A 57,671-nucleotide genomic window follows, 5' to 3' on the forward strand; every position below is an offset into this window, starting at 1 on the left:
CCTTCCGTGCGTGTGGCAACCTGGCCGGCTGCCGGTTTTATACGACACGACCATTGTCGGCCCCGATCCGCGGAAAATCAAAGACGGCACGAGCAAGGGGCTCCCAATGCTCTACTCATATCGTCTTCCTCAACCCCATGCAAAACCCCTAATACGTCGGCATAACGCCGAAGGCGGCCAGGTACGCCAAACCCAGAACGGCGATGTGCAGCGGATAGTAGGCGTAGAAGAACCACTTCATGGGCAATCCTCGCCGCCCTCGATAGAAGTAGAGCAGAGGAATGGTGAGCGTGCATCCCACGATCGGGTAGAGCGCGAAGGGGAGCAGCGACCAGTCTCCCGCCGCCGAAACGCCGTTCGCAAGGGATGAGAGCAGGGGAAGCCCGTCGGCCACCGCGACCAGCAGCACGGGGGTCGCCACCGAACCGAGCGGCGTCCTCAGCCAGGCCGGCGCGAAATCGCTCCGGACACGCTCGTCAACGCGCGCTGCCGGGCCTTGCTGGGTTCCCGCGCCCAGCACCTTGAACAGGAATATCATCACCACGCCGACGAACCCCCAATTGCATACAAGGCTCGCGCACAGGGCCCCTGCGAAAAGAACCCAGAACAGGGCACGGTTCGTCACGTGGTCGTAGGCGTACAGCACGCCCAACCCTATGAGCAGCGTGAACAGCACGTTGGCGTCGCTCGCCAAAAACAACGCGTAGGGAACTTGGGACACCAGGGCGAACACGCCCAGCCGTAAGGCGTATTTCCTCACGTTCGACGTGTGGCGGTACCCTTCCACCAGCAGGAAAGCCATGACGGGGAAGGTGAGCCCGCCCGCCGCGTACAGCAGGCAGCGCGCCTCGAAGGGCAGCTGGGCGTCAAAGAGGTAGGCGGCGTGGTTCGCCGTCATGCCGACGATGGCCACCACCTTGAGCGCGAACGACGACAAGCCGCCCGCTCGGCCGCGCGTCTGTCCGACTGCCTTGTCCTGCCCGCTGTCCGCCATCGACTTTTCGCTTTCTCGTCCGGTCTGCGCACGTTCCGCTGTCTGAGCAAGCCGGCGCGCGTCGTGGGATCGCGCACGCTGGCGAGGCATCGATTATACTGCATGCATGAGACTGCGAAACATCCGGAACAGCCATCCTCTCGCCTACGCCGCCGCAGCTTGCGCGTTGGCGGTGATTTGCTTCAATGTGGTGCCGGTGGACGCGCTCGATCCGTTGACGGCCTCGCTTTCCCAAACGGTCCTCGCCGCGCTCTGCATGTTCGGCGTCTTGGCGGCGTTCGATCCCTCTTCGTTGAAGGGCCGCCGACAGGGAAGCGCGAGCATTTCGCCTTTTCCGCTCGCGTGCGGAGCATTGCTGTTCATGGCCTTGGCGGCCGGCATCGTCTCGGCACTGCTTTTGCCGCCAGGCGGCCTAGGGGAAGGTCCTCGACACTCGCTCGATCCGGCGGCTTCGCCGGAGGAGGTCGCCTTGTTCCTCCTGCTCTGCCTCGCCACCGGCGCGTTCGAAGAGGCGCTGTTTCGCGGCATCGTGTTCAAAGGGTTCGCCGCCGCGCTGGCGAAAGAGGGCCGCAACCGTCCGGTTCTGGTCGCCGCCTTGGTGCAGGCCCTTGTGTTCGGCCTGCTGCACGTGACGGCCTCGACCTCTCTCGCGCCTGCGGCCTCGGGCGCCGTCGCCGCCGCCCAAACGGCGGCCAAGCCCCTGCAAGCCGCGCTGTTCGGTTTCGTCATGGCCGGCGTGTTCGCGCGCACGGGCAGCCTCTGGCTGCTCGTCGGCGTGCACGCGGCGTTCAACGCGCTGTCCGAGGCGCCGCTGTTCGTGTTGACGGGCTCCCTTCCCTCGACCTATATCACAGGCCAGCCTGCCGACCTGGCCGTTCTCCTTGCAACCACCGTGCTGCTCGTTCCCTTGGCCGTCAGCGCCGCGCGTTTTCTCAAGCGAACCGACCATCAAGGCTGAACGCCGCTCGTCTCGCGCCGCATGATCGCGCACCGGGCGCTCGGCCGTGCAAGCGCGTGCATTCTGTGACGCGCCTTCCCGCTGTGCGGCTTTCCACGGCGACGTGGTACCATATCCTCTCGGCAAACGAACGCGCGAACGCGCCATGATTGCGAACGCGCCACGACAACGATCCTGCGGGGAGCTATGAACCGGACGGAAGCACTGCGCATCTTGGGACTCGACGAGGATGCCACCCTCGACGACATCAAGGCGGCTTACAAGGAGACTGCGCAGATACTGCATCCCGACCGCTTCGCCACCAACAAGAAGCTTCAGGACCGCGCCACCGAGCAGTTCAAGAACCTGCAGGAAGCCTACGAGTACCTGACGAGCGGCAAGGGATCGCGCACGAAGGCGGCCCGCGCCGCGTCCGCCAGCCGCGCCTACGCGCCCACCAGCGAGCTGGAGGCGCGCCTTGCCGGCATCGCCGCCGCGCGCACGCAGTTGGTGCGCCAGCGCGACGTGGTGTACGACGAGCGCCGCAACGGGCTGGCCATGGCCGGCATCGGCGCGGTGGTGGCCATCCTGTTCCGCAAGCCGGGCCCCCTGCTCATCCTGGCCACGGCCGGCATCACGGCTGTGGTGTGGGGCGTCATCCAAGCGGTGGGGGCGCAGCGCACCCTCTCCACGTTGAGCGAGCACATCGACGAGCTCAACGCCGAGCGCCGGCGGTTGGAAAGCGAGTTGGAAGACCTCGAGTAACGGCCGCGCGCCCTGATCGAGCGCCAAGGAGACTACGCGGCCGCGCGCCGCGCAACCTATACGAGAAAAGAAGGAACAGCGTGAAACAAGAGAACCTCCGCAACATCGCCATCATCGCCCACGTCGACCACGGCAAGACCACGCTCGTGGACCGACTGCTGTACACGAGCGGCGTGTTCCGCGAGAACCAGCAGGTGGACGAGCGCGTGCTCGACAGCAACGACCAGGAGCGCGAGCGCGGCATCACCATTTTGTCGAAGAACATCTCCGTCACGTACAACGACGTGAAGATCAACGTCATCGACACGCCCGGCCACGCCGACTTCGGCGGCGAGGTGGAGCGCGTGCTGAACATGGCCGACGGCGCCCTGCTCATCGTGGACGCGTTCGAGGGACCCATGCCCCAGACGCGCTTCGTGCTGAAGCACGCGCTGGCATTGGGTCTGCGCATCATGCTGGTGGTCAACAAGATCGACCGCCCGGGAGCGCGTCCGGAGGAAGTGGTGGACGAGGTGTTCGACCTCATGGTGGAGCTGGAGGCGTCCGACGAGCAGCTCGACTTCCCCATCATCTACGCCAGCGCCGTGAACGGCTACGCGCGCTACGCCCCCGACGACGACAACATGGACATGCTGCCGCTGCTGGACACCATCCTCAAAGAGGTGCCGGCACCCGACTGCGAGCCGAACGGCCCGGTGGCCCTGCAGATCTGCACGGTCGACCACTCCAGCTTCGTGGGCCGCATCGGCGTGGGCCGTCTGTTCTCCGGGACCATCCACAAAAACGAGCAGGCCCTGGTCATCAAGAACGACAACACGCGCTACAACACCGTCATCAAAGACGTGTTCACGTTCGAGGAGCTGGGCAAGAAGAAGCAGCTGGAAGTGCACGCGGGCGACATCGTGGCCGTGGTGGGCGTGGAGGACGCGGACATCGGCGACATGGTCACGAGCCGCGAGAACCCGGTGCGGCTCGACCCCATCGAGGTGGAGGAACCCACGATGGCCGTGGTGTTCGAGGCGTCCACCAGCCCGCTCGTCGGCCGCGAGGGCGACATCGTGGGCGCGCGCCAGCTGAAGGAGCGCCTCATGCGCGAGGCGGAGAGCAACATCTCCATGCGCATCGAAGAGCTGGAAGACAAGAGCGGCGTGGAAGTGGCCGGACGCGGCGTGCTGCACCTGTCCGTGCTCATGGAGACCATGCGCCGCGAGGGCTTCGAATTCCAGGTGGGCCGCCCGCGCGTGCTCATCAAGAAGGACGAGGGCGGGCGCAAGCTCGAGCCCATCGAGGAGGCCACGGTCGACGTGCCCAGCGAGTACGCGGGCAAGGCCATCGAGGTGTTCGGCAGCGCCGGAGGCGAGATGTCCGACATGTTCCAGCGCGGCGAGCAGACGCACCTCGTGTTCAAGATCCCCACGCGCGGCACCATGGGCCTGCGCACGCGCCTGCTGAACGCCACGCGCGGCGAGGCCACCATGTTCCACCACTTCTCCGAGTACGGCCCGTTCCGCGGCGACTTCAACGGCCGCAAGAACGGCTCCATGATCTCCATGTCCACCGAGAAGAGCGTGGCCTACGCGCTCGACGCCCTGCAGGAGCGCGGCAAGCTGTTCGTGGGCCCCGGCGAGGAATGCTACGAGGGCATGATCGTGGGCGAGTCGGCGAAGGAAGGCGACATGGTCGTCAACATCGCGAAGACCAAGCAGCTGGGCAACCAGCGCTCGTCCGGTGCCGACAAGGCCATCCAGCTCACCCCGCCGCGAACGTTCACGCTGGAAGAGGCGCTCGAGTACATCGAGGACGACGAGCTCGTGGAGGTCACGCCGAAGAGCATCCGCCTGCGCAAGCGCATCCTGAGCTCCGTCGAGCGCAAAAAAGCGAACAAAAACTAGGCGGGTTTTGCATAACGCCTGCGCAGTTGATTGTCGAACGCCCTCCCGCTCGCGGGAGGGCGTTTTCACGTTCGGCCCTATCGTCCGTGCTTCGTGAAGCGAAAGTGGGCATATTGTGCATCGCCGAGGGCGCAATTGCCGTGTGTGCGAAAATACCGCTCAGTAACTTACATCATGCTTCGGCTGCCTTGGCGGCCTGCATGTTCGAGGGAAGGGTCCTATGAAAACAGCGAACATCATGAAGGCCGTGTGCGTCGCCGGATTGGCGGCCACGTGCGTCTGGGGTTTGGCGGCGTGCTCTTCGGCCAACGCGAACGGTCTGACCGGAGGCGTGGCGGCCACGGTCAACGGATCGGAAATCGCCGAGGACGACGTCACCAACATGATTCAGGGCATCCGCTCGCAGATGGGCATGGAGGGCGAAGACGAATGGGGCCAGTGGCTTGCCGACAACGCCATGACTCCCGAGTCGGTCCGCGAGCAGATGATCGACTCGTTCGTGCAGCAAGAGCTCATCAAGCAGGGCGCGAAGGAGAAGAACATCAGCGTTGACAGCTCCGAGATCGACGAAATCGTGAACACGATGAAGGCCAACTACGAAAACGACGAGAAATGGTCCGCGGCGTTGGAGCAGGCGAACTTCACCGAGGACTCCTACCGCGAGAACATCGAGAACCAACTGCTTCAGAAGAAACTGACCGAGTCGTTCGCCAGCGACGAGGAGCCCAGCCAGGAAGACCTGCTGCAGTACGCGCAGATGTACGCCTCCGCCTACGACGGCGCGAAGCGCTCGTCCCATATCCTGTTCGACAGCGGCGACGAGGCCACGGCCCAGAGCGTGCTCGACCAGATCAACAGCGGCGAGCTCGACTTCGCCGAGGCGGCCAAGCAGTACTCCAAGGACAACGACAACGGCAACGGCGGCAGCGCCGCGAAGGGCGGCGACGTGGGTTGGGACAAGCTGAACAGCTTCGTCACTGAATACACCGATGCCCTCAGCGGCCTTGAGAAGGACCAAGTCAGCGGTTTGGTGACGAGCGATTACGGCATCCACATCATCAAGTGCACCGACGTGTTCAACGCGCCGAAGGCCGCCGGCGAGGACGGCACCGAAACGGTGACCATCACCAGCACCGACCAGATACCCTCCGAGTTCTTGGACAGCATCAAGGCGTCCCTCAAGCAGCAGAAGCAGAACGAGGCGGCGCAGACGTGGTTCTCCGAGTACAAGGAAGCGGCCGACATCGTCATCAACCCGATGCCGCAGGGTCTGCCCTACGCGGTCGACATGTCGAAGTACACGCCGGCCGAAGGCTCCACGGGCGCAACCCAGAACGCCACCGACGGTACCGACAGCGGCAACGGCACCGACAACTCCGACGACGCCGGTAACGCCGGTGACTCCGGCGACAACGCCGAAGGGTCGACCGACGGCACTGGCGACAACGCGTCCGGCGACAACGCCAATTCGAGCGACCAGCCCGCCGAGGGCGGCGACGCTGCGAACCAGCAGCCCGCCGAGGCTGCGTAAACCGGCGCGGGTGGCGTTCGGAACGGCAACGAGCGAAACGAAAGCGGCTGCGGGTTCCCTGCAGCCGCTTTCTTCTGCGCCCTTTCTCCAGCTGCGCAACGCGGTGGTCAGACGCGCCGGTCGCGCGATCCTGTCGGTCGATGCGTTCGACCTCGCCCAGGGCGAGAACATCGCCCTGCTCGGTCCGAACGGGTCGGGCAAGTCCACGTTCGTGAAACTCATCACGCGCGAGATGCTGCCGTTGCATCGGGACGAACCTCCCGTGCTGTTCAAAGGGCGCGATCGGGCGACCCTTGCCGAGGTCAAGCGGTGCCTCGGCGTGGTGTCGTCCACCATGCAAGATCAAATGACGGTGCACTTGCCGGCGGTGGACGTGGTGGCCGGCGGCTTGTTCGGCTCTCTCGGCGTCCTGCCGAGCGTCGATGCCGTCGAAGCCGATGCCGCCCGCGCCCGCGCGCGCGACACCATGGACCTGCTCGGCATCGCAGACTTGTCCGACCGCGACGTCATGACGCTGTCGACCGGTCAAGCGCGTCGAGCGCTCATCGCTCGGGCGCTCGTACACGACCCCGAGACGCTTGTGTTCGACGAGCCGTGCACGGGGCTCGACCCCGAGGGCATGTACTACGTGCGCCGGAGCATGCGCACGTTGGCCCAGGCGGGGAAGTCCATCGTGCTGGTGACGCATTACCCCGAGGACGTCATCCCCGAGATCGGCCGTCTCGTGCTCATCAAGAACGGCACCGTGTTCGCCGACGGCCCGAAGGAGTGCTTGCTCGCTGACGATTCCATGAGCGAGCTGTTCGACGTCCCCTTGAAAATTAATCGATCCGGCCCCTATTATTCGCTTGTGAGCGCCTATTAGCTGTTGTATACTACGTAGCTGCTGCACGTTCGCGCACAGCGCGAGCATGCGCGTTTCAACGATGCGGAGAGATGACCGAGAGGCCGAAGGTGCACGATTGGAAATCGTGTGTGCGCCAAAAGCGTACCTAGGGTTCGAATCCCTATCTCTCCGCCATTTGAATTCCAACGACCGGTTTGTCCGGTCGAGAGCGCACCGCCGGAGTTCGGCGCGTGCCGGTCGGCGAGAACCAAGCCGGCCGCATCCCATGCGGAGGGGTGGCAGAGTGGTTGAATGCGGCGGTCTCGAAAACCGTTTTACCCGTAACCCGGGTAACGAGGGTTCGAATCCCTCCTCCTCCGCCAGCAAAAAATCCCCTCCCGGTAACGACCGGGAGGGGTGTTTCAGAGCTAAAAAGCCATGTAGAAGCCGTAATAACGAAAACGGATGATGGATATCTCCTGATCTAATCGAACATGGTGATGACCCAACGCCCCTTTTTAGAACTCCTTGGTACTCGACGACTCCGTGCTCCTTCAGCTCGTCGATCCCCTTCGAACCGTCGAAAAGTAATATCCAAACCTCAGTTGTCGGTTTGGAAGCTCCTTAGAGCCACCGAATCGCCCACGTTGCTAGAACCAGTAATGTCAAAAGTAGTACAAATACGCTATACTTTTGGCATGACAAAGATCGACGACATATACGATGCAGTGGACGATTTCGGGCTCATCACCTCCGCAGAGGCCAAAGGGCTCGGCGATGCGCCTAGGGTATATAACGCGGAGCGAGCAGCAAGAAATCATGAAGGAGCTCGAGGCATGAAGAAAAGGCCGAGCAGTATGCGCCAATTTGCTTCCAGTCCTTTTTTATTCCGAGGACATATGCCAAGGTTCTTCGTCGGTTCTAATCGCAACCGATAGCGCTTCTCGATCTGCGAGGTATCGCTCCGAGCCCGTGCCGGCTTTCAGCGCGTTTTCGAGGGCTTTGCGAATCATGGTTTTCGCTTCTTTCAATTCCTCGTTCGTGCGGATGACAACTTGGGGGATCTGCGCCTTTCGGAGGATGCCGCTTTTGGTTTTGTCTCGGCGAATCTGCTCTTTCCTGTCGTGGTGAGAGCCGTTGATTTCGAACTCCAGGACGAAGCTTTTGTCGATCGTGCGGTAGAAGATGAAATCGGCGTGGGCGGTGGTGTTGATGAACCGAAGCTCCTCGGTATCGAAGAGCTCAAGGTGCGTGAATATCTGCTTGAGGGGATAGTTGCGGATGTAACCGATCTGCGACGTTGCGTCCATGCTTTCGAGCGCTTCGTCGACGAGTTCGCAGGTGCGCGCTTCGGAATACTCATCGTGTTCGTCGAACCCGTGATCAACAAGGTAAGCTTTGCGCTCCTCCTTCATGCACGGGTACACCAAATCGAACGCAGAGCATACGTCGGATTGGCGCGTTTCTCCTCCATGGTATTCGATGTAGCGTTTAAGATCGGTAATGTTGCCGACCGCTTCGACTACTTTCGGCGCGGCTATCAGGCAGAAGAAATCTTTAGCGCGCGACACGGCAACATTGACCAAGTTCGGGTTGTCGATGAAGGGGTTTGGCGCATTGGATCGCGTGACGAATACGATGGCGGATTTTTCGCGTCCTTGGAACTTATGGGCGGTGGCAACCGTGACTCCGTCAGGACGTTCTTCTTGCCCGTGCTTCATCCCGTCGACTTGGTTGCAGTAAGGGCTGACGACGCCGATTTGCTCCGTCTTGAAGCGCTTCTTCAAACCGGGAAGCACTTCTTGTTCGAACGCCCCTGCTTGCACGCGGTTGAAGTCTGCCCTACGATCGTAATTCAAATCCTTGCTGATATTGCACGAAAGCACTTCCGAAGCCTCACGCCCCTTGCTGTCGGACATGATGATCAGCTCGCCATCGTAGAACTGCTGGTTGCAGAAGCCGATTATGTCCGGATGGCAGCGATAGTGCTCTCTGAGAAGCGTCCCGGGGGCTTGGAGCCCTGCCTGGTCTTTGCATGCGTTGAGGCAGTCGAGAAGGCTGTTGTCGACGAAGCTGTATCGCCGGGGCAAGCCGGATGGGCGGAAGAGAGGCCTCGCCCTGCGCGCCTCTTCTTTATCAATCACGCAAGGCAGCTGCTTCGAGTCTCCCACGACGACGGCATTTTTCGCTGCGGCGAGCGCTAAGAAACCGGTGACGAGGTCCGCCTGGGAGCTTTCGTCGATGATGACGTAGTCGAACAGGTCTCCCTGCCTTCCTATTTGGTTCCTTGCCGCGTTCGTGGTGCTGGTGATGATCGGGTACTCCGCGCGAAACGCAAAAGGCTCGTCCCAGGGATTGTCGAAATGCGGCCTGCCGCTTCGCAGTCTTTTGGCATACCGCTCGTACAGCTTGGCTTCGAAAAGCCGCTTTGATTTGGAAGTGATGTCTTCGAGGCGCCCCTCGCCCCGGTGCATTTTGATATAGGTCTTGTGGCCTTTGATGACAGCCTTGCACTCTTCGATTTGAGCTTCGAACAGTATGCGATTGAGATTGATTTCCGTATCGACCGTGACATGGTCGAAGTCATGCCAAGTCCCGATTCCCCAGGCCCAGACAATTCTCGCCCTTTCAGCGAATGCCAGTTCCCCTTCGTTTGCAGAGAGGGTGCCGACGAGGTCGCGCGCGGTTCGTATGCGCTTGGAAGTTGATCGCCGCCTTCGCCTCAACGATTGCGTGACGTTGCTTTCCATGAAGCGCGTATACTCCAGTTCAAGGTCTTGGAGCCGTGCTTCTTGTTTCGCCAGGTCTTGTTTGCGCGTGTATAAGTCTCGTGCGACGATGGTGTTCTTGCGAATCGATTCGCCGAGTGCCGCCTGCTTCTTTTTCGAGAGCGACCATTCTGCTAGAACCGGCGGGTACGCTCGCTCCTGGTTTTTGACGAACGCCGTGACGTTGTCGCGACGGCCGAGAAGGGCGACGATGAATCCGAAGCCTTCCTTGCTCAGCTTGTCGAAAACGTTTTTCGTCGCTTCGTTGTTCGGTGAAGTGACAAGGACCGTTTTGTCCTGCATGATCAAATTGGCGATGATATTGAGGATGGTTTGGGTTTTTCCAGTTCCGGGAGGGCCTTCGATGAGGCTTAGTTGGCTGGACAGGGCTTTGTCGATTGCCTCCATCTGGCTGAGATTAGAGCCAAAGGGGTAGATGATCGTTTCGGGTGCCATGCGAAGGGGTGCGGCTTTCTCGGGGTGCGCCATGCGATCGGCCGGCGTTCCTTCGAGGAACCTGAGTCGCCCGAATTGCCGGGGGAGGTATTCGCGTATGTCTTCGTTCGGTGTGTCGGGTTTGGTGGCTTCTGCCACTGATGCGAGGTAGCGTACCAAGCTGCTGCTCAACGCGCTCTCTTTCTTCTCGATATCTGAAGGGAGGTACACCTTGGCGTATGTCTTTCCGCTGCTTGCCGTCGAGATGACTTCGTAGCGTGTTCCGAACGCGCAATTTTGAGAGCTCAATCGATGCAGCTCGACCGCGTAATCAAGTGGTTTTCCTTCGGCGAGCAAGAAGATCCCCTCGAGGGAAAGGCTCTCGCTCTTCACGAAGGCGACGTTTTCCGAACGGTAGCGGAACAGTTCCTTTCGTGGATCAAATGAAACCAGGAACTTGCCTTGTTGATCGCGTCCGCAGATACGGGCGTCGTTCGTCCGGTCTCTGAAGTCTTCGCCCTTGTTGCGAAGAAACAATCGGTCGGCCATACCGGGCCCTTTCGGACGACTCCTCATATTTAATGACGATAGTAATTATATACTACAGTCGAGATCGTTATTTCGCTGCGGAAGGACTGCCGGGATGGATGGTTATTTGTTCTTGGATGTTGAATGGGCCGACGCGAAACGGCACATATGCTCGATTGCCTACCAGAGGACGAATTACGACGGAGACCTTCTCGACAGCTGCTATCAGCTGGTGAACCCCTTGTGCGACTTCGATCCCATGACGCAGCGGGTTCACGGGATAACCGAGGAAATGGTGGCGCACGAGCCGACGTTCGACGTCGTGTGGAACGAGGCGCTCGGGGGGCTGGTCGAGTCGAATGTGGTGGTCGCGCATTGCGCCAAGACGGCGGACTGCCCCGCCATCTATCGGAGTCTGGAATACGTTGAGATAGAAATGCCCGAGCTCCTCTACATCGACACGGGCGAGATGGCCAAGCGTGTGCTTGGTGGTCGGAAGTTCGGGTTGTCGATCTGTTGCGACCGCTACGGCATCTCTCTCGACCGGCATCACGATGCGCTGTGCGACACGAATGCCTGCCGAGAGTTGTTCTGGCGGCTTGCAGAAGAGACCGAAGTGCCCGCACCGAGACCGTACGTGTTCGGAGGCGGCTCGGGTAGGAGCAGGGGGCGATGGTAAAAGGTCGCAACGGCAAAAGATGAGACGGCCTCCTCTCATCTTTATGCCTTCTTAACCCGTCATCCCTCACCTTAACGGTGCGTTAATCCGCGCTTCTTTATCGTCTACCTAGCTTGCAAAAGGCGCCGCCGCGGCGGCTAGGAAACGAGGAAGGAAGACGATGGACATCGTAACCGGCGTCGTCGGAGGGTTGAGCGCTGTAGTCGTGCTCTACCTTTTCGTGGTGTTGCTGAAGGGGGGCGATGGGCGGTGACGGACGAACTGCTCGAGTACGGGGTCTACCTCGCATTGCTCGTGGCCCTCGCCATACCCCTGTCGGCCTATATCAACAAGGTCATGGCCGGCGAGAAAACCGTTTTCACGCGCGTTCTCGTTCCTGTCGAGAACGTCGTTTACCGGTGCATACGCGTCGATAAGAACGAGGACATGGGCTGGAAGAGGTACTTGGTCAGCGCCCTCGCCTTCTCGGCGGTGTCGCTGGCGGGGCTGTTCGCCATACTCATGTTGCAGGGGCTTTTGCCGCTCAACCCGGAAGGTCTGCCCGGTCTTTCGTGGGATCTGGCGTTCAACACCGCCGTCAGCTTCGTGACGAACACGAACTGGCAGGCGTACAGCGGCGAATCGGCGTTGAGCTACTTCTCGCAGGCGCTCGGTTTGACCGTGCAGAACTTCGTGACGCCGGCGGTGGGCATCGCCGTGCTGTTCGCGCTGTTCCGCGGCATGGTGAGCGAAGGGCATCCGGGTCTGGGCAACTTCTTCGTCGACGTGACGCGGGCGACGCTGTTCGTGCTCATCCCCCTCGCCCTCGTGGTGACGGTGGTGAACGTGTGGCAAGGGTCCCCGCAGAACATCAACGACTACGAGACGGTGCAGCTGTTGGAGCCGGTTGGCGTGGACGAGGCGGGCAACATCGTCGACGCGGACGACCCCGCCGCCGTCGAGACGATCGACCAGGCCACGGTTCCCATGGGCCCGCAGGCCAGCCAGGTTGCCATCAAGCAGCTCGGCACGAACGGCGGCGGCTACAACGGCGTGAACTCGGCAAGCGCGCTGGAGAACCCCACGCCTCTGTCCAACCTCATCCAGTGCTTGTCGCTGCTGCTCATACCCGTGGCCTGCGTGTTCAGCTTCGGGCGCTTCGTCGCCGACCGGCGCCAGGGGCGCGCGGTGTTCGCGGCCATGTTCATCTTGCTGCTGGCGGCCTTGGTGACGATAGCCGTGTTCGAGCAGATGGGCACGCCCCAGCTCGCGGCCGACGGCCAAGTGTACATGGGGCTCGACGGCCAGTCCGGCGGCAACATGGAAGGCAAGGAAACGCGCTTCGGCGTGACCGACTCGTCGCTGTGGGCCGCGTTCACCACGGCGGCTTCGAACGGCTCGGTCAACGCGATGCACGATAGCTTCACGCCCATCGGCGGCATGGTGCCCATCATCTTGATGGCGCTGGGCGAAGTGGTGTTCGGCGGCGTGGGCTGCGGTTTGTACGGCATGCTGGGCTTCGTCATCCTCACGGTGTTCATCGCCGGGCTCATGGTGGGCCGCACGCCCGAGTACCTGGGCAAGAAGATCTCCCCGAAGGAAATGCGCATGGCCGTTATCCTGTGCATCACCACGCCGCTGCTCATCTTGGCGGGCGCGGGCGTCATGAGCTTCGATCCGGCCACCGTGGACAGCCTGAACAACCCCGGTATGCACGGATTCTCGGAAGTGCTGTACGCGGCGACGTCCGCCGGCGGCAACAACGGTTCGGCCTTCGCCGGTTTCAACGCCAACACGCCCCTGATCAACATGGTGCTGGGATTGGAGATGCTGGCGAACCGCTTCGTTCCCATCGTGGCCGTGTGCGTGCTGGCCGGCAGCCTGTGCACGCGTCCCAAGGTGGCCACGAGCGCCGGAACGCTTTCCACCAGCAACGCGATGTTCGTGTTCCTGCTCGTTCTCATGGTGCTGCTGGTCGGCGCGCTGACCATGTTCCCGGCGCTCGCGCTGGGTCCGGTCGCCGAGCAACTGACGATGGTTCTGTAGAGGGGCGGGCGAGAGAAAGATGACGACAACTGCAATGAAAAACACTGCCATGAGCTCGCTCGCGAAGCGCGCGGTGCTCGACGCGTTCACGAAGCTCGCCCCGCGCGAGCAAGCCAAGAACCCCGTCATGCTGATGGTCTACCTATCGGCCATCCTGACGCTTGCCCTGTTCGTCCTGTCGCTGTTCGGCATCGCCGACGCGGCGCCCGGCTTCATTCTGGCCATCTCGGCGGTGCTGTGGCTCACCGTGCTGTTCGCGAACTTCGCGGAAGCGCTCGCCGAGGGCCGCGGCAAGGCCCAGGCCGATTCGCTGCGCGCCGCCAAGCGCGACGTGCCCGCGCACAAGCTCAACGAGGGGCTGGTGGCGAAAGGGCACCATGCCGACGATCCGGCGGAGTTCTTCCGCCTGCAGGCCGAAGAGGTGAACTCGGCCATTTTGAAGAAGAAGGACCTGTTCTTCGTGGCGGCGGGCGAGCAGATTCCCGCCGACGGCGAGATAGAGCTCGGTGCCGCGTCGGTGGACGAGAGCGCCATCACCGGCGAGTCGGCCCCGGTCATCCGGGAATCCGGCGGAGACCGCTCAGCCGTCACGGGCGGCACCACGGTGCTGTCCGACTGGCTGGTCGTGCGCGTGACCGCCGACGCAGGGCACAGCTTCCTCGACCAGATGATCGCCATGGTGGAGTCGGCCGCGCGCAAGAAGACGCCCAACGAGATCGCGCTCGAGATACTGCTCGTGGCGCTCACCATCGTGTTCCTCGTCGTGTCCGTTTCTCTGTTCGCGTTCAGCGGTTTCGGGGCGAACCAAGAGGGCATCGCGAACCCCACCACCATCACCTCGCTCGTGGCGCTGTTCGTGTGCTTGGCGCCCACCACCATCGGCGCGCTGCTCTCCGCCATCGGCATCGCCGGCATGAGCCGCCTCAACCAGGCGAACGTGCTGGCGATGAGCGGCCGCGCCGTGGAGGCCGCCGGCGACGTCGACGTGCTGCTGCTGGACAAGACGGGCACCATCACGTTGGGCAACCGCCAAGCCGCCGAGTTCATCCCGGTGGACGGCGCCTCCGAGGAGGAGCTCGCCGACGCCGCGCAGCTCGCCAGCCTGACCGACGAGACGCCCGAGGGGCGCAGTATCGTGGTGCTGGCGAAGGAGCGCTTCGACATACGCGCCCGCGAGCTTGAAGATTCCGGCATGGAGAGCATCCCATTCACGGCCCAGACGCGCATGAGCGGCGTGGACTTCGAGGGCCACGAGATTCGGAAGGGGGCGGCCGATGCCGTCAAGGATTATGTGGAGTCGCACGGCGGCGCGTACAGCGCTCAGTGCGCCGGAGTCGTTGAGGATGTCGCGCGCGCAGGCGGCACTCCGCTGCTCGTTGCTCGCGATCATCGTATTCTGGGCGTCGTTCATCTGAAGGACATCGTGAAGCAGGGGATCAAGGAGAACTTCGCCGACCTGCGCACCATGGGCATAAAAACCGTCATGATAACGGGCGACAACCCCCTGACCGCGGCGGCCATCGCGGCCGAGGCCGGCGTGGACGACTTCATCGCCGAGGCCACGCCCGAGACGAAGCTCGAAGCCATCCGCCAGTACCAGGCCGAGGGGCACATGGTGGCCATGACGGGCGACGGCACGAACGACGCGCCCGCGCTCGCCCAGGCCGACGTGGCCGTGGCCATGAACAGCGGCACGCAGGCGGCGAAGGAAGCCGGCAACATGGTGGACCTGGACTCGTCGCCCACGAAGCTCATCGACATCGTGCGCATCGGCAAGCAGCTCCTCATGACGCGCGGCAGTCTGACCACGTTTTCCATCGCCAACGATCTGGCGAAGTACTTCGCCATCGTCCCGGCGCTGTTCGTGCCGCTGTATCCCCAGCTCGAGGCGCTCAACGTCATGCACCTCACGAGTCCGCTCACGGCCATCTTGTCGGCGATCATCTACAACGCCCTCATCATCGTGGCGCTCATCCCGTTGGCGCTGAAGGGCGTGAAGTACCGCGAAGCGACTTCCCAGAGCCTGCTCGGCCGCAACCTGCTGGTGTACGGGTTGGGCGGCATCGTCCTGCCGTTCGCAGCTATCAAACTGCTCGACATGGCGTTGACGGCGATGGGCGTTGCGTAGCTATCAGGGTTGGCCGCAGGCGGTCAGGGCGATTATGCGGGAGGACGTCGCGCGCGGCGCTCTCCCGACCTGGCGCGAGGTAAGCGCCACGGGAACCAACGAAAGGACGAATGATATGAAACAGGCGAGAACATGGGGGAGCGCGGCGCTGTTATTCCTGGTGACGACGGTGCTGTGCGGCGTGCTGTACACCGCCGCGTGCACGGGTATCGCCCAGCTGGCCTTCCCTTACCAGGCCAACGGCTCCATCATCGAAGTCGACGGCACGAAGTACGGAAGCGAGCTGGTGGGCCAGCAATTCTCCGACGACGACCATATGTGGGGCCGCGTGATGAGCCCCAGCACCGGCACGTTCACCGACGCCGAGGGCAACGACATTCTGTGGTACGGCGCTTCGAACCTGAGTCCGGCCGGCGACGACTTCGCGAACGCGGTGCAGGATCGCATCGACCAGATCCACGCGGCGCATCCCGAAAAGGGCGACGAGCCCATCCCCAGCGACCTGGTGACGAATTCCGGTAGCGGCTTCGACCCCCACATATCCCCGGCTGCCGCCGAGTACCAGGTGGAGCGCTTGGCGAAGAACACCGGCAAAAGCGTGTCGGAGATCCGCGACATCGTCGAGCGCTGCACCGAGCAGCCACAGCTCGGCATTCTCGGCGAGGCCCGCGTGAACGTGCTCAAAGTGAACCTCATGCTCGACGGCATCTTGCAGTAGCGGGCTGTCGGCGCGTCGATATCTGAAGATACGCCGAATAACCCCGCTGCGGCGAGGGATGGCGGGCTCGAAAGCCCTACACTGATCGGCAACGGAAAAAAGAGGGCTGGCAGAACGTTCGCGCACGGACGCGCGAAAACCGTCTGCCGGCCGGTTGAAAGGACATGGCCATGGCCGATCGTGTGGTGGAGAGCTCGGACGTCGAAGTCCCCGAGATCCCCGAGATTTTGGAAAAGGTGCTGCTCTTCACGCTTGAAGAGGCGAAAGAGAAGATGACGCAGGGTGCCGACGTGGTGCCCTTCACCGCGCTCGTGGTGAAGGAGAACTTGTTCCTGGAGAACCATCCGGGAGAATCGGCCGAGGAGTGCTTCGGCTTCGCTCGCCACACGGTGGAAAACGCGCGCGGCGCCGAGGCGTACGCGTTGTGCTACGACGGCTACGTCGAGGTCGACGACGAGACGAAGGACGCCATCATCGCCGAGGGCGGCATCCCCGGCGAGGACGAGGGCGTGGCCGTGGGCTACCTCTACACCATGAACGACGAGGGCGCGCCCACGTTCGAGCCCGAGCCGGCCTATATCGGCGAGGCTCCGAACTTCATGAGCGGCCTCAAGGAAGCCGACCAGTACGACGAGGAAGAGATCGACGAGAAGTACCTCGACGACGAAGACGTCGAGGACGAAGCCGCCGAATAGCCCTGCGTTTCGGGCGTTCGAGCTTTGGCACGTCGTGCGCCTGGTGGCGCACGTTCTGCGAGCGCACTCAAATGGATCAACGAACCGGCCGCCTTTAGCGCCGGTTCGTTCTTTCTAAGGCTGCTCGTCGCGGCGGAGTTGGATTTCCGCACGGTTTCCGTCGGTTTCGCGTTGGACGCGTGTTGGAACGGGACGGTCGTTTTGCAAGAACCGTGCAAGGTCGAGCAGGTTTTTATACGGTTGGATTACGGTCGCCCGGCAAGGTCGCGTTGCTATACTTCGAGGCGGAAAGAGTTCGGCGGACGAACGGGATGCAGGAAGCGAAGGGAGCTAGAAAGCTCGAAACGATCCGGCCGCGAAAGCCGGAAACCCTCAGGACGCAAGAGCCGTCTGGCGCGCGCAAACATGGTGAAAGCATGTGCGCACAGGTGACAAATCAAGTTTTCCTTGTGGCCGACGAGGGCCTTTGTTAGAATAGGCAAGCTAATCCTGCTCCGGGTTAACTGCCTTCACCAGCCCCGGAGCCGCTAAAGACCAAAGGAGGTGAGCTGATGAAGGCTTATGAATTGCTGTTTTTTGTTGCGCCGTCTATCGACGAAGAATCCCGCGCCGCTGTTATGAAGCGTATTGAGACCACGATCGCCGAGGGCGAGGGTGTTGTCGACAACGTCGACAACTGGGGCAAGCGCAAACTCGCTTATGAGATCAACGGTCTGACCGACGGTGACTACACTCTCATCGATTTCCATGCTGATCCCGCTAACGTTGCTGAACTCGACCGCGTTCTTCGCATCAATGACGCCGTTGTGCGCCATATGATCGTCAAGCGTACGGATCGCGACTAAGAGCACGTGGCATCGGGCGCGCGAGCGCCCCAGCATGAGAAGAGGTAGGAAACATGAGCATTAACCGAGTTATCATCAGCGGAAACCTGACACGAGATCCCGAACTGCGCTCCACGGCAAGCGGATTGCCGGTGCTCGGCTTCGGCGTGGCCGTGAACGACCGTCGCAAGAACCAGCAGACCGGCGAGTGGGAGGACTATCCCAACTTCATCGACTGCACGATGTTCGGCGCTCGCGCCGAAAGCCTTTCCCGCTACCTCAACAAGGGCACGAAGGTGTCCATCGAGGGCAAGCTCCGCTGGAGCCAGTGGGAGCGCGAGGGCCAGAAGCGCAGCAAGATCGAGGTGATCGTCGACGAGCTCGAGTTCATGTCGAGCCGCAACAGCGATTCGTCGTCGTCCTACGGCGGCAACGCGGGCGGCTACGCCCCGGCTCCGGCACCTGTGGTGGCCGCGCCGGTGGTCGATGCCTCTTCTTCGGTCTACGATGAAGACATCCCGTTCTAAGCGAAACGAAAGAGGTTTGTGAAATGTCCGATTACGCGAAGCAGCCGCGTCGCAAGTACTGCCAGTTCTGCAAGGACGAGGCGCAGTACGTCGACTACAAAGACACGCAAATGCTGCGCAAGTACGTTACCGATCGCGGAAAGATCAAGCCGCGCCGTGTGACGGGTGCTTGCACCCAGCATCAGCGCGACGTCGCGAATGCCGTCAAGCGCGCCCGCGAGATGGCCTTGATGCCGTACGCGGTGCCCGCCGTCAGCGGCCGCGGCGATCGTCGCAGCCGTTAAGGCGAAGGAGGAACCATGAAAGTCATTCTGCTTCAGGAGTTGAAAGGCAAGGGCGGTGAAGGCGACGTCGTGGACGTGGCCCCCGGCTTTGCCAACAACTACCTGCTCCCCCAGAAGCTCGCCATCCTGGCGACCAAGGGAAATCTCAAGCAGCTCGAGCAGCGCAAGCACAACATCGCCAAGCGCGAAGAGAACCGCGTTTCCGACGCCGAGAAGCTGAAGGCCGCCCTCGAGGGCACGGTCGTCAAGGTCGAGGCGAAGGTCGGCGAGGAGGGCCAGCTGTTCGGCTCCGTCACCGCCACGATGATCGCCGACGCCATCAAGGCCGCGACCGATCTCGATGTGGACAAGCGCCGCCTCGAGCTCGGCCATGCCATCAAGACGGCCGGCGAGCACGAGGTCGTGTACGCCATCTACCGCGACATCAAGACGTCCGTCAAGCTGTTCGTGGGCGATCCCAACGCCGAGGCTCCGGTCGAGGAAGAGGTTGTCGAGGAGATCGTCGAGGTCGTCGAAGAGGCCGAGGCTCCCGCCGAGGCTGCCGAAACGGCTGTCGAGGAATAAAAACTTTTCCACAGGCGCATTTTGTGGAAACTGGGGAAAACCCCCTTTGCCCCGATGGTGGGCGAAGGGGGTTTTCCATTGCCTGTGGATAACGTTTTCACCGCCTTTCGCTGGTAAAATTAAGCGTGACCTGCGGTAACACATGAGGTACTATGACGAGGGCGAGCGCTCGCGCGCGCGGAAACGCGCATGCGTCGCGCAGCCGCCGTATTTCCCCAGAAACACGAAGGAGCGCGAAGAACCATTATGCCGGCAGCGAACCAAGCCCCCGCGGGGAACACCGACTTCAACGACGGATCGGCGCCTCGGAACAAGCCGATGCCGCAGAACATCGAAGCCGAGAAATCCGTGCTGGCGGCCTGCATGCTCAACGCCGAGGCCGTGGAGGAGCTCATCTTGAAGCTCAAGCCGGAGTCGTTCTACCGTCCGGCTCACCGCATCATCTTCGAAGCCATCTGCGAGCTCAACACGCGCCGCATACCCATCGACCAGATATCGCTGGCAGACAACCTGAACGCCACCGGCCAGCTGGAGGCCGTGGGCGGCAAGCCGTATTTGGTGGATCTGGCCGACAACACGTTCGCGCTCACGAACTGGCAGAACCACGCCGAGATCGTGAAGCGCACCGCCATCCTGCGCGAGCTCATCTACGCCGCCGCGTCCATCAACGCGCTGGCCTACGATGCGCCCGACAACCTGGACGAAGTGGTGGAGGACGCCGAGAAAACGCTGTTCAACGTCACCGAGAAGCGCGTCTCGTCCACGTTCGCGAAGATGGACACCCTGCTCACCGAGGCGTTCGAGGAGATAACGAAGCTCGCCGAGCAGCAGAACCACATGGCCGGTGTGCCCACGGGCTTCAAAGACGCCGACGACCTGTTCCACGGCTTTCGCGGCGGCGACCTGGTCATCCTGGCCGCCCGTCCCGGCGTGGGCAAAACGTCGTTCGCGTTGAACCTGGCCGTGAACGCCGCGAAGTCGGGCGCGGCCGTCGCCTTCTTCTCCTTGGAAATGAGCGCGGGCCAGCTGGTTCAGCGTATCTTGTGCGCCGAGGCGCGCGTGAGCCTGTCGAAGATCCGCGCCGGCTTCATCTCCGAGGGCGACTGGGGGGCCATCGCCGACGCGTCGAACACGCTGTCGAAGCTGGACCTGTACATCGACGACTCGCCGGGCCTGTCCATCCTCGAGGCCCGCGCCAAGGCACGCCGCGAACTGCGCCGCGCCGAGGGCAAGGGCCTCATCATCGTGGACTACCTGCAGCTCATGCAGCCGCCGTCCACGCGCCGCGACGGCAACCGCGCCGTGGAGGTCGGTGAGATATCCCGAGGCCTCAAGGTTCTCGCGAAGGAAATGGACATGCCCGTCATCGCGCTGTCGCAGCTCTCGCGCGCCGTGGAGATGCGCGGCAAGAAGCGTCCGATGCTCTCCGACCTTCGCGAGTCCGGCTCCATCGAGCAGGACGCCGACATCGTCATGTTCATCGACCGAAGCATGGACGAGACCGAGGCCGAGAGCGAGGACCGCCCGGATCTCGGACAGGCCGAGCTCATCGTGGCCAAGCACCGCAACGGTCCCACCCGCGACATTCCCCTGGCATTCAACCCGGAGTACACGCGCTTCATGGATTTCATCGACGATTCGCGCGCGGGCGGCTTCTAGTCGCCCTTCGCGGGGCTCCCACGCGCTACACTGGTACGCATGCGCAAGCGAATCACATTCATCCATGCGGCCGACCTCCATCTCGGCGCGCCGTTTCGCGGCCTGCGCGCCTTGTCGGACGCTTGGGCGAACCGGTTGCTCACCGCCATCCCCGAGGCGTACGACCGCGTGATCGACGCCGCCGTCAACCGTGCCGTCGACTTCGTGGTCATAGCGGGCGACATCTTCGACGACGCCCGCGCGTCCTACGGCGACTACCTGCACTTCTTCGAGGGTTTGCGACGCCTGGACAAAGCGGGCATCCCCGCGTACCTGTGCACGGGCAACCACGACCCCTTCACGTCGTGGCAGCACGATTTCTTCGCGTTCCCTCAGAACACCGTCATGCTCCCCGCCGACAAGCCGGGTTTCGCGGCCTACCGCAAAGACGGCGAGACGCTGGCCCTCATCGGCGGGCGCGGCTACTACAACCAAACGTGGCCGGCCGACGAGGACATAGCGGAGGGCGTGACCCGCGCGGCCGCCGAGCAGGCGCTCGCGGATGCCGTGCCCGACGCCGCCCAAGCACCCTTCGCCGTGGGCCTTCTGCACACGGGGCTCGACTTGGACCCGGTCAAAGCGCCCACGAACCCTGCCGCGCTCATGCGCTCGGGCATGGACTACTGGGCGCTCGGCCACATACATATGAAGTACGCCCATCCCTCCTTCGACGACCCGCGCCTGGTGTTCTCGGGCTGTATCCAGGGTCGCGACATCAAGGAAACGGGAGCGCGCGGATGCTTCGCCGTCACGCTGGAGGAAGGCAAGCGGAACGAGGTCGAGTTCGTTCCCACGGCCAGCGTGGTGTGGCAGCGCATGGACGTCGACGTGGCCGACTGCGCGAACGTGGCCGACGTCACCGACAAGATCATGCGCGAGCTGTTCCGCGTGAACGGCAAGGCCCACTGCGAGGAGATGTGCGTGCGCGTCACGCTCACGGGTGCCACGCCGCTGCATGCGGTGTTCGCACGCCCCGGCGTGCTCGAAGACCTGCGCAAGCACATCAACGACGGCTACCCGTCGTTTTTCTGCGACGCGCTCGTCGACGCCACGCTGCGCCCGCGCGACGTGGAGGCCCTGCGTCGCGAAGGCCTGTTCCCCGCCGTGTTCCTGCAGGTGGCCGACGCCATGCGCGGCGACCGCGACGACGAGGTCGCCTTCCTCCAAGAGGAGTTCCTGCGCCGGAACATCCAGCTTCCCAGCGCCTACACGCGGCGCATCGACGAGCTGGCGGAAGACGCCGAGAACCTGGTGCTCGACCTGTTGAACAGGGGGGAGGAATGACGGCCGAGCGCGGCGGCGCGCCGTTCCTCAAGCGCATCAAGATAACGAGCTTCGGGGCGTTCACCGACAAGGTGGTGGGCCCCTTCACGCCGAACCTCAACGTGGTGTTCGGAGAGAACGAGGCCGGCAAGTCCACGCTCGCCTCCTTCGCGGGCGGCGTGCTGTTCGGTTGGGAAGAGGCGCGCGGCGTGCGCAACACCTACAAACCGAGGAACGCCGAGCGGGCGGGTTCCCTGTTCTTCGCGCCCCGCCCGGCGGACGCCGACGGATCCTTCGATCCCGACGACGAGCTCGTGCTCTCGCGCGTGAAGAACGTCGACGGCCTGCAGGGACCCGTCGAGCTGGTGGACGACATCGATCGGGAAACGTTCCAGACCATGTTCTCGCTCACGAGCGACGAGCTGCGGTCCCTGCGCAACACCACCGACGTCACCGCGAAGCTGCTCACGGCCGGCTCGGGCACGGGGGCGAGCCCCGCGCATGCGCTGGCCGAGGTGCAGGCGCGCTTGAACGAGTACACGTCGAAGGCCGCCGGCATCGAGCACTCCATCGTGCGACTGGCCGCCGAGCAGGACGAGCTGCGCGCCCAGATGACCGCGGCGGCGGAAGAGGCGGAACGCTACAAAGCGCAAGACAAGGAGTTCCACGAGCTCGCTCCGCAGCGCGCGCAGCTGCTGGCCCGGTTGGACGCGCTCAACACGTCCATCGAGCAGCTGACGGCGCAGCGCGCGACCCTTGAGAAGCTGGACGCCCAGCGCGACGAGCTGCGTCGCCAGCGCGACGAGTTGCGCGAGGACGAAGCGGCCCTCGCGGCCGAGCATCGCGTGCGCGAGCAGATATCCGACCCCGCGCTCGTGTCGCTCGGCGCGGCCGACGAACGCGCGCTGCGCGACCGTATCGACGCCTTGGCCGAAGAGCAGGCGAAATGCGCGCACAGCGTGGATCTGGCCAAGGAGAACTGCGCCACGTCCACCGCCGCCTACGAGGCGCTGCTCGAAACCGACGACGTGCAGGCGAACGAGAAGCGGCGCAGCCAGCGCAGCGTGCAGGTGGGGCTGTCCATCGCGCTGCCGTTCGTGTTCGTGGCGGCGGGCATTCCGCTGTTCATCCACGGCCGCGAGATAACCAGCCTTTCGTTCACGGCGCTCGGCATAGGCTTGGTGGTGTTCGCCCTCATGCTGGCCGCCGCGGCGCTGGTCATGCTGTTCCGCCCCGACAAGGCCGCCGAGGCCCTGGAGGCCCGCAAGCAGGACGCGCAGTGGGTCATGCTGCAGGACAAGAAGAAGCTCGAAACGTGCCTCGCCGCACAAGCGCAGCTCTCCGCGCGCATCCGCGCGCAGCTGGACGCCGCCGGGCTGGTTGCCGCGCAAGGATCCCTCCGCAGCGCCCGGTCGCTCCTGTCCGAGGCCAAGGACGCCCGGGCCGAGGCGGGCCTGTTCCAACAGCGCCAGCAGGCCCTGATCTCGCGCTTGTCGGCCGTTGAGGAGAACCTGGCCGACGTCGACCGCCAGCGCGCACGCATCATCGAGCGCGCCGGGCTTCACGACGATGCCACGGCGGCCGCCATCGAAGCCTCCATCGACCAGAAAACCAGGCAGCGCGCGGGCCTTCTGGAAACGAGCGAGAACCTGAACCGCCGCTACGGCGAGCTGAAGCAGGAGCTTTCCCAAGCCAAACGGGCGCACAGCTTCGACGAGATCAAGCTGCGCTACCAGCAGGTGCGCACGCGCCAAGACGAGAGCGCGCAAGACTACGCCCGCCTGCTGCTGGCCCGGCGCATGCTGGAGGCCGCCATCGGCGCGTGGGAGAGCAAAAGCCAACCCGAGGTGTACCGCCAGGCCAGCCGCCTGCTCTCCCTTATGACCGACGGCCGTTGGGTCAAGGTGGCCATGACGCCGGAAGGCCGGTTGCAAGTGACCGACTCCGTGAAAACGGAACGCGAGCCGGTGCACCTGTCGCTGGGCACGTGCCAGCAGCTCTACCTGGCGCTGCGCATCGCGCTGCTCATGACGGCCGAGAACGTGGGCCGCTCCGTTCCCATCCTGGCCGACGACATCTTGGTGAACTTCGACGCCCGCCGCCGTTTGGGAGCCGCCCGCGCGTTGGCCGAGCTGGCCGTCACACGCCAGGTGATCTTGTTCACCTGCCATGAAGAAATAGTAGAGTCCATGCACTCGGTCGATCCAACGCTGAACGTGGTGGAACTGTAATATAATCATGAACTTGCGGATAGGTTACGACAGCGTCCGCGACGCGACGGCAAGCGTCGCTGGGGCGCGCAGGCGGAAAGCGACCCGCAAAAGCTTCCGCGCAAGGCCCGACGCAACAGGCGCGGGCATGAAAGGATGCGAGCCATATGCCCAGCACGGTACTCGTCGGCGCCCAATGGGGAGACGAAGGCAAGGGTAAGATCACCGACCTGATAGCACGCGAGTACGATTACGTCGCGCGCCACCAAGGCGGCAACAACGCCGGCCACACGGTCATCCACGGCGACAAGAAGCTGGCCCTGCACCTTATGCCCTCCGGCGTCATGTACGAGAACGCGGTGCCCGTCATCGGCAACGGCGTGGTCATCGACCCCGGCGTGCTGGTGAAGGAGATGGCCCTGCTCGAGGCGGAGGGCGTTTCGTGCAAGCGCCTGAAGATCTCGTGCAACGCGCACATCATCATGCCGTACCATAAAGATTTCGACGGCGCCGACGAAAAGCGCCTGGGCGAGAACAAGATAGGCACCACGAAGCGCGGCATCGGCCCGTGCTATCAGGACAAGGCCGCCCGCAAGGGCATTCGCGTGCAGGATCTTCTGGACGAGAAGATCTTCCGCCTGAAGGTGGAGACGGCGCTGGCGCAGAAGAACCCCATCCTCGAGAAGATCTACGGCCTGCACACCTACACGGTCGAGGAGATCTGCGAGGAGTACCTGCCCTACGCGCGCATCCTCAAGCCCTACATGGACGACACCACGCGCCTTCTGAACGAGGCGCTGCGCAACGGCAAGAGCATCCTGTTCGAAGGCGCCCAGGCCACGATGCTCGACATCGACCACGGCACGTACCCCTACGTCACGTCGTCCTCGTGCAGCGCGGGCGGCGCGGCCATCGGCACCGGCGTGGGGCCCAAAGCGTTCGACCGCGTGCTGGGCATCCAAAAAGCCTACATCACGCGCGTGGGCGAGGGCCCGTTCCCCACGGAGCAGCGCTATTCCGAAGACGGCGGCACCGGCGAGGAAGCCGAGGTCGGCGAGCTTCTGTGCCAGGTGGGCCACGAGTACGGCGTGACCACGGGGCGCAAGCGTCGCTGCGGCTGGTTCGACGCGGTCATCGCGCGCTACGCGGCCGAGGTCAACGGCCTCACCGACGTGGCGCTCACGAAGCTCGACGTGCTCTCGGCGTTCGACACCATCAAAGTGTGCACGGCCTACGAGTACGAGGGCACGGTGTACGACTACTTCCCCATGCAGCAGAGCGTGCTGTTCCACGCGAAGCCCGTGTACGAGGAGCTGCCCGGCTGGAAGGACGTCGACATCTCGGAGTGCCGCACGTTCGAGGACCTGCCCGAGAACGCGCAGCGCTACGTGGAGTACCTGGAGAAGATCACCGGCGTGCCCGTGAGCATCATCGCCGTGGGCCCCGACCGCGACCAAACCATCATGCGCGGCTGGGACAGATAGAAAGGAACGATTGTGAACATCTTGGTCTTGGGCGGCGGCGGCCGCGAACATGCCATCGCATGGGCGCTTGCGAAATCCCCGCGCACGGACAAGCTCTACGTGGCGCCGGGCAACGGCGGCACGGCCGACGTCGCCCGCAACGTGCCCGATCTGGCGGCGGAGGACGGCCGCGAGGTGCTCGCGTTCGCCGAGGAGCACGACATCGACCTCGTGGTGATAGGCCCCGAGGCTCCGCTCGTCGCCGGCGTGGCCGACGACCTGCGCGAGGCGGGCATCGCCGTGTTCGGCCCCGACGCGCAGGGAGCGCAGCTCGAGGGCAGCAAGACGTTCAGCAAGCGCTTCATGGACGCCAACGGCATTCCCACCGCCCGCTACGGCAGCTTCGACGACCTCGAGGAGGCGCTGGGCTACCTGTCGGCGATGGACGTCCCCGTCGTGGTGAAGGCCGACGGCCTGGCGGCGGGCAAGGGCGTCATCGTGGCCGAGGATAGGGAGACGGCGGAAGAGGCCGTGCGCTCCTGCTTCGACGGCGCGTTCGGCGAGGCCGGTTCCACCGTGGTCATCGAGGAGTGCCTCACCGGCCCCGAGTGCTCCATGCTGGCGTTCGTGAGCAACGGCAAGGCCCACTGCATGGCTACGTCGCAGGACCACAAGCGCGCCTTCGACGGCGACCGCGGTCCGAACACGGGCGGCATGGGCGTGTACTCGCCGGTGCCCATCGTCACGGCCGACGAGCTGGCGGCCATGCACGACATCATGGAGCGCTCCGCAGCCGCCACGGCCCGCGAGTTCGATCACGACTACCGCGGCGTGCTGTACGGCGGGTTCATGCTCACGCCCGAGGGCCCGAAGGTGCTGGAGTTCAACGCGCGCTTCGGCGACCCCGAGACGCAGGTGGTGCTGCCGCGCCTCGAGGCCGACCTGGTGGATATCGTGCTGGCCGTGGCCGAAGGCCGCCCCGACGACATCGACCTGCGCTGGAGCGAGCAGTGGGCCGTGTGCGTGGTGCTGGCCAGCGAGGGCTACCCCGGCGCCTACGAGAAGGGCAAAGTCATCCTGGGCATCGAAGAGGCCGAGGAGCTGGACGGCGTGACGGTGTTCCATGCCGGCACGGCCCGCAACGCCGACGGCGAGCTGGTCACGGCCGGCGGCCGCGTGCTCAACGTGGTGGCCTTGGGCGACTCGTTCGACGACGCGCGCGAGAAGGCCTACGAGGCGTGCAACCTCATCAACTTCGAGGGCAAGCAGTACCGCACCGACATCGGCAAGAAAGCCGCCGCCGGTCGCGAGGCCTGGAACTAGATTTACTCGCCGGTTGCCCCCGTAGGGACGATCTCCTGATCGCCCGTTCCGGCGCAGCCGGAAAAGCAACCGCGGGCCGCGTTTTCGCGCTGCGCGCGAACGGGCGATCAGGAGATCGCCCCTACGGGTCGACTTAGGCGAGGAGTGGAAATGCGGCCCGCCACGGGTTCTGAACAGGAAAGAGGCACATCCATCGTGTTATCCGAACGCATGCTCACCGCCGTGGTACGGCAGTGCACGAAGAACTACCTGAAGCTTCAGCCCACCGACGACGTGCGGGTTCCCGCGCCGAAGCCGGGGCAGAAGTACATGCTGTACATGCACGTGCCGTTCTGCGAGCGCTTGTGCCCGTACTGCTCGTTCAACCGCTTTCCATTCGCGGAAGAGCGCGCCGTGCCGTACTTCGCCAGCATGCGCAAAGAGATGATGATGCTGAAGGATCTGGGCTACGACTTCGAGAGCCTGTACGTGGGCGGCGGCACGCCCACCATCATGATCGACGAGCTGTGCGACACCATCGACTTGGCCAAGGAGACGTTCTCCATCAAGGAAGTGTCGAGCGAAACGAACCCGAACCACCTCATTCCCAGCTATCTGGACAAGCTGCAGGGCCGCGTGCAGCGCCTGAGCGTGGGCGTGCAGAGCTTCGACGACGGCCTGCTCAAGCAGATGGACCGTTACGACAAGTACGGCAGCGGCGCGGAGATCCTCGAGCGCATCGGCGAGGCCAGCCCCTACTTCACGTCGCTCAACGTAGACATGATATTCAACTTCCCCGCGCAGACCGAGGACATCCTCATCAACGACATCGAGCGCGTGGTGGAAAGCGGCACGAGCCAGACCACGTTCTACCCGCTCATGGCCAGTCCGAGCGTCGCGCGCCAGCTCGCCCGCACGGTGGGCCGGGTCGACTACACCCGCGAGCGGACGTACTACCGGATAATTGACGAGCTGCTGGCCGGCGGTGCCGACCCGCTGTTCGACCACGGCAGCGCCTGGACGTTCAACAAGCGCGGCACCGACGCATCCCCCACCTGTCATCCTGAGCGGAGCGCGCAGCGCGGAGTCGAAGGATCCCCTGCGGCGTCAGCCGACGAACCTGCAGCCCCTCGCGCCATGATCGACGAGTACGTGGTGGACTACGAGGAGTACCCCGCCATCGGATCCGGCGGCATCACGTATCTGGGCGAGAACCTGTACGTGAACACGTTCTCCGTCAACGATTACAACGCCGCCATCGCGCAGGGCCGCATGTCGCTCATGGGCAAGACCACGTTCAGCAAGCACGACCGCATGCGCTACCGCTTCATGATGCAGCTGTTCGGCCTGCGCCTGGACAAGCGCCAGTTCGAGCAGGACTTCGGCTGCACGGTGGAGGCCGGCCTGCCCGTGGAGATGGCCTTCATGAAGGCGTCCGGCGCCTTCGAGCGCGACACGCGCGACGAGCTCACGCTCACGCCGAAGGGCCGCTACCTCATGGTGGTGATGATGCGCCAGTTCTTCATCGGCGTGAACAACCTGCGCGATCAAGCTCGCGCCGCCCTGGTTGGCGAGGAACGCGAGCTGATCTTCGGGTAGCGCTAAATTCGAGGTGTCCTGAAAGTGTAGAATGGAGGCAAGTAGCTAGGTTGCAAGCGTTGTATCAACGCGCAGCCTATTAGGCAATTCTAGAAAATTCACCTAACCCGTTTAGGAAAATGCACCCATTTAGGTATACAAAATGCAAATCGTTCGGTATGCAAGATGCAAGGAACACACTATGCAAGTTGCAAAAGCCACCACACTTGCCCTGCTACCTCATGGTGGTGATGATGCGCCAGTTCTTCATCGGCGTGAACAACCTGCGCGACCAAGCCCGCGCCGCCCTGGTGGGCGAGGAACGCGAGCTGATCTTCGGGTAGATCCTCGCGACCGCCTGCTTTCATCGACTGTCGTCAAGCGCCTACATGCCAAGCGCTAGCATGCTGCTCCGACGTCTTTGTAAACGCGTTGCCATCCGTAAAAGAGAATCGAAAAGATCACCCCGCTACCTGGGAATAAAAGGACAGAGGGGTGGTTTTTTGTTATAAGATATGGTCAAATACCTTTTGAGGGTGGCTTGGTCTCAATCGCTGCGAGATACTGGAATGTACGACTCGGGGCAACGTAACGAGAAGGGGTCGATATTTCACGCATGGCAGCCCGCACAAAGCATAACGCCGGTTTCACGCTCGCCGAGCTTTTGATTGTAATTGCCATCATCCTCGTGCTTGCCGCCTTGGCAATCCCCTCGATCATCACCGCGCAGAACAACATGCGCATGATGGAACTCAACAACGCCGCCGAATCGATAGCCAACGCCGCTCAAACGCAAATGACCGCGAAAAAGGTGGCGGGCACGTGGCTATCGACCATCGAGAAGGGCGGCACGGGTACCGATGCCAAAAACGTGAAGTACCCGCGTGCCAAGAACTTGCCCGCAGACATGCCGTCGGATACCTACTACATGATCGCTGCCGAAGCGCGGAATAGCGGCATCGTTCCGAGCTTGTCCATTGACGACTCGGTGCGCAATGCCGATTACATCATCGAATTCACTGCATCGACCGCCAACGTGGTGAGCGTGTTCTACACCGACGGCAAGTCGGGCTTCTTTGGCAGTGCTCCATCAAACACGGACGCGGCGCAGCAGTACTACACAGGCGAAAACTTACGCGACCAAGCTGCCCGTATGGCGAACAACCCTATGATCGGCTATTACCAAGGGACACCCTCGGGAGCCACGAACGCGGTCGCCCTCGAGAATCCGGTAATCTGGGTTGGCGACAAGGGCAAAGGCCAGGGACTTCTTTTCGTGCTCGATCAGAACCTCGATGACCATGTGGCGTGGAGCACGAAGACTGAACTGACGCTCACGAAGACAGAAAAGAACGGAAGCGAGGTGTCGTTCACCGTCACCGGTCTGAGCGATGCTGCGACTTCGGGTTCGATGATCATGGTGTCGGCAACGATTGACGGCGCTACGGTCTCACGTCCCTACACCGGTGGAGCTGCCAGCAGTTCCATCCTTCAGCGTCTGGATCGGAGTGGCGCTGCTTCTGGGAAAGCGTACGCGTTCGATTTGAATGCGCTCGTCCGCGCGGTGCGTGCTGACGGCTCGGACGACGGCAAGAAGCTGATGGGCGTTTTGGACAAATTCGCCGTTAAAGACAGCGTTCGCGTGGATGCGAGGGTGGAGTCAACCAATCACCCAAGCATCGCCGCCACGGCAACTGCCAACATCGAATGGCCCGCTTCGGTAGCAAAGCTGGCTTTGTACGTGACCAACCCTTCGTCCAAACAGGTGGGGGGTCAGGCAGAACACGTTACGGGATTCTATACCGACCCAGTGGTCCACGCGGTCGATCAGGAAGGCAAGGACGCAGTGACGCCCGCTGCAGTTGAAGAGCTCGCAAACAACGAAATCAAAGAATCTACGATAAACGATGCGCTCATTAAAGAGAATCCACAGGCGGGAACCCAATTCTACACCGGTGGATGGGTTGGCATGGGCGAGGCAGCCTCCTCTCTTGCATCGTTGAAGGCGACTGCTGGCTCATACGAAATCAACGGTACTGCGCATCAGTACCAAGTATGGGAGCTTTGGGTTAAGCAGAAGAAAGGCGACTATACGCGCGTGGGGTATATGCGCAACAACGAGTGGGAATGGTATTCGAATTATTCCGAGCTCGAGGACTGCCTGACATGGCATAAGGCGGACGGCACTGTGATTGCGGGTGATATTGCCGGCCAAAACGCCGAAAACATAGTTGCGATAACGGTCAACGCGGCGCAACTCCAAGACCTTGTCGCAAAAAACACCGTCGACCTTGCCGACGACACGGGAAGCGTGGAGATGTATGTGCGAACTGCGCCTAAATCGACCGAGGTGCAGGATTATTTCAACATGATGGCGAAAGGCAAGACTCTCGATGACAACTTCCTTAGCGGCGCGAGCGAAAGTGCCTCGCGTCGTGTGGAAGAACCGGCTTCCGAAACCGCTCGGAAAGCTTTTGAAAAAGAATTCGGCGCATCGTCTTCCGACGTCTCGTGGACGGTGAGTAGCGCAAAGACTGACGACGGTTATAAACAAGCGAACGTGTATCTCTCGGAAGGTGCAAACGTTCGCGTCTATTACTCTGTTTCTCCCGGTATCGGTTTTGACAATATAAAGAATTACAGCAGCGATATGGCTACCGTGCTGAAGGGAGTGCGCAGCACCCAGATGACCAACGTGGCGTTATGGTTGTATCGGGGGAATTCCATGGATGATCTTGAGCCGATGCCGGCCGCACGGTCGATAGGCACCCAAGACGATCCTTTTACGTGTAGGTACAGTACTTCGGCGGGCAATAAATACGATTTCAAAATCACCAATCAAGAAGATCGTCGCTTTTATCGCGTTTTGACATACGAAACTAAAAGCGGCAAAGTGGCTTCTCAATATGTGCCTCATATCGAGGCCTCGAACGAAAACGTGGCGACTATTGCGGCTGCGAACAACTATGCTGATGATGATTATGCGTATATGTTCTCTCATTGGACGACATCCGATACAACGAATGGTGCACCACTCGAAGTTCCTGCAGCAGGCAAGGTGGGCGACTACCCCACTCTGGCCATGCAGGGCACCACGCTTTCCGCTGTGTATCAACGGCAAAAAAAGAGCGTAGGACTTATGTATTTAGAGTTCGATAGCGCAGACGGACTTACGGGTTGGTTCGGATATCTTGGCGATGAGGCGGACGATGATGTGGTGCCTCATTTGCCCAATGGAAACGAAATAGCCAGCTGGGGCTACTATGTAGTAGTGCCGTCAGGTGCGGCGGCTCCTACGGCCGTTGCGGGGTCGCCTAAGGTTTCTTCCCCGGGCATTTCAATTGATTTGAATGGTATCGGCTATGATGCCTATTACATCGATGTGCCGAGGAACAACGGACAGCAAAGAGGCTCGACCAAGATGTTGACATATACTAGCGCTAATGAGTTCTGGACGAAAACGTCCACGTTCTCATGCAATCTAAACTTTGCTGCGGCAATTTCAAAAGGCTCGGAAGAAGCTTTAAAAGGCCCGGAAGATGCTTCAAAGTGGGGCAAATCGGAAAGCACATCATGGGTCGTACGTCATGCCTCCCAATTCATTGGGACATTGGCAACTTACCAAGTTCAGCGAAGCTACATGAGTGATATCTTTTCGCAAACGCACGATATTGACATGGCGGACTATAAAGATCTCGCCGCTTCCAAGTATGTCGATCCTTTCTCCGGTTCGTACGACGGAAACAACTACGCTATTCGTAACTTTTATCAAACTTTGCAAAACTACTATGTTGGAGGTACCGTAGAAGGCAACCTTCGCGGAACGGGCTTGTTTGCCCAAGTAAAAGGAACGCCCGACAAACATGCGGTGCTGAAAAACATACGCTTGGTTTCCGAGGAAAACGGCAACTATGCTTTTCCGCAGGCAGGCGCCACTAGCGGCTTCAATGGGTCGTCTGACACCTTGGGTCTGTTGGTGGGAGCTATGTATTACTGCGACGTTTCTAACTGCAGCATCGAGGGCAACAATTTGACCGTTTCCATTTTGTACGGAAGCGGTCCGTTCGGCTGGGGTTGTCTGGTGGGAAGTGCGTACAACTCAACAATCACAGGGTCGGTCGTGAGAGGCGTTACCTTTACGGGAGACAGGTTCGGCACCAACGGCAATTGGGGAAACACCGCTACCGTGACGGTGGGCGGTCTTGTTGGTCGAGCCCAAGATTCCACTATCGAAAAATGCAAAGTCGACTCGATTGACGTTGGCATGAACACCACGCACTCTGTTGTGAATAGCAATACTAGCATGGTGGTTTGCGGTGGTCTTGCTGGTGCTATCTATGGAGATACGACGATCGAGCAATGTTCAGTTGACACCGTGAACCTTCTTCTACCCAAAGTTCAAGTGACGGTGACGGAAAAAGAAAAGTACCTATCGTTTATGGGCGGCGTTACCGGATTAAAATCAGTATCTTCCACTTTGGATTGCACTTTCGGTGAAGTGTTCATTAAAGGAGAAGGGTTTGATTCTATTCCCGTAACGGAGCCGTATGGGGAAGAACGATGATGCGGCGCTTGGTTGCAAGCAAGCTTCGTGACACCTCCGGGGCCTCTATTATTATCGCGTTGGTGTTTTTCCTCATATGTGCCATTGTTGGGTCGGTGGTGGTTACGGCGGCTTCGGTGCAGGCCAAGGCGGTAGTCACTCATCAGGAGTTGCAGCAGGACGAGTTCACCGTGAGCTCGGCGGCGCAGCTCGTGGGGAGCGACTTGGCCTCGGCTCGCTTGAGTGTGAGCTACGAAGGCAATGCGGCAACGCTTACTTTTGCAGAAGGTGGGCAGCCTTTCGCATCGGAGTTTTGGAAAGAGCATGGTGCTGACATTCTCGCTATGCGCAACGGCACGGACGCATCGCTGACCTACAGCGGTCTCACGATTTCCGTGAACAACACCGGTAGCGACGGGACGTACACGTTCGACGACGTCCACGGCTCTGTGACTGTGGACCGGGACCTCAACATCACCGTCGCCTTGACCCTCTCGTCCGATGCGACCACCGCCTCGTCGTATGACACGACCGTGCTGGTGCAGTGCATTCCCACGTACAACGTGCAGGGGAAGCTGACCCATTTCGAGTACGAGCAGCCGGTCATCAAAAAGACGGGAGCCGCCGCATGAAAGGCTTCCGCGACGCGCTGAAAAGAAAGTGGCGCAGCCAAGAGGGCGATACGCTCATCGAGACGCTCACGGCCATCCTCATTGCTGCACTCGGCGCTACGGCGCTGGCCACTATGGTCATAGCGTCGGTCAACATGACCGCCACGACCGAGCGCGCGTTGCACACGGTATACCAAGAGGAAAGCTCCGTGTTCGAAAACTCTTCTGTTGTCGGGGGCAGTGCAACCATCAAAATGTCCGGTATTTCCGTTTCTCCAAGCGTGAACGTATACGCCTCCGACAACGGAATGTTCCACCGGTACGAACCACAGCCAAACGCCAACGGCGGCCAACAATGAAGCGCCTTCCTCCGCACAACAATCCGCCCGCGCACCTCTGCGCCTTCGCCCGTATCCGCTTGCGTCTGCGCGATACGCGCGGGTTCATGCTGGGCGAGCAGCTGGTCAGCGTCATCTTCATCGGGCTGTTGTGCGTGGTCGTGTCCGCGGGAATCGGCGCGGCCATGAGCGCCTATGCGAACATCACCATGAAAACGCGCGCCGACACGATGCTGACGCAAGCCGTGGAACTCGTGTCCGATGAGCTGACGTATGCGTTGGATGCCGAGGATGGCGTCCAAGAGGACGGCAGAGAGCTCTATTTCACCAGCGCCACGCTCCGCTCGGAGGGTGTCTTGCAAACGAACGAGGCGGGCATTTGGCTTAACGCTGACAGCGGACAGTATCTTCTAGCTCCAACCCAAAATGGCCTCGCGCCCCGTCTCGCAAGCCTTGCCTACGACGAAGACACCGGCCTCTGGACCTTCCATTTAACCATAAGCTCAGGCGATACCGTGCTCGCTGAAACCACGATGACCGTGAAAAGGATAGGATCGTAAATGGCATACAAGCGCTTGGGAGACGTGCTGACCGATGCGGGGCTCATCACCGATGAGCAGCTGGGGCACGCGCTCGCGCAACAGAAGGAATCGAAGCGGCGCCTCGGCGACGAGCTCATCGCCGAGGGCGTCATCACGGAGGCCGAGCTCATCGAGGCGCTGCAGATGCAGCTGGGCATCGAGTTCGTCGACCTCTCGCAGATAGACCTCGACCCCGAGATGAGCCGCGTCGTGTCGAAGAACGTGGCGCGCCAGTACAACGTCGTGCCGGTGCGCACCACGCCCGAAGACGTGTACCTGGCCATGAGCGATCCGCTCAACTTCATGGCCATCGAAGCCGTGAAGAACGCCACGCGCAAACGCGTCGTCCCCATGGTGGCCACGGGCGATTCGGTCATGCGCGCCATCATGACGCTCTACGGCAACGAGGGCGCCGCCCGCGCCATCGAGGAGATGAAGCGCGACGCCCGCGCAGCCGGAACCGACGATGCGGGGTCGTTCCAAACCTCCACGCTGGGCGACGACGCCGACGCGCAATCCGCTCCCACGGTGCGCCTGGTGAACAGCATCATCGAGCGCGCCGCCACCGAGCGCGCCAGCGACATCCACCTGGAGCCGCGCGAGCTGGACCTGCATGTGCGTATGCGCATCGACGGCGTGCTGCGCACCATCCTCACCGTGCCGAAGGAGCTGCAGGCGTCCGTCATCTCGCGTCTGAAGATCATGGGCGGCATGAACACGTCCGAGCGCCGCGTGCCGCAGGACGGCCGCGCGAACATCCGCCTGAAGAAGCAGGACATCGACCTGCGCATCAACACGCTGCCCACCATCCACGGCGAGACGGTGGTCATCCGCCTGCTCGACAAGAACGAGTCGCTGTTCGACCCCAAGGGCATCGGCCTCGCGGGCGGCAACCTGGAGAAGTACAACCGCCTCATCCACGCGAACAACGGCATGGTGCTCATCGTGGGCCCCACCGGGTCGGGCAAGAGCTCCACCATGTACACGATGATCCGCGAGCTGAACAACGACTCCGTGAACCTCGTCACGCTGGAAGACCCCGTGGAGTACAACATCGATGGCGCGAACCAGGTGCAGATCAACGAGAAGACGGGCATGACGTTCGCCAGCGGCCTGCGCGCCATCCTGCGCCAGGACCCCGACATCGTGGCCGTGGGCGAGATCCGCGACGGCGAGACGGCCGAGATAGCCATGCGCGCCGCCATCACCGGCCACTTGGTGCTCTCGACCGTGCACACGTTCGACGCGGCCTCCACCATCGACCGCCTGGTCGACATCGGCGTGGAGCCCTACCTCATCGCCAGCGGCGTGCGCGGCATCATCTCCCAGCGCCTCGTGCGTCTGGTGTGCCCGCACTGCCGCGAGGAGTACGCGCCGGACCCGGAGGAGTTCGAGGCGATCGGCATGGCGTACGACCCGAACGCGAAGTTCTACCGCGGCGAAGGCTGCCCCATGTGCTTCGGCACCGGCTATCGCGGACGCACGGGCGTGTTCGAGATCCTGGTGCTCGACCGCGCTCTGCGCGCCCGCATCACGGGCGGCGCCACGCGCGAGGAGCTGCAAACCGCCATCGAGCAATCGGGGTCGTACCATACGATGGGCGACAGCTGCCGCGAGCTCGTGCTGCACGGCGTGACCACCGTCGAAGAAGCGCGCAAGACCATCACGGCGCTGGAGTAAAAGGCGAGATCCTTCGACTCCGCGCTACGCGCTCCGCTCAGGATGACAGGCAGGTTGCCATTCGAGCGAAGAAGCGCCCCTGGTTGTCATCCTGAGCGAGCGAAGCGAGTCGAAGGATCTCTCGAAGAAGAAGGACCGCAACATGAACATCGAACAACTCATCTCCCATGCGCACGATGCGAACGCATCCGACGTGCACCTGGTGTGCGGCCTGCCGGTAAAGTTCCGCGTGAACGGGCATTTGGTGAACGCGGGCGTCGACGGCGACGCGCCGCTCACGCACGAAGCGTGCGAGCATTTGGCGCGCGACCTGGCCGGTCAGGATTACGCCCACATCGAGCGCAGCGGCGAGCTCGACCGCGCCGACACCATCGCCGGCGTCCGCGTGCGCATCAACCTGTTCCGCCAGCAGGGCCATGTAAGCGCCGCCTTGCGCCTGCTGTCCGACGTCATCCCGCCGCTCGAGACGCTCGGCCTGCCCCCCGCCGTCATGGACTTCCCGAAGATCCAGCGCGGCATCGTAGTGGTGACGGGCGAAACGGGCAGCGGCAAATCCACCACGCTCGCCGCTCTCATCGACACCATCAACCACACGCGCGCCGAGAACATCATCACCATGGAAGACCCCATCGAGTACATCTACACGCCCGACCGCTCCATCATCTCCCAGCGCGAGATCGGCCAGGACACGGAAAGCTACCACAACGCCCTGCGCGCCGTGCTGCGCGAAGACCCCGACATCATCCTCATCGGCGAGATGCGCGACCTCGACACCATCCAAACGGCGCTCACCGCCGCCGAGACGGGTCACTTCGTGCTGGCCACGCTGCACACGAAGAGCGCCGCCGACTCCATCGACCGCATGGTGGACGTGTTCCCCGAGGGGCTGCAGCGCCAGATCCGCATGCAGATATCCACCACGCTGGTGGCGGTGCTGTCCCAGCAGCTGCTGCCCAGCCGCGACGGCCAGGGCCGCGCGCTGGCGTGCGAGCTCATGATGGTGACGCCCGCTATTCGCAACCTCATCCGCGAAGGAAAGACGCCGCAGATCCAAAGCTCGCTGGCCACGTCGGCCGCCGCAGGCAGCGTCACTATGGACAACGCGCTGCTGAACCTGTACCGCAACCGCGCCATCGACGCGCAAACGGCGCTCGAGGCGGCCCATGACCTCGACTATGTGAGAAAGAACGTTCGCTGATGCCCACTTTCACCTACACCGGACTATCCGACGCGGGCGAGAAGATCACCGGCGTCGTGGAGGCCTACGACGAGATCGAGGCCATGGAGCAGGCGCGCGACCTGTGCCGCATCGTGCAGAGCGTCAAGGAGGTGCGCGAGAGCAAGAACCTGCTCAACGTGAACATAACGAAGCCGCGCGCCAAGCCGAAGCAGCTCGCCATCATGTGCTCGCAGTTCGCCATCATCTTGCAGGCGGGGCTCTCCATCGCCCGCGCCGTGTCGCTGGTGGCCGACCAAACCACCGACAAGTACCTGCATCAGATACTGGCCGACGTGGCCACCGACGTGGCGAGCGGTCACGGGCTGGCCGACAGCTTCGAGAACAAGGGCCCCGAGCTGCCGCGCGTGTTCGTGGAAACCGTGCGCGCCGGCGAGGAGAGCGGGCACCTGCCCGAGAGCTTCACGCGCCTGCACAAGTACTACGACAAGCGCGCGAAAGTGGGCGCGAAGGTGGCCAGTGCGCTCACGTACCCCATCTTCGTGCTGATCATCGCCGTGGTGGTGGTGGCCGTGATGATGGTCATGGTCATTCCCGCCATCGCGGGCATGGTGTCGTCGCTGGGCACCGACATGCCGGCCATCACTCAATTTTTGATTGACGCTTCCAACTGGATGTCGGCGAACTGGCTCATCTTGCTGGTGGTGCTGGTGTTGGTTGTGGTGGGCGCGCGGCTGTACAGCAAGACCGAGGCGGGCAAGACGATGCTCGCCAAGGCGAAGCTGAAGATGCCGGTGCTGGGCGTGGTAGGCGAGTTCTCCGGCGCCTCCCAGTTTGCGAACACCATGTCGACGCTTATCGCAGCCGGTTTGCCCATGACGCGCGCCGTGGCGGTGACCGGGCGCGTGCTGGGCAACTACGTGCTATCACGCGAGGTGGGACGCATGGAATCGGGTTTAGAGGAGGGCCGCACGCTGGGCGAGTGTATGGAGCAATGCCGGTACTTTCCGCGCACGCTCGTGGAGATGTGCGCCGTGGGCGAGCAGACCGGAGAATTGGAAGCAACGTTGGAAACCATGGGCGAGTTCTACGACAGCGAGACGCAGCGCGTGACCGACCGCGCCTTGTCGCTCATGGAGCCCGCGCTGCTGGTGCTCATGGCGCTGTTCGCAGGGTTCATCGTCATAGCGCTTTACCTGCCGTTATTCACTATGTACGCGAACATGTAGGCGGTTATGCTACCGGGGGTGTGTTAAATGGTGTATCATCGTGCACACTGTGAAGAGGTCCGAGTTCTGACGGCGCAGGGCTGTCGGAGAAAGAAAGGAAAGTAATCGTGAAGGAAATGATCAAGAGGGTGAGAGAGGAAAAGGGCGGCTTCACGCTGGCCGAGCTGCTGATCGTCGTGGCGATCATCCTCGTGTTGGTGGCTGTTGCTGTTCCGGTGTTTTCAGGAGCCATGGACAGCGCGAACGCCTCAACCGATGAGGCAAATATTCGTTCTGGTTATGCACAGGCGCAGGTGTTTACAATGACCAAGGAAGACGATGCGGGTACGAAGATAGCAAATAATGCCAAATATTATTTGACTACCGATGCCGAGCTTTCGACTGACGCTACGAAGGCGTACGAGACTAAGGGTACCAGCGCCAAAGTAACCGACAAGCCTTCTTATTTACCTGAATGGACAGCGAGCAAGAAGATCGTCTATACGTTTACTGTAAGTGACAAGGGCGACATCACGGTGGCGGTAGCAGCTGAGTAGCAAGTAGCAAAAATTGCTCCTCCCGCTCAACATCTTCACCCCCATGCAAGCGGCGATCCTCATCGGGATCGCCGCTTTGCTCGGTGCGGTCATGGGCAGCTTTATCAACTGCTTGGCTTGGCGTGTTGCCAACGGTGAAAGCGTGTTCAAAGGTCGCAGCCATTGCACGAGCTGCGGGCATGCGCTCGGGGTGCTCGATCTCGTTCCCATCGTGTCGTGGCTCGCGTTGCGCGGCCACTGTCGGCACTGCGGGCAGCGCGTCAGCTCGCGCTACGTGGTGGTCGAGGCGCTCATGGCCGTGCTGTTCGTCGCGCTGCTCGTCGTGTACGGTGTGGGCGTACCTTGGCTGGCTTACGCGGCGCTCGCCTGCATCCTCATGGGGGCGGCGCTCGTCGACCTGGACACGTTCACCATCCCCAACGGCTTCGTGGTGGCGGCGATCGTCGTGTGGCTGCTCATGATGGCCGCGTCGGCCGCAGGGGCCGTGGCTTGGCCCCTGGTGCCCGAAGGCGCGCGCGTCGCCTCGTCCTCTGCGGTCGTCGACGTGCTCATGGCTGGCGGGACCCCCGAGAAAGCTGTGTCGATGTTCGGCGTGGGAACCATGTTCGTTCCTTTGGTGGGCGCGGGCGGGCTGGCTGGCCTGCTCGACGGGCTCGCCGGGGCGGTGCTGGTGGGCGGCGGCATCCTGTTGTTCTCGCTCGCGTTCGACGCGGTCACGGGCAAAACGTCGCTCGGCGGTGGCGACGTGAAGCTGCTATTCGCCGTCGGGCTGTTCCTCGGCGTGGCCCTGTCGCTGCTGAACCTGCTGGTAGCTTGCGTGCTGGGCCTGGTGTTCGCCGCGGTTCGCCTGCGATCGCCGCAGGGAGATGCGGGGGCGCAGGACGGTGGCGACGGTTCGCCCGGTACCAAAGCCTTCCCTTTCGGACCGGCCATCGCCGCGGCCGCCATGCTCACGGTGCTCGGCGGCCCCTTCGTCCTCACCTGGTACGTCGGGCTTTTCTAGCGTTGGTTCTGTCGTCTCTCCTCCCTGTCATCCTGAGCGGAGGCGGCGCAGCCGCCGCAGTCGAAGGATCCCGTGCGGTGTCAACAGGAAGCGCACATGAGCTTCTTTTGATGAGTGCGGCCCCTTGATGCAACAACGGCGCGATATTCGCTGGTGAATGATATAAACTGTCCCTAAAGGGAATGCGGGATCGAAAGGACTTCTCCGCATGGGTAAAACGTACACGGGGGTCGACATCGGCAACGCGAGCGTGAAGCTGGCGGTGTGCGATGGCGACGTCGTTAGAACCATCGTGGTCGAGGCTTTGCCGGAAGGGCTGATGGCCGAAGGCCGGCTCATCAGCTTCGACGCCATGGCCGATTTCATCAAGTCGTTGGTGAAGCGCACGGGCGGCATTGCGAAGGACGCGGCGATCGTGCTGTCGGCGGCCGACTGCCTGGTGCGTCGGCTTTCCGTTCCCGCCATGACGGAGAAGGAGCTCGAACTGAACCTCCCTTACGAGTTCCGCGACTACATCGCCCAGGGCAAAGACCGCTACTACTACGATTACGCCGTGCTGGCCACGCGCCTCGATTCCGAAGGCGTGCCGGAGAGCATGGACCTGCTGGCCGCCGCCACCATGAAGCAGACGGTGGACGACTACCTGGAGATGTTCCGTCGCGCCGGCATGCGCCTGCGCATAGCGACGCCTGCGGCTGCGGCCTTCCAGAACCTGGTGGGCGGCAACCCGCGCGCGCTCGCCAACTGCTGCGTCGTCGACTTCGCGCACACGGGCACCAAGCTGCACTTCTTCGCGGACGGCGCCTACGACGTCACACGCGTCATCGACATCGGCGGTGCCGACATCGATCAGGCCATCGCCGCCGAGCGCGGCGTGGACGTGCACGTGGCGAACGGCTACAAGCTGGCCGATTACGAAGGCGTGCAGCAAAGCGCCGCGGCCTTCGAGGTGTACGAGTCCATCGCGGTGGAGATAGGCCGCGCGCTCAACTTCTACGGCTTCAACAACCCCGACACCAACGTCGAGGTGGCGTACTGCTGCGGCGGCGGGTCGTCGCTGCAGCCGCTGGTGAACGCGGTGGCGGCCCATCTCGACATCGAGCTGCGGTCCATCGCCGACATCATGCCCGACGCGAGCGGCGACGACGATCTGCGCGCGCAATGCCCCGGTGCCGTGGGCGCGACCATGAAGGCCAGGTGATCGCAGTGGTCGATCTCAACCAGAACATATCGTTCGGCTCGTTCGGACGCAAAGGGGAAAGCGGCGCTGCCGCGCCGGACCCTGGAGCGCCGAAAGGCGCTCCAGGGTCCGGCCGCCGCGCTTCGCGCGGCGGCCGGAGCAAGGTCGTGTACCCCTCCAAAACAACCATCAACCTGGTCAAGCAGGAAGCCGCTCAGAGCAGCATAGCCGTGCAAGTGGGCTTGTTCCTGGTCGTCGTCGTGCTCATCGGCGTGTTCGCGAAGTTCGCCGTGGTGGACCCGCTTGCGAGCGGTCTCGACAGCTCAGCGCAGGTCTCGGCCACCCAAGCGCAGCTCAACGAGTTGGTAGCTGCGAACGAGAACTACGCTGCCCTCAACGAGACGTACGCGCGCTACGTGGTAACGGGCCTGACGGACGACGAGCTGAGTCTGGCCGACCGCAACGCGCTGCTCGACCTCATCCGGTCGAACCTCATGTCCGTGGGGTACCTGTCGTCGGTCAAGGTGGTGGGCAACACCGTGACGGCGACGTGCTTGGGCGTCGACCTTACGGAGGTGTCGCGCCTGGTGGAGCGGCTCGAATCCGACAGCCGCGTGTCGCACGTCACCGTTTCCACGGCCCAGGGCAAAGACGATGCGGGAACGTCGGCGACCATCGAAGTCACGCTCAAGGATGCGCTCGAGACGGAAACCGAAGCGGCCGCCAACGGGGCCGCGACTGGTGCGGCCGGAACGACGGCGGGAGAGGGGGCCGGCAATGGCGCGGCGTAGCATGTTGAACCGGTCTTTCTCCACGCGCGAGAAAGTGCTCATGTTGGTGTTGGCGGTGTTGCTCGTGGCGGCATGCTACTATTTCCTCGTTATCAAAAACGTGGCCGACACGAAGCTCGAAAACGATCTGCAGCTGCAGGAGATACAGCAGCAGATAGACACGCAAACGGCGCTGGCCATGGCGCGCACGCGCATGGAAGGCGAGCTGGAGAAGCTCGGCGACGTGAACAAGCTTCCCGTGGTGGCCACGTACGACAATATCCGCAACGAGCTCGACGAGTTGAACGCGCTGCTTGCGGGCGTGGGCACCTACGACGTGAAGTTCGGCCAGCCCGAGCTCGAGGGCGAGCTGGTGCGCCGCCCCGTCACCATAACGTACACCGTGCCGAGCTACGATGCGGCGCTCGGCATCGTGCAGTCGCTTCAGAACGGCTCGTATCGCTGCGACATAACCGACTTCACCCTCACCGGCAAGATGCTCGCCGACGGCAGCATCGAAAGCGTGAACGCCACGCTCGACGTCACCTATTTCGAAACGACGAGGGGCGCCTCGAACCTCAGCGGATTGGCGGAGGCCAAAGCCTCGTAGGCGGGAGGGTCGCCCTTCTGGAGCGAGGCTTTGGCCGATCTTCGCGAAAGGCGACCCCGTCTCCCGAGGCGGCGATTGCACCGCGCGTCCGACCTGCGAAAGCATGCCTTGTCGATGGACCCCGCTTCGGAATTGCGGACGTTTTCGTGCCCCGCTACTTGCCCGCGACCTTCTCTATCACGAACCGGTCCTTGCCCTCGTTCTTCGCGCGGTAGAGGGCGTTGTCGGCTTGCTGGTAGGCGCTGCGATACGAGGCGGACGCGCCTTTCAGCTCTACGCCGCCGATGCTGAGCGTGACCGAGTGCTTCGCGTCGTCTTGGTCGACGAACGCCACGCCTTCGCCGATGATGCGCGCACACCGTTCGACCAGCTGGTCGTGGTCGATGGATCCGTTCAGGCACACGGCGAACTCGTCGCCGCCCAAGCGTCCGATCAGATCGTTCGGACGGAAGGCGCCCCGCAGGGTTTCCGCCGTCTTTCGCAGCGCTCCGTCGCCCGCCAAGTGGCCGTAGGTGTCGTTCACGCTCTTGAAGTCGTCCGCGTCGATGATGAGCAGCGCCCCGGCCTTGCCATTTGAAAGAAGCTCGCCGGCGCGCTCCCGGAACGTCTCCCAGTTCAGCAATCCGGTGAGGCCGTCGTGATGCGCGCGCTTGGAAAGGTCCATGCGCTCGCGTACTTCGTCGTCGATGCGGACGACTTTCCCGATAACCGAGATGGGCCGTCCCGCGTCGTCCGTCACCAGGTTCGAAATGACGCGGAGCCATCCGTCTTCGCCATTGGCGAACTTGTACGGCAGGTCGGTCGCCAGACGGCTGGGGGACGTGAACGCGTCGAGCATCTCCGGGTCGGAGCTGGAGGCGATCTGCGCATGGGCGTGGTGGAGGATGCGGTACGAACCGTCTTCTGACTGCTCGCTGTTCGGAATCTCGGCGATAACGTTGGGGCCTTTCGGGTTCGACAGGATCAGCGTGTCGTTTTCCATGGAGTACTCGAAAAGCTGCTCGTTCGTCAAGCCGTACAGCTTCTGGAAGCGGCGGTTCTCCTCGCGCATGCGCTGCCCGGCGCGCGTGCGGGTTCGCAGGTACAGGGCCAGCAACACGATGACGACCATCAGAAGGGTGATGCATCCCAACGCGATTTCGAGCAGGTGATCTTGCACGAACAGGCTCACCTGCTCGCTTTGGTCGATGAGCGCGTTGTCGTACATGATGGAGTCCCGTTGCTCCGAAGGCAATCCGCGGACGAGCTTGTCCACCACGAGCAGCAATTCCGGCTCCACCGGGCGCACGAAGCCGAACGCGGTCGTGCTGGCGCTGGTGGATTCCGGCAGGGTGAGCACGTTGCCCAGATTGCCGATGCTCGTGTAGTACGGAGCCGTGTACGTGTTTGCGTACGTGTAGTCCGCCTCTCCGTCGTTCACGGCTTCGAGGCAGGCTTCGAGCGTGTCGTACACCACGATGTTGCCCCTGCTCTTGGCGAGGGATGAGAGCTCCCAGGGAACGGCGAGCTTCTTGGTGGGGAACTCGTCGGGGTTGATGAACTTGTTGTACACGATGAGCGTCGAGGCGGTGAGGTAGGGGGCGGAAAGCGACAGGTCGAGGCTTTCGGAAACGTGGTAGTTCGCGTCGATGCCGCCCACCATATCCACGTCGGCCGCTTTGATGGCCGCCGCCATGTCGTCGGATCGCTCGAGCTGGACTATCTCGAACTTCAAGCCGGCCTCGTTCGACAGATAGTCCAGCACGCCGCGCGTCACGCCCTTGAGCTCCCCTGATGCGGGGTCGAAGGATTGGACGGGCTGCTTGTCCGACAGGACGCCCACGCGCAGCGGCCGGTGGTTTCGGGCGAACGCCAGCTCGTCTTCCGTCAGCGTGTAGTTCTCGTTCGATTCCATGAAGTACTTGCTGCGCAGGGTGTTCTGCAGCGTCGGGTCGCTCTCGTTGATGCGGGCTATGGTCGCGTCGAGCTCGTCGATGATCTCGCGCTGCCCGTGCGGCGCGACGAAGAAGTAGGGCCGAGCGGCGAACCAAGCCGCCATGTTGAACCCGTCGTGAATGTTCACGTCGACGTCGAGGAGCGCGTCGGCCTCGCCGGAGAGCGTGCGGCTTTGCATCTCCGCGAACGACGAGCACTCCACGGTTTCGAGTTTCAGGTTGTTCTGGTCGCAGAAGTACATCAGCTCCTCGCGGCGTTGCTTGGCGCTCTGGTACAGCGCGACGCGCAGCGTGCCGCGCGTGATCAGGTTCGTTTGCGTGAGCGTGCCGTTGTCTGGAGCGAACAGCGCGGTGTGGGCCATGCCGTAGCTGTTTTGGGGGTACTCGTACATCTCAGCGAGCTGCGCGCTGTACACCATGGTGCCCTCAAGGTCCACGTCGCCGTTGTCGAGCATGTCCAGAAGGGCCAAAGCGCGCTCGTCGTCGGTTTCGCCAGGCGCTTCGACGAACTCGTAGGTCCATCCGGTGTACTGGGCGACATGGACGAGGTAATCGTAGGTGTAACCGCTGAACGAGCCGTCGTCGTTGCGCTCGATCATGCCCTTCAAGTCGATGTACCCCACCTTCACCACGCGCTGCTGCGCGGGTGCGGAACCAGAGGCGGTTTCGGTCGTTTGGGCGAAAGCTCGACTGGCTTCGACGCCGGGGAGCGCGGGAGCGAGGGCGAGCATACATGCCAAAAGCATGGCGATCGCAGACCGCGTCATGGCGGTCGAATGTGACGATCGGAACCGGCTTATGGCTATTACCCCCTCAGCGAAATGCGCGAACCCCTATGGCCCGTTTCAATTCGAAGCACATGAAAGTGATTATAACTCCCCCCTGTTGATGATACCGACGGCGCAACAGATATCGGTTGATTCAATGTTTTGCTGGATGCGCGATGCTCCCGCTCGTCGCCTGCCGCCCGGCTCGAAACGGCGGCGTTGCGCATGGTCAGCGAAAAAGCTGAGGGAAATGCGGCGCGTTCGCTTGACCCCGACGCGGGCGACCGGTACAATATCGTTCCACGTCCTCACGGACGCCTATGTGGTCGGGTAGCTCAGTTGGTAGAGCAGCGGACTGAAAATCCGCGTGTCGAGGGTTCAAGTCCCCCTCCGACCACCACGCTATCAAAAGCGCCCCGCGAACCAATGGCTCGCGGGGCGCTTTTCGCTTGTGCCTTCGGTTCGGGGGCTATAGGCCAAAGCGTGTATCTGGTAGCTAGTTTCGGGTACAATGCTCCCCATGAAAAAGAGAATCGGAAAGATCATCGTTCCCGGCGACGCCAACGTTTGGCCGCACGAGCAGAAGACGGCGCAGGCGCTCGCCCGCGCAGGCTTCGATGTGGAGTTCGTCAAGAAGAGCGACGAGCCCTACGCGACTTCGGCCGACGCGCTGATCGACGGGAAGATGTGGGAGATGAAATCACCGACGGCATCGAGTATCAAGGCCGTCGAGCGCAATCTGAAGCGCGCGCGGTGGCAGTCGGGCAACATCGTCTTCGACTCCCGGCGTATGAAGGGCGTCCCCGATGCCGCGATAGAGCGCGAGCTTCGAAAGTGGTCGTCGGAACTCGGCGGGGTGACGCACGTGCTTTTCGTGAACCGTCACGGCGCTGTCATTGACATAAAGTAGAGCGGCGAATATAGTATGAATTGCTAAGCGCCCGAACGGTACGCAGTTACCTCCCTCGGGCGTTTTGCATTGCCCCGGCAGCGTCGTGATGCCGAGAGGTGCAGGCTACGCCGTCTGGGCGCCGGAAGCGGCGTCGTCGTCCTCTTCCACGCGGCCGCGGATCTTCTTCACGGTGCGGCCGAGCATGCCGCCGAGCTTGGGGAGGTTCTTGGGGCCGAAGATAATGAGCACGACCGCAAGGATCAGGATCAGTTCGGGCAGTCCCATGCCGAAGATTTTCATTTGTCCGCCCCTTTCGCGGTCGATCGCACTTGAGCATCCTTGGTTTTCGCGCGATACGGGGTGCCGACGCGTTTGGCGCGGGCCTGGCGGGCCCGCATGCCGTCGCTCCTCGCATGCGCATGTCGTTTCCAATAGTATAGCAGCCATAATTTTATAGTGACTATAAAATTGATGCAAATAAATAGTTGCATCGCAAAACTTCCGTATAATGCAGGAAAAGCGCGAACGATCCGAGAAGGGGAGGGCCAAGGCATGGCCAAGCCGAACCAGGCGAGCAACGTGCCGACGGGAACTGCCGATGAGGCTCCGGTGGAATCCTTGCGCGAGCGGAAGCGCCGCGAGACGCGTGCCGCCATCGAGCATGCGGCCATCTCGCTGGTGGACGAGCTGGGCTACGACAACGTGACCGTGTCCATGATCAGCGAGCGCGCGGTGGTGTCGCAGGGCACGTTCTTCAACTACTTTCCCACGAAGGACGCCGCCATCGTGGGGTTGGGCCCCGTGAACCTCGATCCAGCCGCCGTCCACGCCGCTTACGACCGCCTTGCGCCCGCCACGCCTTACCACGCCACGCTCATGCTCTTCCTGAAGGTGGTGCGCGACTTGGACTGGACCAGCGAGATCGCCGCCATGCGCGCCCGCCTGGTGGCCCAGACGCCTGCGCTCATGAAGCTGTTCTTAGATGCCACGTTCGGGTTTGTGGCCGACTTCCGCAGCATCCTCGCCGCGTACCTTGAACGGCATCCCGAGATCCGCACCTGCGCCGACGATCTCACGGCCGCCGAGGAGGCGAACCTGGTGGTGGCGCAGGCGCTCGAGGCGGCCAAGTTCGCGCTCGCCCGAACGGCGGCCGACCCCGGCGCCCCGTTCCCCGAAGCCGCCGATGTGGAAGCCGTCGTCAGGAGGATCGTGGGGTAAGGCGCATCTCCTGCGTGAAAATGCGCGCATGAGCAAGCGCGGGCTTTCCGAAACCCGTACAATAGGGAATTGCGAATGGAAAGGTGCGCTTCGCCGCAGTCGGCGCGTCTCTTAGACGAAGGAGATCGTATGTCCTGTGAACAGAAGAACCCGGTCATCGGCATCATCATGGGCTCCGAGAGCGACATGCCCGCCATGGAGCCGTGCATGAAGCAGCTCGACGAATTCGGCGTGCCCTACGAGGTGAAGGTGGCCAGCGCCCACCGCAAGCCGACCGAGGTGCACGACTGGGCCAGCACGGCCCACGAGCGCGGCATCCGCGTGATCATCGCGGCCGCGGGCAAGGCGGCCCATCTGGGCGGCGTCGTGGCGGCCTATACGCCCAACCCGGTTATCACCGTGCCCATGAAGACGAGCGACCTGGGCGGTTTGGATTCGCTGCTGTCCATGGTGCAGATGCCCTCCGGCGTGCCGGTGGCGTGCGTGGCCATCAACGGCGCGAAGAACGCCGCCATCCTGGCCGTGCAGATCATGGGCACGGGCTGCGACGGCGCCCGCCAGAAGATCATCGACTTCAAGAAGGCCATGGCCGAGGCGTAGATCGGCTACCGGGGGCGAGAGACGGGACAGGCAAGAAGCATGACGAAGAAACTGCTGATGGGAAACGAGGCGTTCGCGCATGCGGCGCTCGAAGCGGGCGTGCGCGTGGTGGCGGGCTATCCGGGCACGCCGTCGTCCGAGCTCATCGAGACGGTGGCGAAGCTGCACGCGTCCGGCGCGGCGCGCGGCGTTCACGTGGAGTGGTCGACGAACGAGAAAAGCGCGCTCGAGCTGCTGGCCGGCGCGTCCTATACCGGCGCGCGTTGCCTGTTCACCTGCAAGCAGGTCGGCCTCAACGTGGCCAGCGACCCGCTCATGAGCCTGAACTACGTGGGCGTGAAGGGGGGCACGGTGCTGTTCGTGGCCGACGACCCGGGTCCCATCTCGTCGCAGACCGAGCAGGACACCCGCCGCTTCGCGGCCTTCGCGAAGATGCCCGTGCTCGACCCGTCCACGCCCGACGAGGGTTTCGCCATGATGAGGGCCGCGTTCGACCTGTCCGAGCGCTACCACACGCCCGTCATCGTGCGTCCCACCACGCGCATCAACCACGCGTCCACGTTCTTCGAGGTGGCCGACGCTACCGATGCGCGGCCCGTGCCCGACGAGGGTTTCGAGCGCGACCCGAAGTGGATCATCTTCCCGCGCCGCGCCTACCAGGCGCACGGCGAGATCAACGAGCGGCTTGCGCAGATCGCGCGCGACTTCGCGCACGAGCCCGCCCTTGCTGCGTTCAACCCGATGGTTGAAGGCGGTGCGACGAGCGAGGGCACGCCGCGTCTGGGCATCGTGGCCGGCGGCGTATCGGCGGCCTACGCCCGCGAGGCGCTGCGCATGGTGGAGACTCGCGCGGCCGAGCACGGCATCGAAGTGCCGGCCTACCGTTTTTGGCAGGTGGGCACGCCGTTCCCGTTCCCCGAGGACGCCGCCGCGCGCTTCGCCGAGGGCCTGGAGCAGGTGCTCGTGCTGGAAGAACTCGACCACGTGCTGGAGGACGAACTGCTCAAGCACGCCGGGCGTGCGCACGCGCCCTATCAGGTGAAGGGCAAGCTCACCGGCGACGCGCGCGATCGCGGCGAGAACGACGTGGACGACGTCGCCGCCCGCTTGGCGCGGTTCCTGGGCGTGGCCGAGGCGGCTGCGGCCGGCGAGCCCCTGGCGTACGACACCGCGGACGACCCGCTGCCGGTGCGGCCGCCCGTGCTGTGCGCCGGCTGCCCCCATCGCGGCAGCTTCTACGCGGTGAAGCGCGCGCTGGGCAAGGCACCCGCCGTGCTGTGCGGCGACATCGGCTGTTACACGCTGGGCAACGCCATGCCGCTCGATGCGGTGGACACGTGCCTGTGCATGGGCGCGGGCATCACCATGGCGCAGGGCTTTGCCGTGGCCGAGCCGCACAAGAAGCACGTGTCGTTCGTGGGCGACTCCACGTTCTTCGCCAGCGGCCTGCCGGGCATCGTGAACGCCGTGTACAACGGCCACGATATAACCGTGTGCGTGCTGGACAACGCCACCACAGCCATGACCGGCTCGCAGCCGCACCCCGGCACCGGGGTCACGCTCATGGGCCCGAAGCGCGAGCCCGTTTCCATCGAGCGCGTGCTGGAGGCCGTGGGCTTCGGCTGCATCGTGCACGCCGACCCGCTCGACCTCGAAGGCTCCGTCGCGGCGGCGAAGGAGGCGCTCGACTACGAGGGCCCCTCGGCCGTTCTGTTCGAGTCGCCGTGCGTGCAGCTGGTGAAGCCGGGCGCTCCCGCGACCGTCGACGCCGACGCGTGCACGGGCTGCAAGAAGTGCATCACCGAGATCGGCTGCCCCGGCATCGGCTTCGACGCCGACGCGCGCGGGCCGAAGAGCCGCGAGCGCGGCCAGGCGTTCGTCGACGCCAGCCTGTGCAACGGCTGCGGCCTGTGCACGCAGGTGTGTCCCTTCGACGCGCTCTGTCATCCTGAGCGGAGCGCGCAGCGCGGAGTCGAAGGATCTCGCCCAGGATCCTTCGACTCCGGCGGCAATGCCGCCTCCGCTCAGGATGACAAGTTGGAAAGGGGTTCCCATGCGTAACGTTCTGCTTGCCGGCGTGGGCGGTCAGGGGACCGTGCTCGCGGCCAAGGTTCTGGCCCAAGCCGCCCAGAGCAAGGGGTGGAAGGTGCGCACGGCCGAGACCATCGGCATGGCGCAGCGCGGCGGCAACGTGGTGTCGCATGTGCGCATGGGGGATCGCGGCGAGGACGTGTTCGCCCCGCTGCTGGCCGAGCGCTCGGCCGACCTCGTCATCGCGTTCGAGCCGGCCGAAGCCGCGCGCGTGCTGCCGTTCCTCGCCCCCGAAGGCGTGCTGGTCACGGCAACGACGGCGCTCCAGCCCGTCACGGCCGCGTTGGCGGCGAAGCCCTATCGGGCCTCCGCCATCGTGCGTCGTCTCGAAAGCCAGCTGGCGGACACGGCCGCAACGTTCGTGGCCGTTGACGACGCTGCGCTCACCGAGCGCGTGGGAAGCCGCAAGGTGCTCAACACGGTGCTGCTCGCCAGCGCATTGGCCGCCGGGCATATCGAGCTCGACCTAGACGATTTGCGCAGCGCCGTCGAGGTGTGCGTCAAGCCCCGCTTCGTCGCTCTCAACCTGGCCGCGATCGACGAGGTGGCCGCTTCCTGTCGACAAGGCTCGTAACGCAGGCAACGCGCCCTTTCCGCCTCTTAATCAACACCCCCTCCGATGCTAATCGAGAGGGGATGCTGGTATACTGATGAGATTGAAGCATCGGTTGAAATTCCAAGGGAAAGAGCTCGGTGCGCAGCGAAGATTTCGGGTGTTCCCTGGGTCGAAAGCGAGGCGGCAATGCGGCAGGAAATGGATCGTGCGTGGCTCGACCAAGCGGTTCAAATGACGCAAGCGCTGTGGCGCGCCTATGTCATCGAGCCCTCGGACGAAGGCCTCCAGCTCATTCTCTCATCCCTTGACCCTGGCGAGCTTTCCCTCATCGGCACGGGCAAGCACGAGTTCTACGTCGATTTCGACTCGTTCATCCAGGGATACCAAAACGACCAGGCGGAGTCGCAGGGCATCACGTTCGAGATACTCGACGAGTACTACGAGGCGCGCCAGCTCGGCTCTGACTCGTGCATCGTGTTCGGCACGCTGTGGGTTCGCGAGAAAGCCGACCAACCCAAACCGCTGCTCGTGGAGATGGACACGCGTTTCACCCTGGCGTTTCGCCGCGAGGGCGACCGGTGGCTGGTCACGCACCTGCACCACTCCATGCCGAACGCCGATCAGCAGCGCGACGAGTACTACCCCAAAACCGTCACCGAGCAGGCGAACGCCGCACTCAAGTACTCCAAGGCGCTGGAGCGCCGGGCCGAGCTCGACTCCATGACCGAGCTGCTGAACCACGCGGCGTTCGAGAAGTACGTGGCGTCGGAGCTTATCGACGGCGGCGCGGGCAGCGCGTTCTTCATGATCGACCTCGATTACTTCAAAACGGTGAACGACACGCTGGGACACCCCGAGGGCGACCGGGTCATCCGGGAGTTCGCCGACGTGCTGGGGCAGGTGTTCGCGCGCGACGCGCTGCTCGGCCGGCTGGGCGGCGACGAGTTCGCCGTGTTCACCACGTGCGAGGTTTCGGTCGAAGAGGCGGAGGCCAAAGCGCAGGAGCTCATCGATTGCTGGAAAGGGCGTTCGCAGGGCAGGCCGGTGCGTTTGGGATGCTCGGTGGGCATCGTGCGGGCCGTTCGCGGCGACACGTTCTACGATCTGTACCGAGCGGCTGACGGGGCGCTGTACGAAAGCAAGCGTGGGGGCAGGGGCAGGTTCAGCTGGTAGGCGTCGCCGCCGGCTTCGCGCCGTCTTTTATGCCCCGTCATCCTGAAAAACCGCTCTTGTTTCTTTGCTTTCTCCGCGTGTTCGCCTAAAATGAACGTATGGAATTCGCATCCGACATCCTCTCCACCCCAGCCGTGGTTTCGGCGGGGCGATGGCTTTAGCTTCAAGACTCGCGCTTGGCGGGCTTGAAGCATCTTTGCACCCGGTAGAAGACCATCGTCTGAGAAGAGGATCACCATGCAGATCACCAACGATCAGTTCGCGCTTATCAAAGACCAGTTCAAAACCCTGAAAGAGCGTTCGCCGTTCTACGCCATGAAGTTCGAGGGCATCGACCTTGCCGACGTGCAAACCCAGGAAGACTTCGAGAAGCTGCCGTTCTCCGAGAAGGACGACCTGCGCCGCGTGTATCCGCTGGGCCTGCAGGCCGTGCCCGACGAGGAGGTCGTGCGCATCCACTCGTCCTCGGGCACTACGGGCACGCCGGTCATCATCCCCTACACGCAGCAGGACGTCACCGACTGGGCCATCCAGTTCGCGCGCTGCTACGAGATGGCGGGCATCACGAACCGCGACCGCATCCAGATCACGCCGGGCTACGGCCTGTGGACGGCGGGCATCGGCTTCCAGCTGGGCGCCGAGCGCCTGGGCGCCATGGCCATCCCCATGGGGCCGGGCAACACCGAGAAGCAGCTGCGCATGATGCAGGACCTGAAGTCCACCGTGCTGTGCGCCACCAGCTCCTACGCGCTGCTTCTGGCCGAAGCCATCGCCGAGCAGGGCATCGGCGACAATATCTGCCTGCGCAAGGGCGTCATCGGATCCGAGCGCTGGGGCGACAAGATGCGCAAGCGCATTGCCGACGAGCTGGGGGTGGAGCTGTACGACATCTACGGCCTGACCGAGATATACGGTCCCGGCATCGGCATCTCGTGCGACGAGCACAACGGCATGCACATCTGGGACGACTACGTGTACTGCGAGATCGTCGATCCCAAGACGGGCAAGAACGTGCCCGACGGCGAGTCGGGAGAGCTGGTCATCACCACGCTGCGCAAGCAGGGCGCGCCGCTCATCCGCTACCGCACGCACGACCTCACGCGCATCCTGCCCGGCGACTGCGCCTGCGGATCGCACCATCCGCGCATCGACATCCTCATCGGCCGCACCGACGACATGGTGAAGGTGAAGGGCGTGAACATGTTCCCCGCGCAGATCGAGGAGGTCATCCGCTTCACCGACGGCGCCTCGTCGGAGTACCAGGTGATGATCGACCACCTGTTCGGCAAGGACATACTCACGGTGTTCTTCGAAACCGAGGCCACCGGCGAGGATAAGAAGAAGGTCGAGGAGGAGCTCGCGTTCATCTTCAAGGGCAAGATCGGCTGCACGCCGGTCGCCAAGGGCGTCGCCATCGGCGAGCTGCCCCGTTCCGAGAAGAAGACCCAGCGCATTTTCGACAACCGCTACTAAAACGCCATTCAACAGCCATTCGAGCGCCCGTCGCCCTTCAAAGGCGGCGGGCGCTCGTGCTTCGTGGCGAGGTGCGTCGCCGTTTTTCGATGAGCCGAAAAGGTAATCGATACATCGCAGGCAACGACATCACCGAATTAAAAAAATGCCTCCGTGCGGTGTTTCACGTGAAACATTCGTTCGCTATCAGGCGATTTGCAAACTTTTTGCATTGCGCCGACGCTCCACTGTGGTAAAGTAGTCGCATGAATTCCGCGAAGGGACATATGGCCGTCGAGCAGCGCTGGCGCTTCGAGCTGGCCGTTGCGGCCGCGTGGCGCTCCTTCGCTCCCCGGTCTTCCGAATCTTTGGCCCCGTTCGCTTCGGGTCGTGCGGCTTCGTCCAACGAGGCTTCCGCTTACCGGGCCCTTCCTTACTATTCCTACCGATACCTCTAGCACATGGGTTTGCCCGTGGTGTTGCGTCGTGTCGGGCTCCGGCATAGCGCGCCCGTAGCAGGCAAAGTCATGTGCGCCTTGGAAGTTCCGTCGCTCTGCCGAGCTGCGGAACTTGCCGACGCTGCGAGCTGCTGCAGCGCCGATCCTCGGCTCTTTCATGCTTGCCCTCACGTGTGAAAGCACGTTCGGCCGCATGACAAGCCGATTATCGACACCGCAGCAGCTCTCGCTGACGTTGGTTCGACCTGCAAGTAAACGAACCAGAAGGATTCTCTCATGATCGAAAAAATATGCATGGTGCTCATCTTCGTGGGCGTGGCGGTGGGCGTGGGCATTTACTGCCGACGACACACCGGCACCGTCGACGGCTTCATCTTGGGCGGGCGCAACGTGGGGCCATGGCTTTCGGCGTTCGCGTTCGGCACGAGCTACTTCTCCGCCGTCATCTTCGTGGGTTACGCCGGCCAGTTCGGGTGGAAGTACGGCGTGGCCGCCACGTGGATCGGCATCGGCAACGCCATTTTGGGCAGCCTGCTGGCCTGGTGGGTGCTCGGCCCGCGCACGCGCGAGATGACGCACCGCCTGGGCGCGTCCACGATGCCCGAGTTCTTCGGCGCGCGCTATCAGTCGAAGGGTTTGCGCATCGCGGCCGCGGCCATCATATTCGTGTTCCTCATTCCGTACACGGCCAGCGTGTACAACGGCCTGTCGCGCCTGTTCGGCATGGCGTTCGGGCTGCCGTACGAGTGGTGCGTCATCGGCATGGCCGTCATCACCTGCATCTACGTGGTGCTGGGCGGCTACATGGCCACCGTCATGAACGATTTCATCCAGGGCATCGTCATGCTGTTGGGCATCGTGGCCGTTATCGTGGCGGTGCTCGTGAACAACGGCGGCTTCACGGAGGCCATCACCACGCTCTCGCTCATCCCGGCCGAAGGCTCCGAGATGGCCGGGCCCTTCGTGAGTTTCTTCGGGCCGAACCTGCCCGACCTCATAGGCGTCATCATCCTCACCAGCCTGGGCACGTGGGGCCTGCCGCAGATGGTGCAGAAATTCTACGCCATCAAAAGCGGCCCGGCCATCAAGCAGGGCGCCATCATCTCCACGGTGTTCGCCATGATCGTGGCGGGCGGCAGCTACTTTTTGGGCGGCTTCGGGCGGCTGTACGGCGGCCAGGTTGAGATGACCGCGGCCGGCACGCCGGTGTACGACTCCATCATCCCCACCATGCTGTCCACGCTGCCCGACCTGCTCATCGGCATCGTCATCGTGCTGGTGCTGAGCGCGTCCATGTCCACGCTGTCGTCGCTCGTGCTCACATCGTCGTCCACGCTCACGCTCGACCTCATCAAGGACAACCTGGTGAAGAACATGAGCGAGAAGAGGCAGCTCTCCTACATGCGCGTGCTGCTGGTGGTGTTCATCATCATCTCGGCCGTGCTCGCGCTCGTGCAGTACAATTCGTCCATCACGTTCATCGCGCAGCTCATGTCCATCTCGTGGGGCGCGCTGGCCGGCTCGTTCCTCGGCCCGTTCTTCTGGGGGCTGTTCTCCAAGCGCATCTCGCGTCCGGCCGTGTGGGCCAGCTTCATCGTGGGCGTGGGGCTGACCACGGGCAACATGATCTCCGGGTTCTTCGGTGCGCCGTTCATCGCCAGCCCCATCAACTGCGGCGCCATCGCCATGGTGCTGTCGCTGGTCATCGTGCCGCTGGTGAGCCTGGTAACCAAGCGCGTTGATTTCGAAGTCGATCCGCCCCGCGTCGAGGGCGCCATCGACCGCGAGTACGAAATGGAGCTGGAAGAAGAGGACGCGTAAAAACACGCTCGATCAGAGCGCAGGCCACACCAAAAGTTCGCGCGAGTACATGTTGATGGGAGCCACGGCAACGAGGATGTCGCTGTCGAACTGGTTGTATTTGTTGGGTGCCGCTTCCTCCACCCATTCGATGCCCAGTTCCTCGGCGATGGCGAACGCGTCGGCGGCCAGCGATTCGCCTCGATACACGACGAGCGCCACTGGATAGTCGAAAGACGCGACGTGGCGCACGTCGTAGCCTTCGTCGACGAGGGTCGCGGTCATAGAGCCGGCCAGCTCTTCGGATCGCGTGTTCGCTTGTACGATGATCGAGACGCCGCTGCGGTCCTCTACGCGCGGACCGTCGGCTTCGGGCGGCCGTGAGCCGTCGTCCAGGCGTGGCGTCACATGCTCGGCCGGTTTTTTTGCTTGCGCGTACTGATCGTCGATGGCGTTCGGGCTCGTTGAAGACGGAGCGTCGCCACCGCTCGGCACGGCGGCGTTCGCGGCGTTCGTTTCGGGCGTCTCGATCGGCTGGTCGGACGCGGCCGGCATGCTGTCGGCTGCCTGCTCCTTCGGCGCGTTGCTCGCGCATCCGGCGAGAAGCGCGCCCAGCAGGCAAAACGCGGCAAGCAGCAAAAAGGTTCCGAGTATCGTTGCGGAGCTAGCGAAGGGACTGCGGTTCGATCGGTTGCGGCTGAGGGGCATGGCTATCACCTCTGTTGGTTGGACCGATGGCTTCTTCCCCAGTATGCGCTTCGACAGGGAGGAATGCACGCGCGTTTCTCCCCGTTGGTGTTAAAAGAACAATTTTGTGACAGCGGTGCGCGAACGCTATACTGTCGGATGACGATCTCGCACCTCTTGTCGAAGGCATTTGCATGATCTTCCAGCTCGTCCTCATATACTTTCCCGCGCTGGTGTTCGGCTTTCTGTTCGTGCGCAATTACTGCAAGGAGCCGCGGCAGTTCCGCAACGCGCTGTACTTCCTGCTGCTTTGCTTGTTCGCGTTCTGCGGCCTGTCCATCCAGTTCGACGCGCCGGGGCTCGTGCTCTTGGGCTTGGCCGCCATCCCGTTCGGCACGGTGGCGCTGGTGGCGTTCTTGCTGGCGAACACCGTAGTGGTGGTGAAGCGGGAGGGGTTCTCGCTCGCGCATGCGCTGCCGGGGCTGTTCGCGCTGCTCATCGTGGCGGTGTGCGTTGCCATGCCGGTGTTCGTGATGCTGCAGGCGCCGCCCGCTGTGCTGCTGCTGTCCCTGTTGGTGGTCATGGAGGGCTCGTACGTGGCGTTCACGTTCGCAGCGCTGCTGCTGTACTCGTGGTTGTACCGGCGTCTCCCGAAACGCCGCGACTACGATTACATCGTGGTGCACGGCGCGGGCTTGCAGGGCACGCGCCCCACGCCGCTTCTGGCCGCGCGGCTCGACAAGGGCGTCGAGTTGTGGAAGGCGGGCGGCAGCCGTGCGCTCATCGTGGCGTCGGGCGGGCAGGGTGTCGACGAGCAGGTTTCAGAGGCTCAGGCCATGCGCGACTACCTGGTGGGCGAGCGCGGGGTTCCGGCAGATGCCGTCATCATGGAAGACCGATCCACCACCACCATGGAGAACCTGCGCAACAGCAAGGCCATCATGGACGCGCGTTCCGGTGCGAACGCCTACCGCGCGGCCGTGGTCACGAGCGACTACCACGTGTTCCGCACGGCCGAGTACGCCCACAAGATCGGCCTTGCCGCCGACGGCGTGGGCAGCAAGACGGCGCGCTATTACTGGCCCACGGCCTTCATCCGCGAGTACGTGGCCGTGAGCGCGGCGCACAAATGGCCGTTCGCCGTCGTCTTC

The 57,671-nt window shown here is 62.8% G+C and carries 46 protein-coding genes, 3 tRNA genes and 1 pseudogene (1 of these 50 running past the window's edge); 45 read left to right on the forward strand and 5 right to left on the reverse strand.

Annotated elements, in window-relative coordinates; all coding sequences use genetic code 11:
* Positions 1-148 precede the first annotated feature (148 nt).
* The gene (locus tag C1878_RS14825; protein ID WP_114602388.1) at positions 149-994 is read right to left on the reverse strand and encodes a TraX family protein; all 846 of its coding nucleotides are present in this window, start codon (positions 992-994) and stop codon (positions 149-151) included.
* Positions 995-1,100: 106 nt separating this feature from the next.
* On the opposite strand from C1878_RS14825, the gene C1878_RS14830 reads away from it, so the two are divergent.
* From C1878_RS14830 to C1878_RS14860, 7 genes are all read left to right on the forward strand, one after another.
* Complete coding sequence (locus C1878_RS14830; protein ID WP_114602389.1) at positions 1,101-1,952, forward strand: CPBP family intramembrane glutamic endopeptidase; 852 nt, start codon at positions 1,101-1,103, stop codon at positions 1,950-1,952.
* A gap of 186 nt (positions 1,953-2,138) precedes the next feature.
* A complete protein-coding gene (locus tag C1878_RS14835) occupies positions 2,139-2,696 on the forward strand; it encodes a J domain-containing protein (protein ID WP_114602390.1) in 558 nt (185 codons plus the stop codon).
* Between the two features lie 80 nt (positions 2,697-2,776).
* Positions 2,777-4,588: a translational GTPase TypA gene (gene typA, locus C1878_RS14840; protein WP_114602391.1), complete on the forward strand. Its 1,812-nt coding sequence runs from the start codon at positions 2,777-2,779 to the stop codon at positions 4,586-4,588.
* Between the two features lie 220 nt (positions 4,589-4,808).
* Entirely contained in the window at positions 4,809-6,119 is a 1,311-nt protein-coding gene (locus tag C1878_RS14845) for a SurA N-terminal domain-containing protein (protein ID WP_114602392.1), read from the forward strand.
* Between the two features lie 10 nt (positions 6,120-6,129).
* A complete protein-coding gene (locus C1878_RS14850; RefSeq protein ID WP_241963777.1) occupies positions 6,130-6,984 on the forward strand; it encodes an ABC transporter ATP-binding protein in 855 nt (284 codons plus the stop codon).
* A 65-nt stretch (positions 6,985-7,049) separates the two neighbouring features.
* Positions 7,050-7,140 (forward strand) — tRNA-Ser (locus C1878_RS14855).
* Positions 7,141-7,235: 95 nt separating this feature from the next.
* Positions 7,236-7,328, forward strand: a tRNA-Ser gene (locus C1878_RS14860).
* A gap of 501 nt (positions 7,329-7,829) precedes the next feature.
* Here C1878_RS14860 and C1878_RS14870 read toward each other — a convergent pair.
* Entirely contained in the window at positions 7,830-10,697 is a 2,868-nt protein-coding gene (locus tag C1878_RS14870) for an AAA domain-containing protein (protein WP_158539842.1), read from the reverse strand.
* A gap of 94 nt (positions 10,698-10,791) precedes the next feature.
* Between C1878_RS14870 and C1878_RS14875 the strand changes: the two genes are divergently transcribed.
* The 28 genes from C1878_RS14875 (at position 10,792) to C1878_RS15005 (ending at position 42,892) form a co-directional block, all read left to right on the forward strand.
* The gene (locus C1878_RS14875; protein WP_114602395.1) at positions 10,792-11,355 is read left to right on the forward strand and encodes an exonuclease domain-containing protein; all 564 of its coding nucleotides are present in this window, start codon (positions 10,792-10,794) and stop codon (positions 11,353-11,355) included.
* A gap of 249 nt (positions 11,356-11,604) precedes the next feature.
* On the forward strand, positions 11,605-13,380 hold the full coding sequence (gene kdpA, locus C1878_RS14880) for a potassium-transporting ATPase subunit KdpA (RefSeq protein ID WP_114602396.1): 1,776 nt from the start codon (positions 11,605-11,607) through the stop codon (positions 13,378-13,380).
* 34 nt (positions 13,381-13,414) lie between these two features.
* Positions 13,415-15,508: a potassium-transporting ATPase subunit KdpB gene (gene kdpB, locus C1878_RS14885; protein ID WP_114602397.1), complete on the forward strand. Its 2,094-nt coding sequence runs from the start codon at positions 13,415-13,417 to the stop codon at positions 15,506-15,508.
* A gap of 115 nt (positions 15,509-15,623) precedes the next feature.
* On the forward strand, positions 15,624-16,226 hold the full coding sequence (gene kdpC / locus C1878_RS14890; protein ID WP_114602398.1) for a potassium-transporting ATPase subunit KdpC: 603 nt from the start codon (positions 15,624-15,626) through the stop codon (positions 16,224-16,226).
* Between the two features lie 170 nt (positions 16,227-16,396).
* The gene (locus tag C1878_RS14895; protein ID WP_114602399.1) at positions 16,397-16,921 is read left to right on the forward strand and encodes a hypothetical protein; all 525 of its coding nucleotides are present in this window, start codon (positions 16,397-16,399) and stop codon (positions 16,919-16,921) included.
* A gap of 551 nt (positions 16,922-17,472) precedes the next feature.
* Positions 17,473-17,766: a 30S ribosomal protein S6 gene (gene rpsF, locus C1878_RS14900; RefSeq protein ID WP_080144173.1), complete on the forward strand. Its 294-nt coding sequence runs from the start codon at positions 17,473-17,475 to the stop codon at positions 17,764-17,766.
* Positions 17,767-17,819: 53 nt separating this feature from the next.
* Positions 17,820-18,272: a single-stranded DNA-binding protein gene (locus C1878_RS14905; protein ID WP_114602400.1), complete on the forward strand. Its 453-nt coding sequence runs from the start codon at positions 17,820-17,822 to the stop codon at positions 18,270-18,272.
* A 23-nt stretch (positions 18,273-18,295) separates the two neighbouring features.
* On the forward strand, positions 18,296-18,556 hold the full coding sequence (gene rpsR / locus C1878_RS14910; protein ID WP_114602401.1) for a 30S ribosomal protein S18: 261 nt from the start codon (positions 18,296-18,298) through the stop codon (positions 18,554-18,556).
* Between the two features lie 15 nt (positions 18,557-18,571).
* Positions 18,572-19,120, forward strand: a complete 549-nt coding sequence (gene rplI, locus C1878_RS14915) for a 50S ribosomal protein L9 (RefSeq protein WP_114602402.1) — start codon at positions 18,572-18,574, stop codon at positions 19,118-19,120.
* Positions 19,121-19,366: 246 nt separating this feature from the next.
* Positions 19,367-20,779, forward strand: a complete 1,413-nt coding sequence (gene dnaB / locus C1878_RS14920; protein ID WP_114602403.1) for a replicative DNA helicase — start codon at positions 19,367-19,369, stop codon at positions 20,777-20,779.
* Positions 20,780-20,818: 39 nt separating this feature from the next.
* On the forward strand, positions 20,819-22,102 hold the full coding sequence (locus C1878_RS14925; protein WP_114602404.1) for an exonuclease SbcCD subunit D: 1,284 nt from the start codon (positions 20,819-20,821) through the stop codon (positions 22,100-22,102).
* The gene (locus C1878_RS14930) at positions 22,099-24,312 is read left to right on the forward strand and encodes an ATP-binding protein (protein ID WP_114602405.1); all 2,214 of its coding nucleotides are present in this window, start codon (positions 22,099-22,101) and stop codon (positions 24,310-24,312) included. The genes C1878_RS14925 and C1878_RS14930 overlap by 4 nt, the downstream gene beginning before the upstream one ends.
* A 146-nt stretch (positions 24,313-24,458) precedes the next feature.
* Positions 24,459-25,775, forward strand: coding sequence for an adenylosuccinate synthase (locus C1878_RS14935; protein ID WP_114602406.1), 1,317 nt, complete (start codon positions 24,459-24,461; stop codon positions 25,773-25,775).
* A gap of 12 nt (positions 25,776-25,787) precedes the next feature.
* Entirely contained in the window at positions 25,788-27,077 is a 1,290-nt protein-coding gene (gene purD / locus C1878_RS14940; protein ID WP_114602407.1) for a phosphoribosylamine--glycine ligase, read from the forward strand.
* A 195-nt stretch (positions 27,078-27,272) separates the two neighbouring features.
* Entirely contained in the window at positions 27,273-28,655 is a 1,383-nt protein-coding gene (locus C1878_RS14945) for a radical SAM protein (protein ID WP_114602445.1), read from the forward strand.
* Positions 28,656-28,843: 188 nt separating this feature from the next.
* Positions 28,844-28,978: a hypothetical protein gene (locus C1878_RS17010; protein ID WP_255417934.1), complete on the forward strand. Its 135-nt coding sequence runs from the start codon at positions 28,844-28,846 to the stop codon at positions 28,976-28,978.
* Between the two features lie 272 nt (positions 28,979-29,250).
* On the forward strand, positions 29,251-33,198 hold the full coding sequence (locus tag C1878_RS14950; RefSeq protein WP_114602408.1) for a type II secretion system protein: 3,948 nt from the start codon (positions 29,251-29,253) through the stop codon (positions 33,196-33,198).
* Positions 33,195-33,809, forward strand: coding sequence for a hypothetical protein (locus tag C1878_RS14955; RefSeq protein ID WP_147272967.1), 615 nt, complete (start codon positions 33,195-33,197; stop codon positions 33,807-33,809). The genes C1878_RS14950 and C1878_RS14955 overlap by 4 nt, the downstream gene beginning before the upstream one ends.
* Complete coding sequence (locus tag C1878_RS14960) at positions 33,806-34,147, forward strand: hypothetical protein (protein ID WP_114602410.1); 342 nt, start codon at positions 33,806-33,808, stop codon at positions 34,145-34,147. Before C1878_RS14955 ends, C1878_RS14960 begins: the two co-directional genes overlap by 4 nt.
* On the forward strand, positions 34,144-34,686 hold the full coding sequence (locus C1878_RS14965) for a hypothetical protein (protein WP_114602411.1): 543 nt from the start codon (positions 34,144-34,146) through the stop codon (positions 34,684-34,686). Before C1878_RS14960 ends, C1878_RS14965 begins: the two co-directional genes overlap by 4 nt.
* Complete coding sequence (locus C1878_RS14970) at positions 34,687-36,387, forward strand: GspE/PulE family protein (protein WP_114602412.1); 1,701 nt, start codon at positions 34,687-34,689, stop codon at positions 36,385-36,387.
* A gap of 142 nt (positions 36,388-36,529) precedes the next feature.
* On the forward strand, positions 36,530-37,585 hold the full coding sequence (locus tag C1878_RS14975; RefSeq protein ID WP_114602413.1) for a type IV pilus twitching motility protein PilT: 1,056 nt from the start codon (positions 36,530-36,532) through the stop codon (positions 37,583-37,585).
* On the forward strand, positions 37,585-38,793 hold the full coding sequence (locus C1878_RS14980; protein ID WP_114602414.1) for a type II secretion system F family protein: 1,209 nt from the start codon (positions 37,585-37,587) through the stop codon (positions 38,791-38,793). Before C1878_RS14975 ends, C1878_RS14980 begins: the two co-directional genes overlap by 1 nt.
* Before the next feature lie 116 nt (positions 38,794-38,909).
* Complete coding sequence (locus tag C1878_RS14985) at positions 38,910-39,329, forward strand: prepilin-type N-terminal cleavage/methylation domain-containing protein (protein ID WP_241963785.1); 420 nt, start codon at positions 38,910-38,912, stop codon at positions 39,327-39,329.
* A gap of 43 nt (positions 39,330-39,372) precedes the next feature.
* Entirely contained in the window at positions 39,373-40,332 is a 960-nt protein-coding gene (locus tag C1878_RS14990) for an A24 family peptidase (protein WP_255417935.1), read from the forward strand.
* Positions 40,333-40,540: 208 nt separating this feature from the next.
* On the forward strand, positions 40,541-41,533 hold the full coding sequence (pilM, locus tag C1878_RS14995) for a pilus assembly protein PilM (protein ID WP_114602417.1): 993 nt from the start codon (positions 40,541-40,543) through the stop codon (positions 41,531-41,533).
* Positions 41,530-42,303, forward strand: a complete 774-nt coding sequence (locus C1878_RS15000; RefSeq protein ID WP_241963779.1) for a hypothetical protein — start codon at positions 41,530-41,532, stop codon at positions 42,301-42,303. The genes pilM and C1878_RS15000 overlap by 4 nt, the downstream gene beginning before the upstream one ends.
* Before the next feature lies 1 nt (position 42,304).
* Positions 42,305-42,892 (forward strand): hypothetical protein, encoded by a 588-nt coding sequence (locus C1878_RS15005; protein WP_241963780.1) that lies wholly within the window; start codon positions 42,305-42,307, stop codon positions 42,890-42,892.
* A 154-nt stretch (positions 42,893-43,046) separates the two neighbouring features.
* Here C1878_RS15005 and C1878_RS15010 read toward each other — a convergent pair whose 3' ends face one another.
* A complete protein-coding gene (locus C1878_RS15010; protein WP_114602447.1) occupies positions 43,047-45,572 on the reverse strand; it encodes a GGDEF domain-containing protein in 2,526 nt (841 codons plus the stop codon).
* A gap of 345 nt (positions 45,573-45,917) precedes the next feature.
* Here C1878_RS15010 and C1878_RS15015 point away from each other — a divergent pair.
* Positions 45,918-45,993, forward strand: a tRNA-Phe gene (locus C1878_RS15015).
* Between the two features lie 111 nt (positions 45,994-46,104).
* Positions 46,105-46,503, forward strand: a complete 399-nt coding sequence (locus C1878_RS15020; protein ID WP_114602419.1) for a hypothetical protein — start codon at positions 46,105-46,107, stop codon at positions 46,501-46,503.
* Between the two features lie 138 nt (positions 46,504-46,641).
* Here the strand turns inward: C1878_RS15020 and C1878_RS15025 are convergent.
* Positions 46,642-46,785: pseudogene (locus C1878_RS15025) on the reverse strand (twin-arginine translocase TatA/TatE family subunit); the annotation flags it as partial.
* 252 nt (positions 46,786-47,037) lie between these two features.
* On the opposite strand from C1878_RS15025, the gene C1878_RS15030 reads away from it, so the two are divergent.
* From C1878_RS15030 to C1878_RS15060, 7 genes are all read left to right on the forward strand, one after another.
* Positions 47,038-47,703, forward strand: coding sequence for a TetR/AcrR family transcriptional regulator (locus C1878_RS15030; RefSeq protein ID WP_114602421.1), 666 nt, complete (start codon positions 47,038-47,040; stop codon positions 47,701-47,703).
* 129 nt (positions 47,704-47,832) lie between these two features.
* Positions 47,833-48,303: a 5-(carboxyamino)imidazole ribonucleotide mutase gene (purE, locus tag C1878_RS15035; RefSeq protein ID WP_080144197.1), complete on the forward strand. Its 471-nt coding sequence runs from the start codon at positions 47,833-47,835 to the stop codon at positions 48,301-48,303.
* 39 nt (positions 48,304-48,342) lie between these two features.
* Positions 48,343-50,364, forward strand: coding sequence for a thiamine pyrophosphate-dependent enzyme (locus tag C1878_RS15040; RefSeq protein WP_114602422.1), 2,022 nt, complete (start codon positions 48,343-48,345; stop codon positions 50,362-50,364).
* A complete protein-coding gene (locus C1878_RS15045) occupies positions 50,357-50,968 on the forward strand; it encodes an indolepyruvate oxidoreductase subunit beta (RefSeq protein ID WP_114602423.1) in 612 nt (203 codons plus the stop codon). The genes C1878_RS15040 and C1878_RS15045 overlap by 8 nt, the downstream gene beginning before the upstream one ends.
* Positions 50,969-51,181: 213 nt before the next feature.
* Complete coding sequence (locus C1878_RS15050) at positions 51,182-52,123, forward strand: diguanylate cyclase domain-containing protein (RefSeq protein ID WP_241963781.1); 942 nt, start codon at positions 51,182-51,184, stop codon at positions 52,121-52,123.
* A gap of 237 nt (positions 52,124-52,360) precedes the next feature.
* On the forward strand, positions 52,361-53,596 hold the full coding sequence (locus tag C1878_RS15055) for a phenylacetate--CoA ligase family protein (protein ID WP_114602425.1): 1,236 nt from the start codon (positions 52,361-52,363) through the stop codon (positions 53,594-53,596).
* A gap of 713 nt (positions 53,597-54,309) precedes the next feature.
* Positions 54,310-55,854, forward strand: a complete 1,545-nt coding sequence (locus tag C1878_RS15060; protein ID WP_114602426.1) for a sodium:solute symporter — start codon at positions 54,310-54,312, stop codon at positions 55,852-55,854.
* A 12-nt stretch (positions 55,855-55,866) separates the two neighbouring features.
* Here C1878_RS15060 and C1878_RS15065 read toward each other — a convergent pair whose 3' ends face one another.
* Positions 55,867-56,541 carry a hypothetical protein gene (locus tag C1878_RS15065; protein ID WP_147272968.1) on the reverse strand — a complete coding sequence of 225 codons (675 nt, stop codon included), beginning with the start codon at positions 56,539-56,541 and terminating at the stop codon, positions 55,867-55,869.
* Positions 56,542-56,714: 173 nt separating this feature from the next.
* On the opposite strand from C1878_RS15065, the gene C1878_RS15070 reads away from it, so the two are divergent.
* Positions 56,715-57,671 carry the 5' portion of a YdcF family protein gene (locus C1878_RS15070; RefSeq protein WP_114602428.1) on the forward strand. It continues 45 nt past the right edge of the window, so only the first 957 of its 1,002 coding nucleotides appear in the window; it begins with the start codon at positions 56,715-56,717; its stop codon lies beyond the right edge, outside the window.

Origin of the sequence: Gordonibacter sp. 28C (genome assembly GCF_003339845.1) — a bacterium.
Taxonomy (GTDB): domain Bacteria; phylum Actinomycetota; class Coriobacteriia; order Coriobacteriales; family Eggerthellaceae; genus Gordonibacter.

What these genes read in the sequence shown, in the direction of transcription:
- C1878_RS14825 (WP_114602388.1), bottom strand. Translation starts at nt 994, where the DNA reads ATGGCGGACAGCGGGCAGGACAAGGCAGTCGGACAGACGCGCGGCCGA.
- C1878_RS14830 (WP_114602389.1), top strand. Translation starts at nt 1,101, where the DNA reads ATGAGACTGCGAAACATCCGGAACAGCCATCCTCTCGCCTACGCCGCC.
- C1878_RS14835 (WP_114602390.1), top strand. Translation starts at nt 2,139, where the DNA reads ATGAACCGGACGGAAGCACTGCGCATCTTGGGACTCGACGAGGATGCC.
- C1878_RS14845 (WP_114602392.1), top strand. Translation starts at nt 4,809, where the DNA reads ATGAAAACAGCGAACATCATGAAGGCCGTGTGCGTCGCCGGATTGGCG.
- C1878_RS14870 (WP_158539842.1), bottom strand. Translation starts at nt 10,697, where the DNA reads ATGGCCGACCGATTGTTTCTTCGCAACAAGGGCGAAGACTTCAGAGAC.
- C1878_RS14875 (WP_114602395.1), top strand. Translation starts at nt 10,792, where the DNA reads ATGGATGGTTATTTGTTCTTGGATGTTGAATGGGCCGACGCGAAACGG.
- kdpB (WP_114602397.1), top strand. Translation starts at nt 13,415, where the DNA reads ATGAAAAACACTGCCATGAGCTCGCTCGCGAAGCGCGCGGTGCTCGAC.
- kdpC (WP_114602398.1), top strand. Translation starts at nt 15,624, where the DNA reads ATGAAACAGGCGAGAACATGGGGGAGCGCGGCGCTGTTATTCCTGGTG.
- C1878_RS14895 (WP_114602399.1), top strand. Translation starts at nt 16,397, where the DNA reads ATGGCCGATCGTGTGGTGGAGAGCTCGGACGTCGAAGTCCCCGAGATC.
- rpsF (WP_080144173.1), top strand. Translation starts at nt 17,473, where the DNA reads ATGAAGGCTTATGAATTGCTGTTTTTTGTTGCGCCGTCTATCGACGAA.
- C1878_RS14905 (WP_114602400.1), top strand. Translation starts at nt 17,820, where the DNA reads ATGAGCATTAACCGAGTTATCATCAGCGGAAACCTGACACGAGATCCC.
- rpsR (WP_114602401.1), top strand. Translation starts at nt 18,296, where the DNA reads ATGTCCGATTACGCGAAGCAGCCGCGTCGCAAGTACTGCCAGTTCTGC.
- rplI (WP_114602402.1), top strand. Translation starts at nt 18,572, where the DNA reads ATGAAAGTCATTCTGCTTCAGGAGTTGAAAGGCAAGGGCGGTGAAGGC.
- dnaB (WP_114602403.1), top strand. Translation starts at nt 19,367, where the DNA reads ATGCCGGCAGCGAACCAAGCCCCCGCGGGGAACACCGACTTCAACGAC.
- C1878_RS14925 (WP_114602404.1), top strand. Translation starts at nt 20,819, where the DNA reads ATGCGCAAGCGAATCACATTCATCCATGCGGCCGACCTCCATCTCGGC.
- C1878_RS14930 (WP_114602405.1), top strand. Translation starts at nt 22,099, where the DNA reads ATGACGGCCGAGCGCGGCGGCGCGCCGTTCCTCAAGCGCATCAAGATA.
- C1878_RS14935 (WP_114602406.1), top strand. Translation starts at nt 24,459, where the DNA reads ATGCCCAGCACGGTACTCGTCGGCGCCCAATGGGGAGACGAAGGCAAG.
- C1878_RS14950 (WP_114602408.1), top strand. Translation starts at nt 29,251, where the DNA reads ATGGCAGCCCGCACAAAGCATAACGCCGGTTTCACGCTCGCCGAGCTT.
- C1878_RS14955 (WP_147272967.1), top strand. Translation starts at nt 33,195, where the DNA reads ATGATGCGGCGCTTGGTTGCAAGCAAGCTTCGTGACACCTCCGGGGCC.
- C1878_RS14960 (WP_114602410.1), top strand. Translation starts at nt 33,806, where the DNA reads ATGAAAGGCTTCCGCGACGCGCTGAAAAGAAAGTGGCGCAGCCAAGAG.
- C1878_RS14965 (WP_114602411.1), top strand. Translation starts at nt 34,144, where the DNA reads ATGAAGCGCCTTCCTCCGCACAACAATCCGCCCGCGCACCTCTGCGCC.
- C1878_RS14970 (WP_114602412.1), top strand. Translation starts at nt 34,687, where the DNA reads ATGGCATACAAGCGCTTGGGAGACGTGCTGACCGATGCGGGGCTCATC.
- C1878_RS14975 (WP_114602413.1), top strand. Translation starts at nt 36,530, where the DNA reads ATGAACATCGAACAACTCATCTCCCATGCGCACGATGCGAACGCATCC.
- C1878_RS14980 (WP_114602414.1), top strand. Translation starts at nt 37,585, where the DNA reads ATGCCCACTTTCACCTACACCGGACTATCCGACGCGGGCGAGAAGATC.
- C1878_RS14985 (WP_241963785.1), top strand. Translation starts at nt 38,910, where the DNA reads ATGATCAAGAGGGTGAGAGAGGAAAAGGGCGGCTTCACGCTGGCCGAG.
- C1878_RS14990 (WP_255417935.1), top strand. Translation starts at nt 39,373, where the DNA reads ATGCAAGCGGCGATCCTCATCGGGATCGCCGCTTTGCTCGGTGCGGTC.
- pilM (WP_114602417.1), top strand. Translation starts at nt 40,541, where the DNA reads ATGGGTAAAACGTACACGGGGGTCGACATCGGCAACGCGAGCGTGAAG.
- C1878_RS15005 (WP_241963780.1), top strand. Translation starts at nt 42,305, where the DNA reads ATGTTGAACCGGTCTTTCTCCACGCGCGAGAAAGTGCTCATGTTGGTG.
- C1878_RS15010 (WP_114602447.1), bottom strand. Translation starts at nt 45,572, where the DNA reads ATGCTTTTGGCATGTATGCTCGCCCTCGCTCCCGCGCTCCCCGGCGTC.
- C1878_RS15020 (WP_114602419.1), top strand. Translation starts at nt 46,105, where the DNA reads ATGCTCCCCATGAAAAAGAGAATCGGAAAGATCATCGTTCCCGGCGAC.
- C1878_RS15030 (WP_114602421.1), top strand. Translation starts at nt 47,038, where the DNA reads ATGGCCAAGCCGAACCAGGCGAGCAACGTGCCGACGGGAACTGCCGAT.
- purE (WP_080144197.1), top strand. Translation starts at nt 47,833, where the DNA reads ATGTCCTGTGAACAGAAGAACCCGGTCATCGGCATCATCATGGGCTCC.
- C1878_RS15040 (WP_114602422.1), top strand. Translation starts at nt 48,343, where the DNA reads ATGACGAAGAAACTGCTGATGGGAAACGAGGCGTTCGCGCATGCGGCG.
- C1878_RS15045 (WP_114602423.1), top strand. Translation starts at nt 50,357, where the DNA reads ATGCGTAACGTTCTGCTTGCCGGCGTGGGCGGTCAGGGGACCGTGCTC.
- C1878_RS15050 (WP_241963781.1), top strand. Translation starts at nt 51,182, where the DNA reads ATGACGCAAGCGCTGTGGCGCGCCTATGTCATCGAGCCCTCGGACGAA.
- C1878_RS15055 (WP_114602425.1), top strand. Translation starts at nt 52,361, where the DNA reads ATGCAGATCACCAACGATCAGTTCGCGCTTATCAAAGACCAGTTCAAA.
- C1878_RS15060 (WP_114602426.1), top strand. Translation starts at nt 54,310, where the DNA reads ATGATCGAAAAAATATGCATGGTGCTCATCTTCGTGGGCGTGGCGGTG.
- C1878_RS15065 (WP_147272968.1), bottom strand. Translation starts at nt 56,541, where the DNA reads ATGCCCCTCAGCCGCAACCGATCGAACCGCAGTCCCTTCGCTAGCTCC.